We start from the raw sequence: 55285 nt of genomic DNA, 5'->3' as shown, positions 1-55285 counted from the left end.
GCGCCGAGCATGCCGCCGAGCGAGTGGGCGACGATCTCGGCCTTGTCGATCTTGAGGTGATCGAGCAGCGCAATGGTGTTGCGCGCCAGATTGTCGAAATGCAGTTCGCCCTGCGGCTTGGAGGATTTGCCGAATCCGATCTGGTCCGGCACCACGACGCGAAAGCCGGCCTCGCTCAGCATCTTGATCACGGGTGCCCAATAGCTCGACGGGAAATTGCGCCCGTGCAGCAGGACGACGGTGCGGCCGTTCGGCTGCGCGGGAGACACGTCCATGTAGGCCATGCTGAGCTGCTCGCCGTCGTTGACGACCGGCAGGAGGTGCACGGGATAGGGATAGGCAAAGCCTTCGAGCGCGATGCCATAGGGCTCACGGGGCGGGCTGTCGGCGGCGCGCGTAGGCGTGAAGGGGAAAGCGAGGAGGGCGACCGCGAGTGCGGCGGAGAGGATGCGGATCATGGGGGTCTCGTGGTTGGCCATGTCGTTCCGGGGCGATGCGAAGCATCGAACCCGGAACCTCGAGATTCCAAGTTCGGCTCTGCGAGCCGCCCCGGAATGACGTGGCCATAAACGCGTGAATGGCCGGGTCAAGCCCGGCCACGACGAGAGCTCGCATTCACACGCAAACGTGCGAACCCACGCGCCCCGCGTGATCAGTCCTTCCCGTTGCCGAACAGCGCGGCAAACTGCTTCTCGCCGGTACGGGTGAAATTCACGACGCGGCTGCCGGGCGTGGCGTCGCGCGCCGCCCATTTCAGCTCGGCGAAGCGCTGCATCATGGCGGCCCCCAGCGTGCCGGCGAGGTGATGCCGCCGCTCGCTCCAGTCGAGGCAGGCCTTGCACACCGGACGGCGCGGATGAGCCAGCATGTCGGGCGAGATCTGCAGATGCTTTGCGAGAAAGCGCTCGCCCTCGGCGGTCAGCTCGATTTCCTGCTTCTTCTGCCGGACCAGATTCCGCTCGCGCAAGGAATCGAGCATCTGCACGCCGAGATCGCCGGCGAGATGGTCGTAACAGATCCGCGCGCGCCGCAGCGCCGGATCCTTTGGCCCGGTGCGCACCCGCATATGGCCGGTCCGCGCCGCAAGTCCGGCGAGACCTTCGAGCACGCCGGCGACGTCGTCGTCGGTGAGGCGATAATAGCGGTGGCGGCCCTGCTTCTCCGGCTCGATCAGGCCGCCGGCCTCGAGCTTGGCCAGGTGCGAGCTCGCCGTCTGCGGCGTGATGCCGGCCTCCTGCGCCAGCTCGCTCGCGGTCAGCGCGCGGCCGTTCATCAGCGCGGTGAGCATGTTGGCGCGGGCGGGGTCGCCGACCAGCGCAGCGACCATGGCGATGTCGGGTCCTGATTTCATGCTTCGATGGTAGCCGAAGCATTACAGTCGGGCAAGCGCGTAGCGTGTGCCCAGTTCGTCAGTGCGGGGAGCGAAGACGTAGGGTGGGCAAAGGAGCGCAGCGACGTGCCCACCAATCGTCGTTGCGGACAAAGGACGTGGGCACGCTTCGCTCTGCCCACCCTACGGCTTCGCGGCTCGCAATGACGGAGAAAACAAGGAGCCCACCATGTCCGTCACCGTCTTCATCCGCTACCAGCTCGACCCCTTCAAGCGCGCGCAGTTCGAGGACTATTCGAAGCGCTGGCTCACCATCATCCCGAAATGCGGTGGCGATCTGATCGGCTATTTCATGCCGCATGAGGGCACCAACAACATCGCCTTTGGGCTGATCACGTTCGAGAGCCTGGCCGCCTATGAGACCTATCGCGCCCGGCTGCGGCAGGATGCCGAAGGCATGGCCAACTTTCATTTCGCCGAGGAACACAAATTCATCCTCGCCGAAGAACGCACCTTCCTGCGCCAGGTGGTCCTATGAGTGGTATTGTAGGCCACCAATGACGAGGAGACGCCCATGATCGCTGTAATCTTCGAGGTCTGGCCCAAGCCGGAATACCGCCAGGATTATTTCGACCTCGCTGCCGATCTGAAGCCGCTGCTGCAAACCATCGACGGCTTCATCTCGGTCGAGCGTTTCGAGAGCCTGACCGAGAAGGGCAAGATCCTGTCGGTGTCGTTCTGGCGGGACGAGGCGGCCGTCGCCGCCTGGCGCAACACGATGGAGCATCGCCGCACCCAGGCCAAGGGCCGCGCAAAAATCTTCGCCGATTATCATCTGCGCATCGCCAGCGTGATCAGGGACTACAGCATGAACGATCGCGAGCAGGCGCCGAAGGACAGCCGCGCGGTGCACGACGCCCACTAGCGCTGTCCGGCGCGCTCTGGCGCTGCCGTGAATGCGCGCTTATGTCTTCGCGGCAAATAGGGAGAGAAACATGCATGTGACAACTGCTGACAAGCGCGCGACCTTCAAGAAGATGCACGAGAGCGGCTGCTTCATCCTGCCCAATCCGGTCGACGTCGGCAGCGCCAAGGCGTTGCAGCATCTCGGTTTCAAGGCGATCGCCTCGTCGAGCGCGGGCTTTGCCTGGACCATCGGCAAGGCCGACAACCACGTCACGGTCGAGGACGTCTGTCAGCATCTGGCAGCATTGAGCTCGGCCGTCGACATTCCCCTCAACGCCGATTTCGAGGGCGGCTTTGCGGTCGAGCCGGACAAGGTGGCGGACAATGTCGAGCGCTGCGTGCGCACCGGCGTCGCCGGTCTGTCGATCGAAGACTCCACCGGCGACAAGGCCAAGCCGCTCTACGACCACACGCTCGCGGTCGAGCGCATCAAGGCCTCGCGCAAGGCGATCGGTGACAGCGGCACGTTGCTGGTCGGCCGCTGCGAAGCCTATTTGTGGGGCGTGACCGATCTCAAGCTCGTCATCGACAGGCTGACCGCCTATGCCGACGCCGGCGCCGACTGCCTTTATGCGCCGGGCCTGAAGACTCGCGAGGACATCAGCGCCGTGGTGAAGGCTGTCGCACCAAAGCCGTTCAATCTCTTGATTGGCGCGTCCGGCCTGTCGCTGAAGGAGGCCGAGGATCTCGGCGTGCGCCGGATCAGCGTCGGCGGCTCGCTGGCCCGCGTCGCCTGGGGCGGCTTCATGCGCGCGGCGAAGGAGATGGCGGAGAAGGGGACGTTTACCGAGCTCGGCAGCGGCTATCCCGGCGGCGAGCTCAACAAGATGTTCAGCTGACACCAAACGAAAATCTGGAGAAACGAAGAGCGGCGAGACATGCGTCCCGCCGCTCTTTCATTTCTCGATGTCATGCCCCGGCTTGACCGAGGCATCCGGTACGCCGCGGCCGATCGCTTCAATCCGCGCGGCCTCTGGAATACTGGGTCGCCCGGTCAAGCCGGGCGACGACAGCTATCGAGTTACTATTGCTTCGCGCCGTCAGACGGCGTCTGCGCATCCGGGGCCGGCTTGCTCGGCGCCGCGCCCGTGGTCACGCCCGGTGCGGTGTTGGTGCGCGGCGTCACGTCGCGCATGCCGGGAGGCGCGGCCGGAGTGGCGGGCTGCGTCTGTGCCGTCTGCGAGGTCGGCGCGTTGCTGGCCTGATTGGTCGTGCTGGTATTGTTCAGGCCGTAGAACACGGCGCCCAGCACAAGCGCGATCGCAACGGCGAACAAGGCAACCTTGCCGCTGGAGGCGGGGCCTTCGCCAAGCTCGGGATCGGCCTGAAGGTCGGCATCCCGGCGCGCCGCGCGAAGATACTCATCGTCGGCGAGGTTCGGGCGGTACGGATCGTTGGGAAAACGGTCGTCAGCCATCGATTGGGTCTCCTCGGTTAAGACGCCCGAACAACCCGGGGATGCGAGATTCTGTTCCGCGCTCCTTATGCTTTCGTCGCATGTTGCTCCGCCACCGGGAATCGGGAACCTGTTGTTCCCGGGAACTGAAAGCGAGTTCCAGGGGGCGCGAGGAGGGAACAAGGCGATGTGGAGCCTGCCGCCGACCGATAGCGTGCTGCATTTTCTTTCTCTGATCGCGGTCGCCGCACAGGGCATGACGGCTGCGCTGGCCGCCGGGCGCCGCAGCATGGACTGGTTAGGGGTCTGCTTCCTCGGTTGCATCACCGCGCTCGGCGGCGGCACGCTGCGCGATCTCTTCCTTGGACATTATCCGCTGGCCTGGGTGCAGAACCCGATCTATCTCGCGCTGGCCGGCGGCGCGGCCTTCCTCACCATCCTGTTCGCGCGTCTCGTGCACCGATTGAAGGTCGCCTTCATCGTGCTCGACGCCATCGGGCTCGTCGTCTTCACCATGGCGGGCTGCGACGTCGCCTGGCAGATGGACGCGTCGCTGCCGATCGTCATCGTCTCGGGCATGGTGACCGGCTGCGCCGGCGGCGTGTTGCGCGACGTGCTCTGCAACGACGTGCCGCTGCTGTTCCGCTCCGAGCTTTACGCCAGCGTGTCGGTGGTGACCGGCCTTTTCTATGCGACCGCGTTCGGCCTCAAGCTCAACGCCGAGCTCTCGACCATTTTGACCTTCGTGATCGGCATCAGCTTCCGCCTGCTGGCGGTGCGCTACACATGGGAGATGCCGAAATTCGTGTTCACGGAGGATGGGGAGTAGGGCCGTCTTCGCCTCTCCCCGCGTGCGGGGAGAGTGGACTACTCCCCCTTCCTCGCCTTCGCGACCTGCGCCGGCGTCACCAGCAGCCCCGAATTGCCCCAGGAATTGCGGATGTAGTTCGTCACGGCCGCGATCTCCTCGTTGGACAATTGCTTGGCATAGCCCGGCATCTCGCCGGCGTTCGGCGCGCGCGGCGTGGTCAGGGTGTGAGCGCCGTCGAGGATGATGCGCAAGGTGGAGGACGGATTGTTGGATTGCAGCAGCGCATTGCCCGGCAGCGGCGGATAGATGCGCGGGGCGCCTGTGCCGTCGGCTTCGTGGCAGGCGACGCAGAGCTTCGCGTAGACGGCCTGGCCGGCTTTCATCTCGGCATCGTCAGGCGGCGTCACGATGGTCTCGCGCCGTGCCGGCGGCAGGCTCTTCAGATAGAGCGCGATCGCACGCACGTCGGCATCGCTCATCCTGGAGGTGGAGTTGACGATGACGTCCGCCATCGGTCCGCCGGCGTGGCTCCTGGCGTTGCGTCCGCTCTGCAGATATTCCGCGATGTCCGCCTCGCTCCACGATTTCAATCCCGTGCGCGCGGCGCCATCGAGCCGGGGAGCGAACCAGCCCGCGACCTCATTGCCGGACAGCGCCTGCGCGTCCCTGTCAGCGCCGAAAAAATTCTTCGGGGTATGGCAGGCGCCGCAATGGCCGAGCCCGGTGACGAGATAGCCGCCTCTGTTCCAGGCCGCGCTCTTGCTCTGGTCCGGCTCGAACAGGCCGGGCTTGAAATACATGGCGTTCCAGACCCGCATCAGGCCGCGATAGCCGAATGGCCAGCGCAGCTCCGGCGGCTTGTTGCGGCTCGCGACAGGCGCGAGCGTGCCGAGATAGGCGCGGATCGCCAGCGTGTCGTCCTTCGTCATCTTGGTGAAGTAGGGATACGGGAAGGCCGGGTAATAGTTCGAGCCGTCAGGCGCGATGCCGGTGCGCACCGCGCGCACGAAGTCGGCATCCGTCCAGGCGCCGATCCCGGTGTCGCGGTCCGGGGTCAGGTTCGGCGCATAGATCGCGCCGAAGGGCGTCTCAATGCGCTTGCCCCCGGCGAAGGGTTTTGCCGGATCGGCGGTGTGGCAGCCCGCGCAGCCGCCGGCCTCGACCAGCGCCTTGCCATGGGCGATCAGCTCCGGCGACGGCTCGGCGGCGCGGGCTGCGCATGCAATCGCACTGCACAACGCCAAACCGACAACAACCGAGCAAGCCAGAATCGTCCGCATCGAAGCCACTCCTGCGACCAAACGCCCGCATCCCGCTCGGGGGAGCATCCATTCATTTCGCGATGGCGGGGGTATGGTGACACAAATTGAAAACGACATGCGTGTTTCAGGCCACGAAATTGCGATTTTTACCCGGCGCTCGCCTTGGTTCAGATTTGTGGTGCGGAGCGTGAAATATCCGACATAGAGTGGCGGAATTGGTTGGCGCGCCCTAGCTAAAAACAACGGGACGGCAACGGCTTAAGTCGGCAAGACCTGAACAGGGCGGCAAAAGAGGACAGCATGGGCATCAACCAGGGTCCGATCAGTCTCGATCAGAAATACACGCAGGAGACCGGGCACGTCTTCACCACGGGCATCCAGGCCCTGGTCCGCCTGCCCATGGCCCAGATCCGGCGCGACCGCGCGGCGGGGCTGAACACCGCCGGCTTCATCTCCGGCTATCGCGGCTCCCCGCTCGGTGGCTATGACCAGCAGCTCTTTGCCGCCCGCAAGCATCTCGAACAGTACAACATCAAGTTCCAGCCCGGCGTGAACGAGGATCTGGCGGCCACCGCCGTCTGGGGCTCGCAGCAGCTCAACCTCTCGCCCGGCGCGAAGTACGATGGCGTGGTCGGCATCTGGTACGGCAAGGGCCCCGGCGTCGATCGCTGCGGCGACGTGTTCCGCCACGGCAATGCCGCGGGCTCGGCCAAGAACGGCGGCGTACTGTGCCTCGCCGGCGACGACCACGGCGCAAAATCCTCGACCGTCCCGCATCAGTCCGACCATGCCTTCATGTCCGCGCTGATGCCCTATCTCTATCCCTCGAGCATCCACGAGATGATCGAGATGGGCCTGCTCGGCATCGCGATGTCGCGCTATTCCGGCTGCTGGGTCGGCATGAAGGTGATCACGGAGACGGTGGAGACCACCGCCGAGATCGACCTCACCGACGAGATGAAGCCCTTCATCATCCCCGCCGATTTCGAGCTGCCGCCCGGCGGCCTCAATCTGCGCTGGCCCGATGACCGTTTCGAGCAGGATCGCCGGCTGCAGGATTACAAGGGCTTTGCCGCCATCGCCTTTGCGCGCGCCAACAAGGTCAACCGCGTCACCATGGATTCGCCGAATGCTCGCTTCGGCATCATGGCCTCGGGCAAGAGCTATGAGGACGTCCGCCAGGCGCTGCGCGAGCTCGGCATCACCGAGGAGGTCGCCGCAAAGATCGGCCTTCGCCTCTACAAGATCGGCATGCCCTGGCCGCTCGAGCCGGAAGGCGTGCGCCAGTTCGCGGTCGGCCTCGAAGAGATCTTCATCGTCGAAGAGCGCCGCGAGATCGTCGAGAACCAGGTCAAGCAGGAGCTGTTCAACTGGCGCGACGACGTCCGCCCGCGCATCGTCGGCAAGATGGACGAGCACGACAAGCGCTTCTTGACCTTCGCCGCCGAGCTCAGCGTCGCCTCGCTTGCGACCTCGCTCACCGAGCGACTTCTCAGGCTCAATCTCAACCCTGAAATCGCGGAGATGCTCCGCGTCAAGGCCGACTGGTTCAACGGCCGCCAGGCGACCCAGATGCAGGCGGTCGCGCCCGTCTCCCGCACTCCTTATTTCTGCTCCGGCTGCCCCCACAACACATCGACGAAAGTTCCAGAAGGCAGCCGCGCGCTCGCCGGCATCGGCTGCCATTTCATGGCGCTGTGGATGGACCGCTCGACCGAGACCTTTACGCATATGGGCGGCGAGGGCGTGCCGTGGGTCGGCATCGCGCCGTTCACCAACGAGAACCACATCTTCGCCAATCTCGGCGACGGCACCTACTTCCACTCCGGCATTCTTGCGATCCGCCAGGCGGTCGCCTCCAAGACCAACATCACCTACAAGATCCTCTACAACGACGCCGTCGCCATGACGGGCGGCCAGCGCCACGACGGCGATCTCTCGCCGCAGCAGATCACCCACCAGCTCCACGCCGAAGGCATCCGCGAGATCTATCTGGTCTCAGAGGCGCCCGACTCCTATCCGGCCGACACGATCGCGCCCGGCGTGAAGAAGTATCACCGCGACGAGCTCGACAAGGTCATGAAGATGTGCCGGGAGTACAAGGGCACCTCGGCCATCGTGTTCGTGCAGACCTGCGCGGCCGAAAAGCGCCGCCGCCGCAAGCGCGGCCTGATGGAAGATCCGGCGCGCCGCGTCATGATCAATCCGGCGGTCTGCGAAGGCTGCGGCGACTGCTCGGTGCAGTCGAACTGCATCTCGGTCGAGCCGCTGGAGACCGAGTTCGGCCGCAAGCGCGCCATCAATCAGTCGTCCTGCAACAAGGATTATTCCTGCCTCAAGGGTTTCTGCCCGTCCTTCGTCACCGTGGACGGCGGCAAGCCGCGCCACCGCGCACCGGCCGAGCTCAGCGAGATCGGCGAATTGCCCGAGCCGGCGTCGCGTCCGACGCTTGATAGGCCGTACAACATCGCGGTCGGCGGCGTCGGCGGCACCGGCGTTCTGACCATCGGCGCGCTGCTCGGCATGGCCGCCCATATCGAGGGCAAGGCCTCGATGATCCTCGACATGTCAGGTCTTGCGCAGAAGGGTGGGGCGGTGCTCAGCCACGTCCGCCTGTCGGATCATCCGGCCGAGGTGACCTGCTCGCGCATCGTCACCGGCACGGCCGATCTGGTGCTTGCGGCAGATGAAGTGGTTGCCGTCGCCAAGGACACCATCTCGCTGTGTGACTCCAGCCGCACCCGCGGCATCATCAACAGCCATGTCATCCCAACCGCCGATTTCGTCCTCAACCGCGACTTCAACTTCCAGACCCGCAAGCTGAACGCGGTGCTGGAGACGGCGCTGCACAAGGACTCCGTCTTCTTCGACTTCACCAAGCCGGCCGAGCAACTGCTCGGCGATGCCATCGCCACCAACATGATGATGATGGGCTATGCCTATCAGAAGGGTCTGTTCCCGCTGTCGGCGGAAGCGATCGAGCAGGCGATCGAGGTCAACGGCGTCTCGATCAAGATGAACAAGGAAGCCTTCCGCCTCGGCCGCCTCGCGGTCGCCGATCCCCAGCGTCTGGCCGACATGCTGAAGGGAACGGACGAGGTCGTTGCGCCGAAGGCGCTGGATGCGATGACGCTGGACGAGGTCATCGAGCATCGCGCCAAGCATCTGACCGCCTATCAGAACAGCCGTCTGGCCAAACGCTATCGCAAGCTGGTCGACCAGGTTCGCGAGGCCGCGGTGAAGGGCGGCTATGGCGACGCGCTGCCGCGCGCGGTCGCGGTGAACTATGCCAAGCTGCTGGCCTACAAGGACGAGTACGAAGTCGCGCGCCTCTACACCGACGGCGCTTTCGAGCAGCAGCTCCGCGATCAGTTCGAGGGCGATTTCAAGTTCAACTTCAACCTTGCGCCGCCAATCTTGGCGAGCGGCGTCGATGCGCTGGGACGCCCGAAGAAGCGCGCCTTCGGCCCTTGGATGCTGAACGTCTTCCGCGTCCTGGCAAAGTTCAAATTCCTGCGCGGCACCCCGTTCGACATCTTCGGCCGCAGCGCCGACCGCAAGCTCGAGCGCGACCTGATCGTCGGCTACGAGAAGGACGTCACGACCGTGCTCGGCCTGTTGTCGCCGGTGACGATCGACACCGCGGTCGAATTGCTCTCGCTGCCCGACCGCATCCGCGGCTACGGCCCGGTGAAGGAGAAGGCGGTCAACGACGCCAAGCTTCGTTACGCCCAGCTCGCCGCCGACCTCGCGAGCCCGCCGTCCGCACCGAGGCAGGTCGCGGCGGAGTAGGACGGTCCCGTAGGGTGGGCAAAGGCGCAACGCGCCGTGCCCACCATCTCGCCGTAGTTGCGCAAAAGACGTGGGCACGCTTCCGCCGTCGCTCTTCGAGCTATGGCGGACAAGTCGCTTTGCCCACCCTACGAATTCTCGTGTGAAATCAACCACCGTTCTACTGTGCATGGGGTTGTTTTCGCGAAATCGAAGCGTCGGGCAGAGCACCTCTGATCTTGCTCAGCCTGTCGTGCCCCGGACGCAGCGTAGCGCTTCTTGGCGGTGCGCTGCAGAGCCGGGGCCCAGAACCCTCGTGCATTGAATTCGCAGCCGCATCAGTCCCGGCTCTGCGCAGCAACGCTGAAGCGTTGCAGCGCGTCCGGGGACACCAGAGCATCTCCACTTGCGCCAACCCGCTGCCCTCTCGCAGGACGGAATATTTCCGCGCTTGCCAATCCGCCCACCGCAGTTCAGAAAAACGGGGCAATAAGAAACGCGAGCGGAGACCTGAGTTTGACCATCAAGGGCAAGGCCTACATTGCCGGGATCTACGAACACCCGACCCGGCATGCGCCGGATAAATCCACCGCCCAGCTCCACGCCGAGGTTGCCAAGGGGGCGATCGAGGATGCAGGGATCAGCAAGGACGACATCGACGGCTATTTCTGCGCGGGCGATGCGCCCGGCGGCGCCTGGCCGATGGTCGATTATCTCGGCCTGAACACCAAGAAGCTACGCCATATCGATTCCACCGAGACCGGCGGCTGCTCCTACATCATCCATCTCGGCCATGCCGCCGAGGCGATCGCCGCGGGCAAGTGCTCGATCGCGCTTGTGACGCTGGCCGGCAAGCCGCGCACCGGCGCGATGCCGCCGCGCGCGGCCGGCGCCGAGGCCGATTTCGAATCCGCTTACGGCGCGACCACGCACAATGCCTACGGCATGTGTGCCATGCGCCACATGCACGACTATGGCACTACGTCGGAGCAACTGGCCTGGATCAAGGTCGCGGCCTCGCATCACGCTCAGTACAATCCGCATGCGATGCTCAAGGACGTCGTCACCGTCGAGGACGTGCTAAACTCGCCGATGATCTCCGATCCCCTCCACCGCATGGATTGCTGCGTCGTCTCCGACGGCGGCGGCGCGCTGATCGTGACGACGCCCGAGATCGCCAAGAGCCTGAAGAAGCCGCTGGTGCGCCTGATCGGCCATGGCGAGGCGATGAAGGGCCCGCGCGGCGGCAAGGATCTCGACCTCACTTATTCGGCCGGAATCTGGTCCGGCCCGCGTGCATTCGAGGAAGCCGGCATCACGCCGAAGGACATCAAGTACGCCTCGATCTACGACAGCTTCACCATCACGGTGCTGATGCAGCTCGAGGACCTCGGCTTCTGCAAGAAGGGCGAGGGCGGCAAGTTCGTCGCCGACGGCAACCTGATCTCGGGCGTCGGCAAGCTGCCGTTCAACACCGACGGCGGCGGCCTCTGCAGCAACCATCCCGTCAACCGCGGCGGCATGACCAAGATCATCGAGGCCGTGCGCCAGCTGCGCGGCGAGGCGCATCCGAAGGTGCAGGTCAAGAATTGCGATCTCGCCATCGCCCACGGCACCGGCGGCCTCCTGGGGGTCCGCCACGCCGCCTCGACGGCCATTCTGGAGCGCGTGTGATGAGTGAAGCGAAGAAATATCCGGCCCCGGTGACGAACCCCGAGACCGCCGCGTTCTGGGACGCGGCGAAAGAGGGCAAGTTCATGATCAAGCGCTGCACGGCGTGCGGCGAGGCGCACTACTTCCCGCGCTCGATTTGCCCGTTCTGCTACTCCGACAAAACGGTGTGGGAGCAGGCCTCGGGCGAGGGCACGATCTACACCTGGAGCCTGATGCGGAAGTCGCCGACCGGCCCTTATGCGATCGGCTATGTCACGCTGAAGGAGGGGCCGTCGGTGCAGACCAATTTCGTCGACTGCGATCTCACGACGCTCAAGATCGGCCAGAAGGTGAAGGTGGTGTTCAAGCCGACCGACGGAGCGCCGCTGCCGTTCTTCACGCCGGCGTAGTTCCCTTCTCCCCTTGTGGGAGAAGGTGGCGCGAAGCGCCGGATGAGGGGTATCGCTCCGCGGAGAAAGCTTTCGATGCGGAGCCAACCCCTCACCCAGACGAGTTTGTTGCGGGCAGCATCTGGCCCTCTCCCACAAGGGGAGAGGGCGCATCAATAGGCGCCGCCGCCCGCCGAAGAAATGCCGGGAGGAAACCAAACAAAATGTCCGCCAGGTACGAAGAGCTCAAATCCCTCAAAAACCTCGGCCAGAAATACGCCTACACCGATCGCGAGGTGATGCTCTACGCCTACGGCATCGGGCTCGGCGCCGATCCCATGGACGAGAACGAGCTCGCCTTCGTCAACGAGGGCACGTTGACGCCGCGGCCGCTCAAGGTGGTGCCGACCTTTGCGTCCGTAGCGGCGTGGGGCTCGGGGCCGGGCGAGATGAACCTCAACCGCGTCATGGTGGTCGACGGCGAGCGCGACATCACCTTCCATCAGCCGCTGCCGGTGGCCGCGAACATCACCGCCGATTCCTCCGTGCTCGAGGTCTACGACAAGGGCAAGGACAAGGGCGTCGTCATCGTGCACCAGACCGTGCTGAAGAACGAGAAGGGCGAGAAGCTCGCAACCCTCGTCGCCTCGCGCTTCGCCCGCGGCGACGGCGGCTTTGGCGGGCCGAGCCTGACCCAGCCCGATCCGCACAAGATCCCATCGCGCAGCCCCGACAGGACCATCGACATCACCACGCGCCCCGACCAGGCGCTGGTCTATCGCCTCTGCGGCGACCGCAACCCGCTGCACTCCGATCCCGAATTCGCCAGGAAGGCCGGCTTCCCGCGCCCGATCCTGCACGGCATGTGCACCTACGGCATCACCTGCCGCGGCGTGCTGCAGACCTATGCCGACTACGACGCCGGCGCCTTCCGCCAGCACGTCGCGCGGTTCTCCTCGCCGGTCTATCCCGGCGAGACCGTGACCATGGACCTCTGGAAGGACGGCAACGTGATCTCGTTCGAAGCCAAGGTGAAGTCGCGCGGCGTCACCGTGATCAAGAACGGCAAGACGGTGCTGGGTTAGGCGGGCACAGGCCGTCGTCTCCCTCGCCCCGCTTGCGGGGAGAGGCTGGGGTGAGGGGGAGTCTCCCCGGGGACGGTGACAGTTGAGTTCGCGGAGGTTCCTCCTCACCCTGAAATCAAGCTGCGCTTGATTTCAGGCCTCTCCCCGCAAGCGGGGAGAGGCGAAGGAGAAAGCAACAACAGGGAGAAGCCACCATGGGACTGCTCGACGGCAAGGTTGCGCTGATCACCGGTGCGGGCGGGGGGCTCGGCGAGGCCTACGCAAAGCTGTTCGCGCGGGAGGGGGCCTCGGTCGTCGTCAACGACCTCGGCGGGCCCCGTGACGGTTCCGGCGCCGACAAGTCCATGGCGCAGCAGGTGGTTGATGCGATCAAGGCCGAGGGCGGCAAGGCGGTCGCCAACGGCGCCGACATCTCCACTATGGAGGGCGGTCAGTCGGTGTTCGACGACGCCATCAAGCATTTCGGCCGCGCCGACATCCTGGTCAACAATGCGGGCATTCTGCGCGACCAGACCTTCGCCAAGGCCTCCGAGGCCGACTGGGACAAGGTCATCAGGGTGCACCTGAAGGGCACCTTTTGTTGCACCCTGCCGGTGTTTCGCTGGATGCGGGAAAACGGCGGCGGCGTCATCGTCAACACCTCCTCGACATCAGGGCTGATCGGCAATTTCGGCCAGACCAATTACGGCGCGGCGAAGGGCGGCATCTGGGGTCTGTCCAACGTGCTGGCGATCGAGGGCCGCAAGTACAACATCCGGATCTGGACGCTCGCCCCCGGCGCCCTGACCCGCATGACCGCAGACCTGCCCCGCTATAAGGAGAACCCGGGGGCGGCGCTGGGACCGGACGGCATCGCGCCGGCCGTGCTATACATGGTCAGCGACTTGTCGGGCGACCAGACCGGCAAGGTGCTGGGCGTGTCCGGGCCCCGCGGCGTGCGCGAAATGCGGATGATGGAAATGGACGGCTGGAAGCCGCCGCACACGGGCTGGAACGCCCGGGACATCGCCGATCACGCCAAGGAGATCTTCTTCTCCGAGGAGCAGATCAAGATGGGCGCGCGGCGGTTTTAGCCACACTGTCATTCCGGGGCGCGACGAAGTCGCGAGCCCGGAATCCATAACCCCGGCTTGTGGTTATGGATTCCGGGCCCTGTCCCTTCGGGCCATCCCGGAATGACGAACAGAGAGAGACGAGACTGATGAAACTGACCGCCGACGCCAAGGGCACTTTCGCAATCGCGCCGACGCCGTTCCATGACGACGGCCGCATCGACGAGCGCTCGATCGACCGTTTGACCGATTTCTACGAGGAGGTCGGCTGCGACGGCGTCACGGTGCTGGGCATCCTCGGCGAGGCCCCGAAGCTCGATGCCACCGAGGCCGAGCAGGTGGCGGTGCGCTACGTCAAGCGCGCCAAGAAGATGCAGGTCATCGTCGGCGTCTCCGCGCCGGGCTTTGCCACCATGCGCTCGCTGGCCAAGGCCTCGATGGACGCGGGCGCGGCCGGCGTGATGATCGCGCCGCCGCCGAGCTTGCGCACCGACGATCAGATCATCGGCTATTTCAAGCAGGCGGCCGAGGCGATCGGCCCCGACGTGCCCTGGGTGCTGCAGGATTACCCGCTCACCTTGCAGGTGGTGTTCACCCCCGCCGTGATCCGCAAGATCGTCATGGACAATCCGAACTGCGTGATGCTCAAGCACGAGGACTGGCCGGGCCTGGAGAAGATCACGACGCTGCGCGGCTTCCAGAAGGACGGCTCGCTCCGGCCACTCTCGATCCTCTGCGGCAATGGCGGCACGTTCCTGGACTTCGAGATGGAGCGCGGCGCCGACGGCGCCATGACCGGCTACGCCTTCCCGGAGCTTCTGATCGACGTCGTCAACCTCTCCAAGGCCGGCAAGCGCGATGCCGCGCATGATTTGTTCGACGCGCATCTGCCGCTGATCCGCTACGAGCAGCAGCCCGGGGTCGGCCTGACCGTGCGCAAATACGTGCTGCAGAAGCGCGGCATCATCGCCTCCAGCGCGCAGCGCAAGCCGGGCGCGACGATCACCGCGACGGCGAAGGCCGAGGTGGATTATCTGCTGTCGCGCGTCGCCCGCTTCGACAAGCGCGCCAATCTCGGCCCGCAATCCAGCGCCGCAGGTTAGCTGCATGGCCGAGACATCAGCATCACGCCCGGCCTCGACGATCCTCCTGCTCCGTGACGGCGCGCAGGCCGACGGCAAGAGCCGCGGCGAGATCGAGGTCTTCATGATGGTTCGCCATCATCAGATCGAGTTCAACTCGGGCGCGCTGGTGTTTCCCGGCGGCAGCGTCGATGCCGGCGACAAGGAGATCGTCGCCCGTGCGGACCTGTATTCGGGTGGGGAAGGCTTGAGCGAGGCGGACCGGGGTTTTCGCATCGCCGCGATCCGCGAGACTTTTGAGGAGAGCGGCATCCTGCTGGCGCGGTCGAAGGCGACGGGCGCTCCCGTTGACGCCAGGCGTGCCGGCGAGATCGCAGACGCGCATCGCGTCGCGCTCAACGAGCACAAGATCAGCTTCCTGAGCATCCTGGCCGACAACGGTCTGCAGCTGGCGCTCGACACGCTGGTGCCTTACGCGCACTGGATCACGCCGGAGGGCATGCCCAAGCGTTTCGACACCTGGTTCTTCCTGGCGGCCGCGCCGCCGGACCAGCTCGGCGCCCATGACGGCCGGGAGTCCACCGACTCGATCTGGGTGTCGCCGCGCGAGGCGGTGGAGGGCGGCGAAAGCGGCCGCTTCAAGCTGCCGTTCCCGACCACGCGCAATTTGATCCGGCTGGCGAAGCAGCCAACGGTGCAAGCCGCGATGGAGCATGCCCGCAGCCTGTCGATCGTCACGGTGATGCCGGTCATGACCAAGACCGACACCGGCCGCCAGCTCCGCATTCCCCGCGAGGCCGGCTATGACGGCGAGGTATTCGAGGTCGGAGCGCTGGGTTAATACACTTCGACGCCCGACGAAGTATTGAGGACCGTGGTCGCGTTAGGTTCCGTCCATTGTGAAGGACGGAGCAGGCCATGGATATCAGGCAGGACACCAACATCGCCGCCGAGCTGGCGCTGCTGGTCGCGCTCGCAACGCTGTGGGGCGGCTCCTATACCCTCATCAAGCTCGGCGTCGCCACCATTCCGCCGATCACCTTGATTGCTGCGCGCACCACGATCGCGGGCCTCTTGCTGCTCGCCGTCATGTGGGCGCGAGGCATCAAGATGCCCAGCGACGCCGCGACCTGGCGGCGCTTCGCCTTTCAGGCCGTGCTCAACAGCGTCGTCCCCTGGACGCTGATCGCCTGGGGCGAGCGCCATGTCGATGCCGCCCTCGCCACCATCCTCAACTCCGCCGCACCGATCTTCACCTTCCTGCTCACGGCCGTCGTCACCCGCCACGAGGCGACGAGCCCGCGAAAGCTGTTCGGCGTGGTGGCGGGGATGGCCGGCATCTGCCTCATCGTCGGCGTCGATGCCTTCCATGACATCGACGGCGGCCTCCTCGCCGAGGCCGCCATCGTCGCGGCCACCATCTGCTACGCCTGCGCCGCGATTTTCGGCCGCAGCTTTGGAGGCCTCGACCCGATGGCGCCGGCCGCCGGCTCGCTGCTGGCCGGGGCCGCCGTCCTGATTCCGGCCTCGCTCGCGGTCGAGCAGCCCTGGACGCTGTCGCCGTCGCTGAGCTCCGTGCTGGCGTTGCTTGCGCTCGCCGTGTTCTCGACGGCCGCGGCGTTTGCGATCTACTTCCGCCTGATCCAGACCCTTGGCTCGGTCGGCACCACCGCGCAGGCCTATCTCCGTGTGCCCATCGGCGTCGCCATCAGCGTCGCCTTCCTCGGCGAGAGCCTGAGCCCGACCGCCTGGATCGGGCTGGCCTGCGTCGTCCTCGGCGTCGCCGCCATGACGATCCCGGCCCGGCGGCTCGCGAGCGGCAAACCGTCATAGGTCGGGGAAGGGGCTCCGGGACCACGATATTAAGCATAAACGGCGTCCGGAGGCATGTTCCCCCCGGGCGGCAATACGTCGTATATTGGGCCGCCAATAGCCCGGTCCTCTCATCATCCCAATGTCCGCCGAATTGACGCCGACCCCTGAGAAAAAGCGAACCTTCTCGCTCTCCATCGGCCAGCTTACCTTCGGCAGCTTTCTGTTGGTGCTGGCGGTGATCATCGTCACCTCGACCGCGAGCGTGATCGCGATCCGGCACATCGACACCACCTTCGCCGAGCTGCAGCGGCTCCAGAGCGTCGGCGACCTCGCCGAGGACATCGACCGTCGCATGAACGAATTGCGCCTCGCCGCGCGCGACTTCGTCACCGATCCCGGCGCCGGCATCCAGTTCCAGCAGGTGGGCGAGGCGGCCTCGACGCTCAGCGACATCCTGAAAAAGACCCGCATCGAGCTCGCGCCCGAGCAGCAGGACATGATCGACGGGGTCACCGAACGCCTCGCGACCTATCGGACCGGCCTCGAGCGGATCTCGACCCTGATCGACCGCCGCGCCCAGCTGCTGGCCGGCCTGCCGCCGCTGCGCGAACAGTTCGATGTCGCCGTCTCCGGCGCTGCCGACCGTGAGCTGGCCTCGCGCCTGTCGGAGGCCCAGAGCCGCATCGCGCTCGGGCTGCTCGCGCGCAACCCGTCCGCCGCGGAGCAGGCCGCCCAGAACATGCGGGCACTGGACATCGGCGATGCCAAGCTCAAGGCGGCGGTGAACGACTATGCCGAGGCCATTATGGCCGTGGCTGTCCGCGAGCGGCAGATCGCCGATATCGACCGCGAGGTGCTGGGAACCGAGGGGCGGCTGATCGGCCGCGTCACCGAATTGCTGCGCGAAGTCAGCGACCGGCGCGGCCATGTGCTGTCGCGCGACTTTGCCCGCACGCTGACGGAGGCGCGATGGCAGAGCATCGTGCTCGGCAGCATCGGCGTTCTGATCGGCATTCTGGCGGCCGGCTTCGTGGTGCGGCGGACGGTTCGTCCGCTGGCTCAGATCGCACGCTCCATCCGCGCGCTTGCGGCGGGCCGGAAAGACACCTCGATCCCGTCGGCCGACCTCGACAACGAGATCGGCGACATCGCGCGTGCCGCCGAAGTCTTCCGCCGCGCGCTGGAGGAGGCCGACACGGCACGCGAGGCGGCGGTGCGCGCGCTCACCGAGCAGCGTCTCGCCGAAGAGAGCTACCGGAAACTGTTCGAGGGCTCGATCGACGGCATCTACGTGACGACGCCGGCCGGCGACCTCCTCAACGCCAATCCGGCGCTGGCGCGGATGATGGGCTACGACAGCCCGCAGCATCTCATCGCCAGCATCAACGACATCGCCCACACGATCTATGTCCATCCCGAGGCGCGCGCCGAATACCAGCGGCTGATGGCGCGTGACGGCATGGTGCGCGAATTCGAGTATCAGGTGCGCCAGCGCAGCGGCGACATCCTGTGGCTTTCCGACAGCGCCACCGGCGTGCGGGACGAAGCGGGCAACATCGTCCGCTACGAGGGCACGCTGCGCGACATCACCGACCAGAAGCGGGCGGAAGACGCCATTGCCGAAGGCCGGCGCCTGCTCCAGCAGGTCATCGACACCGTGCCGGCGGTGATCAATGTCAAGGACCGCGACCTGCGCTATGTGCTGATGAACCGCTACATGGCCGGCATCTTCGGCATCGAGCCCGGCGACGCGCTCGGCCGCACCACGGCGGACCTGATGTCGCGCTATGGCGCGGCCAAGACCGACGAGAACGACAAGCGCGTGCTGGCCCTGCGAAAGGGGCTCGGCTTCTACGAGGAGGAATACAAGGACGTCTCCGGCAACATGCGGCAATGGCTCGTCAACAAGCTGCCGCTGCTCGATGCCGAGGGCGAGATCGAGCGCATCGTCACCGTCGCGCTCGACATCGGCGAGCGCAAGCGCGGCGAGCAGGAGATGCGCAAGGCCAAGGAAGCCGCCGAGACGGCGCTGCGCAATCTGCGCGAGACGCAGGCCTCGCTGATCGAGGCCGAGAAGCTCGCCGCGCTGGGGCGCCTCGTTGCCGGCGTCGCGCACGAGGTCAACAATCCCGTCGGCATCAGCCTCACTGTCGCCTCCGCGCTGGAGCGCAAGACCGCGATGTTCACCGCCGAGGTCGAGCGTGGCGAGCTCCGCCGCTCCACGCTCAACGATTTCCTCAGCACCAGCCGCGACGCGTCCTCGCAGCTCGTCTCCAATCTCAACCGCGCCGCCGAGCTGATCCAGTCGTTCAAGCAGGTCGCCGCCGACCGCAACTATTCGGACCAGCGTACTTTCGATCTCGGCGACCTCACCGAGCAGGTGGTGATGAGCCTGCGACCGGGCCTGCGCAAGCACAATCTGACGCTCAATGTCGAGTGCCAGCCCGATCTTTCCATGAACAGCTATCCGGGCCCCTATGGCCAGGTGCTGACCAATCTGTTCCTCAACTCGGTGGCGCACGCCTTCCCGGACGGCCGGCCGGGAACGATCGACATCCAGGTGCGGGAGTCCGGCAAGGACAATGTCGAGATCATCTTCTCTGACAATGGCTGCGGCATGTCGCTTGACGTTCGTCGCCGCGCCTTCGATCCGTTCTTCACGACGCGGCGCGACCAGGGCGGCACCGGCCTCGGGTTGCACATCGTCTACAGCATCGTCACCAATCGGCTCGGCGGGCGGCTCGATCTCGATTCCGAGCCGGGCAACGGCACGCGCATCCAGATCATCCTGCCGCGCGTGGCGCCGCTGGAGCAGGCTGCGGAATAGTCGCGCTCCAGCTTTTGGTTTTGGCGCGCGTTCTTATTGCGAACCGGTATCCGCTTTAGTCGACGTCAGCGAGCTTGTGCAGCGTTGCGCCGAAGATCAGGCTGGCCTTGCCGACCAGCGCCGTGCCCGTCATCTCCGCGCGCGTGTCCGTGTAGGTGCCGTTGACACCGATGCCGACCGGGGCAGGGCCGCCGAACAGCGGATTGTCGTCGCCCCGCGGCGAGGTGTGCCGCTGCACCAGCACCTCGCCTTTGAAGCTGGTGTCGTCCTTCACCACGTAGCTGCCGGTGTAATAGAGGTAGGCATCGCCGCCAAGAATCTTGCCGTCGCGAAAAAGGATCACGCCGCTGCCCTTGCCGACTCGACCATCGAGCAGGGTCACGTGAATCGAATAAAGGCCGTTCTTCATAACGTCCCACGGGCCGGCCGCCATCGCCCAATGGCGTAGCCGGTCCGGCTTTTATGCCAAAGCGTATCGCCCCGCGCAACGCGGCAGTTTGCCGGCCGGCCGCCGGAGGTTGCCGCCGCGAGCCGTAGTTGTCCCGACTTGTGCGTGACGCAATCATGACGGTCTGATGATGGGGCGAGGCCGGTCGTTGCGAATCAGAGTTGGCCCGCAAAATGCACAACAACTAGCTGCACTGGCCGCGGGGTGCTGGAGCAAGACGATGAGGAACTGGATCGATTCCGGCGGCGATGAGCCGCGTCTGTACAGTGCGCGTCCCACGAATTGCAAAACGGAACGACGGCGCTCCGGCAGCGTAACACGCTGGCGAGGCGCGACGAGACTGGCAGGGGCCCTGGTCCTGCTTGCGCTCGCAGCCCCCATCGGCCAGGCACGCGACCGCGGCCAGTTCGCCAACACCAATCCGGATTTGAAGGCCTGGTTCGACGGCCTGCGCAGCGGCAAGGGACCGTGCTGCTCCGATGCCGACGGTTCAGCGCTCTCGGATAGTGACTGGGACAGCAAGGATGGGCACTACCGCGTCCGCCTCCCGCGCTACGGCTCCGGGCTGGAAGGACAGCCGCAGGAGCTGGTCTGGGTCGATGTCCCCGAGGAGGCCGTGATCTCCGAGCCGAACCGGGTGGGGCGCACCATGGTGTGGCCGATCTACGGCTACATGGGCGTCACCGTCCGCTGCTTCATGCCGGGCAGCATGACCTGAAACGCGATGAGATGAGGAAGAATCGTCATCGCGCTCTAGGTTATTGTTTGAGCATGATCTTTTCGGAAAGCCGCTGCGCCCTTTTCCGGATCATGCTTTAGCGACCTCGGCGGCATGTTGCCCGGTGCGTCGAGGCGGCACGAGCGGTGTCAGGTATATTTGTTGTCCCGCTCGAGCAGCTCGATGGAGATGCCTTCGGGGCCGCGGATGAAGCAGATGCGCACCCCGGGCCGGATCGTGGTCGGCTCGCGCGTGAAGGTGACGCCTTTGGCCTTGATCTCGGCCGCGACGGCATCGATGTCCTTCACCGTCAGCCCGAAATGGTCGAGGCCCTGATGCGGGTGCGGAGGCGGCGGGTTAACCGCGCTGTCGCCCTCGAGCGGCGCAATGAAGATCCTGGCGCCGCCAAGGTTCACGTCGATCCGCCCCGGCGCGCGGACGATTTCGCCACCGAGGATGTCCCGCAGCCAGGCTGCGGTCGCCTCCGGATCGGGGCTGCGCAGATGGACGTGATCCCAAGTGACGACTGGCATTTCGATGTCTCCCGATGGTCCTGCGCGATGTTGCCGCGCATGTTAGCGGCCGTGGTCGGTGATCGCCACCGTCCTTGCCGATTCGCAAGCGTGCGGGAACCCTAGGTCGTCTTCCGGATTAAGGTAAGCAGTGGCCCATTCCGTCGCTCGACGGCTTCGGCTGCGATCGGTGAAGCAACCATGAACGCCAGGCTCGACCGGATCGGATTGAGGCGCTTTGCAGGGACCGGCGAGCGACTGGCGCGAGCCGTCACGATTGCAAGCGTCTCATTTGGTCGCAGCCTTCTGTGGTTGCTGGCGGCCGTCATCGTCGGATGCGGCGTCTGGATGCTGCTGCCTCTGTCCAAAGGCAATAGCGCTGAGCAGGTCAAGTCGGAGGTGGCAGCCGTCGAGACGGCTCCTTCGAACGATCCGGCCGGATCGGCGTCGCTGGCTTCCGAAGCTCAGGTCCCGGCCATGGCGGACCTTGGTCGTCTCAGGATTTCCTCGCAGACCTGGCGCCGCGGCGGCCTTGGCTCGAAAGCCCTGGTGACGTTCACGCTGCGAAACGACAATGACTATGCCGTAAAGGATGTCGAGATCGTCTGCGCCTTTGCGCGGCGTGATGGCAGCCATCTCACCGATCGCAGTCGCGTGCTGGCTGACCCGGTCGGCATGAGGAGCCGCAAGACCTACGCCCGGATTCCCGTCGGCTTCGTCAACGTGAATGCCGATCAGGCGAAATGTTCCTTGGTTGCGGCACGCCGCGCATAAAGGCGGCATGTTCCGGTAGCGGAAAAGTTACCCTCCGCGGCCCTTGGCCAAAAAACCTCGCGTCTCCATTTGAACCGGACGGCTGGGCCAGGAACCAATTAAGAGATCGCCTGTTGAGGCGGAGAGCCCACGCGGGGATGCGGGGGCGGAGCGTGGCCAATGCCTGTCTTTCGATATTTCGTCTTTGTCGGTGGAGCTTTGCTCGCACTGCTGTTCGCAGCGGACTTCGTTCTGCCATCGCAGCCGGTTGCGCAGGCCGTCGCCACCGCAAGCAATGATCAGCCGCTGATCCGGATTCGCTCCGATCGCCATCTGCCCGAGCGTGTCGTGCTCGACACCGCCCAGCCCACGATCGTCCCGGCTGCGATGAAAACCGCCGCTGTCGTTGCGCCTCAGCCGCCGGTGCAGGACAGCACGTCGGCAGCCCTCGCCGAGATGTCGGCCAAGGCGCGGGTGCGCGAGACGTTCGCCCAGTTCACGCCGGGAGCACCGAAGGCGGGCGCCGCCGCAGCGAACAAGGCGGACACCAAGCCGCAGGTTCAAGCGCAAGCCCAGCCTGCTCAGGCGCCTCAGGCGCAGCCGCCGAAGCGCAAGATCGCCAGGGCGCATCCGGTACCGCAACAGCTGGACCGGCCGATGATGGTCGCGCAGCGTCCGCAATTCGGCTTCTTCGGCAACACCTGGTAAGAACGCTACGCCCCGCTTCGAAACCAGGCGGGGAGGGCTTTTTATTGGTCAGTCTCTCTGCTAATTCCAATCCATCCGAACGCCCGTCGGTGCGCTGGCTCGCCAGCCGCGGTGCGGTGTTTCCCGGTTTTGGTCCAATCGGACCCAGGCGCTCGTAGCTCAGCTGGATAGAGCATCGGATTTCGATTCCGAGGGTCGGAGGTTCGAATCCTTCCGAGCGCGCCAGTGATCATTCTGAAACTTAAGCACTTTTTACGACCTCGCTATTTTCATTCTGAACGGGGTCCACCCCGTCATTCTGAACGCTTGTCGCTATTTCGTTCGCCAGCCGGTGCGCATAGCGCTTCCTGGTTGCCGACAGCATCCGCTTGGCGGTCCGCTTCGCATACCCCTCATAGCTTTGCTGAGTGCGATGCGTGGACAGTGCCCGGCCTTGCCCATCCGTCAACTCCGCCTCTTCCAACTCCGTCAATCCGCCATGCCGGCAGGCGTCCAGGGTGAAGTAAGGCGGAACCCCCTCGATCTTCTTACGCAGCCGCGTCACGACATGGTTAAGCGAGCTGTAGCGCCATGGCTTGGCCGTGCCATCCTTCTGCTTGTGCAGGATCATGGGCAGCCCGAGCCTCGGGAGCTTCGCAAGGATCTCCTCCGCGTCCGCATAGAACCGGGTCGCGTTGCCCTGAGCGTCGATCTCCTCCAGCGGGTGGGGCGCTATGGTGCCCGTTTTGTGGTGGGCTACCCGAATGATTGAGGGCGCGGACGGCGAGCGGTAGTCGGCCCATGTGATGTATCCGGCAACAACGTTCTCCGGGCGCTGGAGCCATTCAAAGCAGATGACGGCAGTAGCGGCGGCCTCGGGATAGCCGGCCTCCAGGGCGCCTTGCGCGAAGGCGTAGACCTCTTCCCGCGTGACGGCGGGTTTTTTGTCCTTAGCTCGTTTCTTGAGCGTCACACCATCCCAAGGATTCGGCACGTCGTCCGGAAACTCCTCGGGATAGAGACGATGCACAACCCGCCAAGCCTTCCGGCAGAGCCCCACAAGCTTTTCGCCCGTGCGCAGCCGTTGCTTACCGGCCGGCAGTTTCTTTCCCTTCGCGGTGATGAATTTATCATAGAGCTTGTCCGCAGCTCTCGGGCTGATCGTCTTGACGAGGCGGCTTCCGACCCGATCGCCCGACTTGGTGATGACGTTGCAAATCTCGTCCATCGCCCATTCGTAGTCTGAGCGGGACCGCTCCGCGACCTTCTCCAGATAAGCCTTGCTGATCTTGTACTCGCGAAAGAGCCAATCGACGGAGCCATATCTCGGCGCCGAGACGCCGCTTACGGGCAGGCCCTTGCGTGCCTGGTCCCATTCGTCAAACTGCTCATTGAGCACCTTGGCGCGGGCCTTCATTAGCGCGTAGTCAGTCCCCAGCGGTTCATTCGAGACCGGGCATTTGAGCGCGCGATACTTCGTCGGCACGTTGTAGTAATAGCCGGTCTTGCCGCTCGCCAGCGGCTTAGGGATGACGTGGCGCGGTAGCTCCACGCTCACAAATCCTCTGCGAGGTCGCCTTGCGCGAGACTTGGCGCTATCGCTCTGTCCAGATCGTCCCTCAACCATAGCCGTCTACGCCCTTCCGCCACTCGCGGCTGAGGATACTCTTTGCCAACCCGCTTTAGGAAGTCCTCAGCGGTCCGCTCGCCGCAGTAGCCGGCTGCCAGCTCGGCAGCCATTCGCCTGGGCCAAGAACCTGCCGGGATTGCTGACGGCTTGCTCATGTTTGGTGTCAATGAGACTTGCGCTGTCCGTCACCCAACAAAGCAGCCGCCGCCATAGCTTGTTCGGCGGATACGCAGGGGATGGCGCTAATCGCGAATTGCTCGGCCTGATGGGAGACCGCGACGACGCCCAATTCACGGGCGCCCTTGATAACCTTGTACCCGACTCCCGTAGCCGAAAGCGGATCCTGGTAGACGCCAAAGACGATCTGCCCGGCGTCGATAATCGCGTTGACGTGTTTTAGCGCGGCTTTCTCGTTCATCCCTTTCATGTCTACCGCATGTTGGTTCGCGATATCGACCAGCCGACGAACGAAGGCGTCAACGTCATTTGATTGCGCAAGCTTCATGCTGCCACTCCAATGTTGCCGGAGCTTCCATAGCTCTCGTAGTAGCTCTTTTTTAGATCCTCGATCATGTTGCTGGCGTGCATGACCGCGAAGATCAATTCGTCCGGAAACTGTCCTCTGTCGGCCTCAGAAATCATGCCGGCCGCGATCTTCGCCATCATGGCGCAATCGCACAGGTCTCCCTCGAGACTGCGGAACGCCTTGGCAAACTCTTCGTCACTTCGCGGCGACGCGCGGACGCCGGTTTCGGATTGAGGCAAGTGCAACATAGTCCTGGCTCCTCTCACGCCCCGCAGGCGATGGCAGACCAAATAAAAACAACAAACAAAACCGGTCAGGGCGGCGAATGCTGCAGAGCGCAGCATGCCGCGCGCCCCTCAGTTCAAGCCGTGTTCGGCAAGGACAGCGGCGGCAATGGTCATCATCTGCTTAAGATCACCCTCGGTGGGCGTGAAGAATACGCCGCGCATTTCGTTGCGGCCGGCATAGGCCAGCCACTCCGCAACCTCTGCGATGCTCTGCGGCCGATAGTTGACGATATCCATTTCGGCCACGCTCCAGGCCCGGTGCGCCTTGCTCAGCATCCGCTTGGCGTGGACGAGGCCCCGAGGCCTCTTGCTGTTGTAGGCGGCTTCTTGGGCGTCCCAATCGGCCAGCAGGGCCGCATACCGCTCATTGACGGCAGCGCGGGCCTCGGCGCTCTCGGCGGCTTTAAGCGCCTTGGCGTGACCTTCCATGATGCTCTCGCGGGTGTGGAAAAACCAATCCGACGCCGGCATTTCCAGCTCGGGCTTGCCGTCCCGGATCAACGTAGAGGCGGGGGTAGTGCCACCCTTGACCTTGGGCTTTTCGGCCGACTTGCGGAATTGCTCGCCGAGCCGTTCCTCGATCGGAGCCCACTTCTCGACTTCGGCAACCGCCGCGTTGAGACGGGCAATAAGGGCGGTCAGGCCGTTTGACGTAATGGTGGCGAAGTTGACCGGCGCGATATTCGAGGCCGGAATTTGGTTGGTGGCTCGCATGAAATGGGCTCCCGCTGGTTAAGAGGGGCCGACACGCGATTAAACCAAGCGGCCCCGATCAAGGACCACGATACACCCACAAGTGTTATTGTCAACACCTATAGGTGTTATGGGGCAGGTGGCTCCCCGAGACGGGCTCTGAGCGCTCCCCAAATATCGGTCAAGGCGGCAAATTGCACTTGAGAGAAGTTCCAATCATCAACCGGCAGGACAAGAGGGGATCCGGTTTCCGTGAGCTGGAGCGTGGCGCTTTCATCGTTTACCGCGATCATGAGGCCGATGAACACATGGTCGATTGCGGCGGGATGGGTGTTCGCCCGATGCGCAATGACATGGACGGGCTCGGAGGGCGGGTCGCGGAACGGTCGGGCGTAGAAGCGGGCGCCAGCCTTAATCGGCTTAAAATTGTACGAACCCCGGATCCAATTGCTAACAGAAAGGCCGAAGTAGCCGCGAACGCGCGGAATGTCCCAGGGCGGCGGGCCGAAATAGTCAAAGAAGATGCCCTTCGTCTCGCCCATCCGAAAATAAGGAAAGTCCAATTCTCCGCTGGGGAGGGCCGCTACAATATCGCCCGGGGCGGATGAGGGCTCCCCGGCCGGGTCTCGCCGTTCCAGCCTGCGCAGAGCCCTGTCCACAGCTTGCGCGACTCCAAAGTGCGGGGATGGCGGATCCATCACGTTGTTGTCTTGGCTCGTCTCGAGGGCCTGAATTGCTTCTGGCGACACGCCGGCCAGGGCGGCGAGTTCCTGTATCTCAAGCCCCCGAGTTTCGCGCCGAATCCGAAGGTGCTCGCCGCCTACGTTCCTGATGAACCCGTGAAAAACGGGAAATTGCTTGACGAAAATATCCCGCTCGGGCGGTAGGTTGAGCGCGGTCAGGATATCATGCAAGTAGCTGGTGCGCTTGACCTTTCCAGCCTCGATCTTCTCTATGGTCTGTTGGGTTGTGCCGACTAAATCCGCCAAGCGTGATTGCGTCCAGCCCAGGGCTTCGCGGGCTTTGCGAATCTTGGCTCCAACCGCCTCCGGAGTGGGGCGGGTCTGATCCCGTCCGCGAATTTCGTCCGGTTTCTTTCGGGTGGGCCGCTTACTCATGGGAGGTGTTTTGCCAGTCAAAAAGTGTTGAAGCCAACACTTTCAAAGGAACATTCCGAGTGTAAAACCCTTATGCGGGGTTGCGTAATACACTTGCAAGTGTTATCTGGAGGTTAATGCTGATGCCAGACGACGATAGCGCTAAGGTGCGTGTCCGGAATGCGATCGCAAAGGCCCAGTCCTTGTGCGGCGGCTCCGAAGCCGCGCTTGCTCGGGCGGCCGGCTACTCGCAAAACGCCATTTGGCAAGCGAACAAAAAGGGGCGCATGACCCCAGAAATGGCTATTCGAATCGAGCAAGCCACGAAAGGCGATGTCCCGCGCTGGCAGGCTCGGCCGGACGTGTTCTCTCCTCCGCTTAGTGGAGAGTGTAGCCCAGCTTTCGGTGATAAAGCGTCCCATGATGCTTCACCATTACGGCATCCCATTCGCGAAATAGTTGGAGCGCCCGAACGCGCTCAGGCGTCGTTTGGGAAGGTCGCATGATGAGCTTTGGGGGCATAGCATATTCCATTTCCACCCCTGCCGGGCGGACTGGCGCGTGGGGGATTGCGCCAGTCCGCCACGTTCAGCCGAACGACGGGGCATTGCTCGGCCGGTCTCCGATCGCGGCAGTACGCGGGGGCAATATCGATCTGCCGCAATCGAAACGAATTTTCCTTTCGGACAGCACAACCCGCCGTGGTCGCCAAACTTTGTCGGGCCGCTCGTCCTCGAATGCGTCGCCGTTACGCGCTCGCTCTCCTGATCAACAGGAAAGCAGATGCCATGTCGGAAAACTCCGAAAAGCGGTCGGAAGCCATGACTAGTGAAGTTGCGTTGCGTGAAGCGTCGAACCTGATCCGTCAGCTAGCAGGGGATGGCTGTGCGGGTGAGTCGGTGAAGTCCATTCTTCGGCGCCTTGAGCGTCGGTTGAAAAATTGGACGCCGGCCAGGATCAAGTCGATTTGGTATGCCGATCCCCGCGTAGCAGTCCGAGGGGAGGAGCTTGAACAGTTGCGGGCCATGATTGGGCCTCGCGACAATGGGGCATCACTTGATGAGCTTAACGACCTTCGGTCTACGGTCGCGCGTCTTGCAAAGTATGAAAGCTTGCTTGAACGCATCGACGCGGAGTTTTTTGGCCCGCAAGTTTCTGCGACGCGCGATCAAGCTGGGCAAGCGCGCGGGCTTTTGGGAAAAAGCCGCGTTTGATTACAATCCGAACCTAGAGCGCGATCTGAAGAACAGCGCAGACAAGCGGGGCAACGACTAAATGTCGAGGCCCCGCAATGCGGCTCAGCGCCGCCTAGACGAGCTTTCGTCTGCGAATGATCGCATGTCGCAAGCCGACAAAAAATTTTTTGAAAGGTTTCCAGGCCGGCGCCATCGCGTTCGCCTCGCCCACAAGGCAGAGGTAGAAGCCGGCGCCGTCGTCAACGGAATGAATCCTACACGCCTGCCGAACGAGTTCAAGCATTTTGTTGCGGTGAAATCGCTCTCGCCGGATTGCCGCTTGCGCGTTGGCTTCATCGGGCTTGAAGGCTCAGAAACCGACGTGAGCGAAGCCGTTGCCAAGGCAATTTTTGAGGCCGCGAAGTCGGACCAGCCAAGAGCCGCAGCGATAGAGGAAAAATTCACGCGAGCCTTAGCGAACCTGGGGGGCTCGCGATGAATGCGCCCTTGACCATTCAAGGCAACATGCTGCTTCGCGCCGCTCTCGATTATGCCGAGCGTGGCTTTCCCGTCTTCCCGTGCAGTCCCAAGGACAAAAGGCCGCTCGTCCCGAGGGAGATCGATCCTCACACAGGCAGTCCGATTGAGAAGAGCGGAGGCCTCTACAAGGCGACGACGGACGCGCAGCAAATCACAACGTGGTGGACCAAGTGGCCCAACGCGATGATTGGCGTTCCAATGGGGCCGAAGGCCGGAATTTGGGCGATCGATCCTGACGCGCCGAAAGAAGTCGGCGCCGCGGATGGCCGCGAATATCTCGCGAAGCTTCAGATCCAACACGGTGATTTGCCAACTACACACACGCATCTGACGCCAGGCGGAGGGAAGCATATGCTTTTCCGTTGGCGGGACGACAAGCCGATCACGAACAGAGAGGGCGCCCTGAGTAAGAAGGGCATCAACGTTCGCGGCGATGGTGGCTATCTGATCTTCCCGCCCTCGCAATTCTTCGACGGGAAACATTACGAGGTTGAGGAGGAGTTTTATAGCTTCCACTTCGCGGACGCTCCAGACTGGCTCTACAACCTGATCCTCGCCCAACCCGAGCCGAAGATTTCCGACCGTGCCCTTGCGACGGTGCGCCGGCCTGAACGCTCCGATGGCGCCGATCGTTCGGCCTACGCTGAGGCCGCTCTTGATGGCGAAATTGGCGAGCTCTCCTCCACGTTCAAGGGCGACCGCAATAACCGGCTAAACGTTTCGGCTGTGAGCCTGGGAACGCTTGTTGCAACGGGGCTCCTGGACGAGGGCCGCGTCATTGACGGGCTCATTTCGGCTTGCGCCGCGAATGGTCTCTTGCAAGAGGATGGACGGTCGCGCTGCATGGCGACGATCAAAAGCGGGTTGAGTTACGGGCTGCAGCATCCCCGCTCAATTCAGGAGCGGGAATATCGTTCCGTGCTGAGCGGCGGGCCGATTGCCGATTACAGCAAGGCTCTACGGGCGCCATCCGAAACGGGCAACGATGACGCAGCCGAGGCCCACAAGCCGCCTGCAATCGTTGCCACGCCTTACAAGCGCGTTGACCCTAAGACAATCCCGCTTCGTGATTGGATTTATGGGAGCCTGTTGATCCGCAAATTCGTGACCGCGACCGTTTCGCCGGGCGGCATTGGCAAGTCGTCACTTGTCACAGTCGAGGCGCTGGCGATGGCGTCGGGCCGCGGGCTCCTCGGTGTCAGCCCCAAGCGCCGCATGAAGGTGTGGCTCTGGAATCTTGAAGATCCCCAGGAGGAGACGGCGCGCAAGATCGAAGCAGCGGCCCTCCACTACGGGCTCAGCGAAGACGAAACGGACGGCTATCTATTCGTCAATAGCGGACGCGACACGCCGCTTGTGATGGCGAAGGAACTCAAGGGCGGGGCCTTCATCTTGGCGCCCGTGGTTGACGCGCTGGTTGAGCAGTGCAGGGCCAACGCAATCGATGTGCTCGTTATCGACCCGTTCGTTTCCTCGCATGAAGTGGGCGAGAACAACAACACGTTCCAGGATATGATTATCAAGGAATGGGGCCGGGTTGCGGAGCGCGCCAACGTCGCGGTGCATCTTGTGGACCATACCCGCAAGATGAGCGGCGGCGAGACCGAGATAACAACGGAAAGCTCCCGCGGCGCGAAGGCCAAGACGGACGGTTGCCGCGTGGTCCGCGTCGTCAACCGCATGACCGACGCTCAGGCAGTGAACGCCGGCATTGAAAACCCGCGCATCTATTTCCGGACATTCAACGACAAGGCCAATCTGGCGCCTCCGGCCGACAAGTCCGATTGGTTCAAGCTCGAGAGTGTGGACCTCGGCAACGCGCCGAGCCATCTGCAATTCGGCGATAGCGTCGGCGTCGTGACGACCTGGGAATGGCCCGACGCTCTGGAGGGCGTGAACGGTCCGATTGTCGATCGCGTCTTTGAGGAGATCAAGGGCGGGACATGGCGCGAAAGCAGCCAGTCGCCGGAGTGGGTTGGCATCGCGGTTGCCCGGGTGTTGGGCCTCGACGTGAATAAGAAAACGGACAAGGCCCGTATCGCCGGAATGGTCCGGACGTGGCGCGCTGCCGGCTCGCTTGTCGTGGTCGAGGGCAAGGACGCCAAGGGCAAGCCGAGACCGTTTATTGAAGTGGCGGAGCACGACGAATGACGTTCCGGCATGGTCTCTCCACCACCTCGCAAGGTGGAGAAATGCAGGTGGAGAGTGGAGGTAAGCAGCCTCTCCACCTAGAGCCCCAAGGTGGAGAAAAGGTGGAGAAAGGTGGAGGAGCAAAACCCTCAAACCACCACCTCCACCACCACCCTGTAGGGGGTGTGGGGGTGGGGTGGAGGGAAGAAAGCCGACAGGGTGGCTTAAATCGCAGGTGGAGAACGGGTGGAGACAATGAGGCGTGGCAGGGGTGCCGACCGAGATTGCGTGAGTTGCTTTCTGAGTTGAATGAGCCACAGCCACAAAGGACCACATGAGCACCCAAGCGACTTCTGAAACTGCCAAGGAAATCAAGACCGAGACGATGCAGAACCATGGCGCTGAGATCCGAACCGCTATCGTCGTGCATCACCCGATGCACCATGACGACCGTTTCGATTGGTCGATCAACAATGAGGACGTGCTTTTGGCGGAACAGCGCACAACGGCGGTCTACGTCAACCGCTGGGGCCAGGCGGTAATTCGGCAGGAACGGAATTGGGACGAGGAGTCCGACCCGTTCATGACGATTGACCACAAGCACTTGCCGACCGTGATTGAGCGATTGCAGGAGATCGCCAGGGCGCCACTCAATCGCGACGAACCCGACTCGGGCGAGGCAACGGGAGGGCTCCGCTAATGGAGGCCCGCGATTATCCGGACAGCCCGGGATACAAATCGGCCGGCACGTCTCAGGAGGCCGCTCAGGCCATTGCGGGGCACGCCAAGACGCTCAGGGCTCGCGTGCTGGATGCCATCACGTCCGAGCCTGCCGGCCTCTCTGCGGACGCTGTAGCGGACAAGCTGGGGGCGTCCATCTTATCCGTGCGCCCGCGCGTGTCCGAGCTCCACAGGGCAGGAGACATTCGCCGCACAGAAACTCGAACCCGCAACGCCTCGGGCATGAATGCAACGGTGTGGGTGGCCGCGCCGCCGCTCCAGGGACCGGCAGCCGCAGAATGAACGCGTACACAAGACCGCCGAAGCGGGGAGAGCGGACCCCGCTTGCCGAGGAGCAAAAGCGTTTCTTCTGGAGAAATTACGGAATGATCGCGCTCCAGATCGATGACCCGGCCCTGTCTTGGGACGTGCGAGAGATCCTTAAACGCTTCATGGAGCGGCGCTACGGCGCTTATCGGCAAGGAAAAAAGGATGGAGTGTGATGAAGTCAGAACTCTCACCGGTCGAACAGTTTCACGTTCCGTCCCTCGGAGCTCAGGCCCGCTCCATAGGAAGAAAGTTGTTTGTGCAGAACCTTCGAAAGTTCAGCAAGATGCTCATGCGCCCGGATGATTTTCGAGATTATTTTTGGAGCGCCGCCATCCGTGTCAGGGAGCCAAGCGGGGTCTTTTGGATCGATAATCGAAAAAAGCTGAATGTCGTAAAACGCTGCTCGAGCCTGTCCGACGTTGTAAACGATGCTGGAAGGCAGGTGCTCAAGGTTCTCCCACGTCTCCTCGAGCTCCCTTGTGAACAACGCCTCCAATCTCGTCAGATTGAAGTGTGGTGGTTGGCTCCGAAGCTGCGAGAGATTGAGCGCGACTTCCATCCCAATCACGTGCATGGCGAACTGCAGGCGAGTAGCAATCCCAAATTTGCGGCGCAGGTCAGCGTCGCTAACGACGCTCCGATCATAGTCTATCCTCGCCATCACGCCTTGATAGGCGATCACCGCGCCACAGAAAGCGACTATCGCAGCAATCGTTGTTTGCCAGTCTTTGAGATGAAAGGAGTCTTTGGAGCCTACAATGGCTAGAGCGAGGAGCAATAAGCAACCAACGGCCGTCGCTATTCCCGGCCACTCTCCCTTCCTCACGGAAGCCTCCCTTGCGGCTTAAAGATACATCACAGCCGACCGTCTGTGTCGGGCATCGGTATCATGCCGCGGCGACATCGATTGTCAAACTTGTCACCAACCCGTCCGAGTGCGGCACCCAAAAGGTTAGTCGTCTCATTGATTTGCTCATTGACAGCAGAGAGGACCAAGACTTGAGCAACAGGCTTCACGCATCACTGAAAGCCGCCGTCAAAAGATCAATCGTTGTTATGGACGCCATGCTAGATCCCGAGCGGCGTTTTCTGAGGCCGGCAAGCGCCATGGCCTCGCTTTGGGCTCAGGCGATTGACCAGGCAGAGGAGGCTTACGGCTATTCGCAGACGCGGGTTCGCTTTGTCCCCAGCGCCCGCGAGATCGCGCAAGCCGACACTGTAGCCGCTTGGCTGAGCTGGTTGGCGCGGACCAAGGGGCGGGAGTGCATCCGCCTCCTGACTTCCTGGGCGCGCGAAATGCCGATTTGGAAGATAGCGCAATTTGAGCGCTGTTCGGAGCGGTCGGTTCACAACCGGATTGACCGGCTCATTGCCGCCATTCTTGCCGAGTTCGGCGGGCCGGCACTTGCGGTCGGTATTCCGGAAATGAACGAGCGTCCAGGCCGCGCGCATCCGCCCAACTTCATGGTTGAACGCCCGATGGAGTCGGATGGCTCCGGAGTCCTGCATGCCCGGGTGTGGATTGGCGGCGTCGGATTCATGAAGAACGGGAAGCGGCTGCGCAACGGCCAGGAGAAGATCAGCGAAAGGATGCTCGCCCATGCCGGTTGATCTTGAGAGCTACAGATCCGCGATGGGTTCTGCGCTGAGAAGCCAAGGCTACGCGTGCGTTTTCATTGCCACCACAACGGTGGGCAACCCGTGCCGTTTGAACTACGCCACGGATCTCCTGGGCGCCGTGAAGCGGTTGCGGCGGACCTCTCCCGCTCAGCTCGTCATCGAGGAGGTAGTTTGGCTGCCTGATCGCGGTATGGCGATGATGGTTGCCGAGAGCGTCAGGGACGATTTGGAGGGCCATCTAGTCGCAGGCGGATGGCTCAATCTGCCGGCCGCGCAAGTCGCTCAGGCTGTGCGCTCTGCAACAGAAAGGCAGCATCCCGGTGTGATCACCTTCGCCCATGATCAACTCATGTCTAGGTGGGCGCACGGACAAGCTCAAGGCCGGGAGCGGAGACGTTCGCGACCATCCAGGCGCGCACGAATGAAGTTGTCCGAGGCTCGGACATCTTGATGCTGTCCAAGGTTCGGACAGCTTGCCCTGAGTCAACTTGTCGCAGCATTAAATGCGGTTTGGTACAAAAAGGACTTGCGGTGCAGTCGCTACCCGAATATAACCCTGCAAATCACATCCAATGCCGAATTACGCCCTGGGCCTCTCGCCCGGGGCTTTTTCGTTTTGACCTACCGGGGGAGCGCATGACCGCAAGGAAGTGTCCCCCGATCGGGCGCCCCCGCAAGTGGAAAGATGCGGATTGGGACGCTGCAATTAAGTTCTTTGAGACCACGCTTCACGGTTCGCTCAAGAGCCTAAGCCCGCCTGATCTGCCAAATTATATCGTCGTCTGGAAGCGTGGGCGGACGGATCGGCGCGTTCGTGAGCTGCTCGCTGCGGCGACGGAACGCCGATGTGCCGCAATGGTTGCTGCCGGTTTGCGGACTGGCGAAGGCAAGCGCGCTAGCGGCACAAAATCCGTGACATTCGCCACGGTCGAGAAGTTCGGCCGGGGGCTGAGATACAGCGACGAGGCGTATTCGGAATATCTCGCCAGACTCGAGGCTGACGAAACGGCCGAGAGCCTGGGGGAGGCGCAGAAGCTCTATTGGCCGGGACTGCCGACGTTTCATTCCGTGATGCGTCGCCGCCGCCAACAACTGCAAAGCATTCTATCCGGAAAGGGCTTTGTGGGCCGGGGCGGGCGCCCCCGTATATTTGAAGAAGAGGTTTACGCGGAGGCGATCCGCTTCCTTTCGACCATGAGCCTGACTGAGTATGCAGATCATCGGCAGGCTGTTGGGGCCTTGCCGAGCGCTCAGGCTATCTTGAGGCGCGCGGCCCGTGATCCGGAGTTCGCAAGGGAGCTCTATAGCAAGCGTCCCAAGACGGAGGGTCTTTCGTACCGCTACAGTAACGAGGTTTACGAGGCGGCTATCTCCAAGATCGGGGCGCACGGGTGGAGCGCGTACCTTGAGGAGTGCAAGCCGGGTGTCTGGCCCAGTTTGAATGCCATTTACAAGCGAGCTCGAGGCGACAAGGAATTTAAGGCACGTCTGAACGGCAAGACCCGCGAGCGCTTCCGCCTCAAGCGCGAGTTGAGGGCTCTGACAGCCAGGCGACAGAAGGTCGCTCTTGCGCGGCCTGACGGGCAGCTTGGATTTCTGCTTTTACAGCAGGACGCCTACCGCATGGCGGACAAGTTCGTCCCCAGGCACTACGCGCGGGAAGATCGTGACGACATCAAGTCGGACATTGTTGCGGCGGTTCTGGCGCGTGAGCTCGAGATTGACGAGATTGGCGACAATGCCAGTTGGTTCATCAGTGAGCATTTTCGCGGGGGCGTGTTTTCCTCGGGCAAGTTCAGCTCGCTTGACGCGCCGGTCTATGACGACAGTAGCCTGACCTATGTGGATCGTCTGAGTTCCGACGATTACAGCCATATCGGCTAGTCCATGTTTCGGGCTGGGGACATGGCGAAGATAAGCGGGCGCATGGTGAAGGTGTGCTCAATCGACGGCTACAGCGCGGAATGCGTCTGGTTCGATCATCGTGGCGAGATCCACGCGGCGACCGTTGACGTGGGGGCGCTGGCCTCCATTTGGGTAACGCCCAAATCGATGTGGCCGGAGATCAATGAGATGCCGGATTTCTTGGTCGCGGAGCTGGAGGCGAAGGCTGCCGAAAGGCGTCGCGCGAAGCATCGGAAGCCAAGGCAAAGCAGGCGAATCAAGCGTGGGCCCGATGCCCAATAGTATTAGAGGAGCGGAGAAGGCCGGCTAGCCGGTTGATCTGCACTAATGCCCTCGGTCAAGGCGAGAGCCTAAGCCGAACCCGCAAAACAGTGTGACATCAAACCGATAGTTGTGCAGAACCATGGTTTTCCAGCCAGGAAACCGGGCGAACCCCGGTGGCCGTCCGAAAGAGAAGAAATTCACTGAAGCATTGCGCCTAGCGCTCAATGACGAAGTGGAAAGCAACGGCCAGAAGACGACCAAACTACGCGTCATTGCCGATAGGCTTGTCTCTGAGGCTATGAATGGCGAGAGCTGGGCAATCCAGCAGGTAGCGGACCGGATCGAAGGCAAGCCCGCGCAAGCGATCGTCGGCGGTGACGAAGACGACAACCCGATCAGGCTGGAGAAGATTGTTCGCGAGATCGTCCGCGCTCCGGTTCGTGACGCAGAACCGCAAGGCTAAATGCCGGCGCTGCATATTCCAACGGCCGAAGTCTTCGAGCCGTTGCTTAAGCCTGCCCGCTACAAGGGAGCGAAGGGCGGGCGTGGCTCGGGGAAGTCGCATTTCTTTGCCGGCCTCCTGGTCGAGGACAGCGTAAGAGAGCCGGGAGACTTCGGAGAAGGGCTGCGGAGCGTTTGTATCCGCGAAGTGCTGAAAGACCTTAAGGACAGCGCCAAGCTCCTGATTGAGGACAAGCTAGCGCAGTATCGCTTGGGCGAGGCTGACGGCTTCAAGGTCTATCGCGACGTTATCGAGACGCCGAAAGATGGCCTGATCATCTTCAAGGGGATGCAGGACTACTCGGCTGAGAGCATCAAGTCTCTGGAGGGCTTCGGCCGCGCCTGGATCGAGGAAGCGCAAACGTTGAAGGTCCGGAGCCTATCGCTCCTGCGACCAACGATCCGCCGCGAGCGTTCGGAGATTTGGGCGAGCTGGAATCCCCGGCGCCGGCAAGACGCGATTGATGATTTTCTAGTTGCCCATAAGCCGGATGACGCGGAGGTGGTCACTGCCAATTGGCAGGATAACCCGTGGTTTCCGGACGTGCTGGAGAAGGAACGCCAACACGATTTGGCGAACTATCCGGAGCGCTACGGGCACATTTGGGGCGGGGAGTACGCGACCATTTACGAGGGCGCCTATTACGCCGGCTTGCTGGCGGACGCGAAGGCCAAGGGACGCATTGGCGTAGTCGCCGCGGACCCGCTGTTGCCGCTTCGCGCGTTTATCGACATCGGCGGCGCTGGAGCATCAGCCGACGCCTTCACGATCTGGATTGTCCAGTGGGCGGGGCAGCAGATTAGGGTTTTGGACTATTACGAGAGCCGCGGGCAGGTGCTCGCGTTTCATGTGAATTGGCTGCGCAAGAACGGCTATCAGGATGCAATCCTGTACCTGCCGCATGATGGCGTGGCGACGAACAACGTTACCGGCAAGCGCTATGAAGATCATTTGCGTGAAGCCGGGTTCAAGGTTGAACCGCCGATCAAGAACCAGGGCCGTGGCGCTGCTATGATGCGCGTCGAGGCCTTGCGACGCCTCGGGCCTCAGTTGTGGTTCAACGAAGCCACGACGGAACCGGGCCGTGAGGCGCTGGGCTTCTATCACGAAAAGAAGGACGAGGCGCGCAACATTGGGCTAGGGCCGGACCATGATTGGTCCTCGCACGCGGCGGACAGCCTGGGCCTTATGGCGATCGCCTATGAAGATCCCGAGCGGACCGCGGGCTTTAACGCCAAGATCGACTATCCGGACCTTGGCTATGTCTGAGCATCGCTTGAAGGTTCGGGATGACTATTACGTGCCAGCGGTGGCCGGCCGTGACGGTGAAGTCGTGCGACGCTTGAAGGGCTCGGAGATCTATATCGCCCGCATTGATGGGCTGACGACGGGTTACGGCTCGAGCCGCAACGAATGGACTTTGACCAGCGCCGATTTTGATTGGCTGGAGAAATGAACGTCAAGCAAGTTGCGGTGCATTTGCGCCGTCCGAGCAACAACGACCCGGGCCAGGTGACGACGGCCTATTACGTTCTCAACGGTGACGAGCTCGTTATGACGCGCGGCGACGGAACGCCGGTTGATCCGGAGCGCTTTCGCCACAAGCTCAGGCCCGGAGACGACCCGACAGCCATTGCAGGCGCGCTAGGCAAGCAGGTTCGGCGCGAAGCACTCAAGATCACGGAAGAGCAGGAACGTTTTTACGCTCCGCTCGACTACGGAGATTCTGATTTCATATGAGCGATGACGAGGGAATGAAGGAAGAGAAGGGCGAACAGCCGAAGCGCATGGACCTTGGAACGCTCCAAACCATGTTGAGCGCTGAGAAGGCGAACGCGCTTGCCGGCCTGAATGCGTCCTCCCTCGCGTCCGAACGTGCTGACGCCATGGCCTATTATCTCGGCGACATGGAAAAGGACATGCCGTCTCAGCCGGGTCGGTCCAAGACCGTTTCGACCGACGTTGCGGACGTGGTTGAGGGCCTTATGCCCCAGCTTATGGATATTTTCGCCGGCTCTGACGAAGTGGTCCGGTTTGAAGCCATTGGCCCCGAGGACGAGGAAGCAGCTCAGCAGGAAACGGATTACGTCAATCACGTTTTCATGCAGCAAAACTCAGGCTTCATGATCCTGTACTCGTTCATCAAGGACGCGCTGTTGCAAAAAACGGGCGTGGTCAAGGTGTGGTGGGATGAACGGGAGCAGGAGACCCGAGAAACCTATTACGACATGAGCGAAGAGCAGTTCGCTCTACTCGCCCAGGACGTTGCCAACTCCAACGGCGCTATGGAGATTGTCGCGCATACCATGCGAACCCCTGACGGCTCGGTCTCTGTCGAGATGACGAAAGAGCCGGAGCGCCAGGACGAGGCCCCAGCCGACGGGGAAGCGATTTACTGATGGCTGACATGGCGACGATGGAAAACGGTTCTCCGGCGGAACAGTTTCCGGCCGCCGGTGGGCTGCCCGCGCCGGCTGACGCGCTTATGGTACATGACGTAACGATCGTCACAACGCGGAAGCTTGCCCAGGCGAAGGTCTTAGGGGTGCCGCCCGAGGAATTTGGCATCGAACGCGACGCCCGCGGCATCAAGGACTGTAACTATTGCTTCCATGAGATCGTCACCAAGACCGAATCGCAGTTGATCGCAGAGGGCTATGACGAAGATCAAATCAAGGCGCTCTCTCCCTATACCGGCCGGACCGATATCGAGACCATGGAGCGCGATACGGTCGAGGAGCACAGCGGGGCCGGTAATGGGCTCAACAGCGCCTCTCGCCTGGTCAAACTCACTGAGCACTATATCCGCGTAGACCTTGAGGGGACCGGCCGGCCGTGCCTCTATCAGGTGATGACCGGAGGCGATCAGGGCGAGATCCTCCGCAAGGACGGCAAAGAATGCATTGAGCCGTTTGACACGATCCCGTTTGCCGCGACGACGCCGGTTCCGATCCCGCATCGCTTTGTTGGCCGGTCGATCGCTGACCTAGTGATGCCGCTCCAGCGCGAAAAGACCGCGATGAAGCGTGGCGCGCTCGATAACCTTTACCTCCACAACAACCCGCGGGTTGAGGTTGGCGAGGACAAGGCCGGCCCGAGCACGATCAATGACCTTTTGGTTTCGCGCCCCGGTGGCGTGGTCCGCACCAAATCGGTAGGCGCCCTGAATTGGCAGACGACCCCGGACGTATCCGGCTCCGTTTTCCCGATGCTGCAGTATTTGGATGCCGAGCTGGAGACCCGGACGGGCCTTTCCAAACAGTCTCAGGGCATCGATGCCAACGCGTTGCAGAATCAGTCCGCGACCGCCGTTGCCCAGGTTTTTAGCGCCTCACAAATGCGCGTGAAGCTGATTGCGCGCATCATGGCGGAAGGCGTGCGGGATATCTTCTCGCTTCTGCATGGCACGATCCGCAAGCACGGCCAGCAAGTGCAGACGGTTCGGCTTCGCAACAAATGGATTGAGGTCAATCCGCGCAACTGGAAAACGCGCGACGACATGACAATCAACGTCGGCCTCGGGACCGGCAGCAAGGCACAGCAATTCGCCCAGACGATGGCGATTGCCAACGTTCAGAAGGAAATGATTGCCGGCGGGAAGATCAACCTTGTTGGCGACCGCGAGCTCTACAACACGGCTGCCGAGCTGACCAAGATCATGGGCCACAAGAACCCTGATCGGTTCTTCAAGGACCCGGACGAGAAAGGGCCGGACGGCCAGCTCGTGAACCCGCCTCCACCTCCGCCGCAGGACCCGAAGGTGATCGAGGCGACCGCAAAGGCCCAGCTCGAAATTCAGCAGATGCAAGGCAGGATGCAGATTGAGCGCATTCAGGCGGAGGCTGACATTGCGGTGCAGAACCGCAAGGCTGAATCAGAGATGGCTATTGCGCAGATGAAAGCGCGGCTCGATGCGCAGCTAGCGTTGCTGCAATACGGTCTGGACGAGAAGTCGCACGCCTGGAAAATGGTCCTCCAGGGCGTGCAGATGGAGCACGACGAACGCCGGCACCAACACGATTCCGAGCGCGCGGCGATCGATATGCTTGGCAGGGCGATGGACCATGAGGCGCGGCAGACTCAGCAAGAGCAGCCGCAAAACAATGGTGGCGAATGAAACTGACCGATAGCGAATTGCGTCTGGAGTGCTTGCGGCTGGCAACCTGTTCGGTGAAGCCGTCCGAAAGTGGCAAGAGCAATGGCGCCCTTGAGGTTGCATCCAAGTTTTACGAGTTCATGAAGGGCGCGGAGATCGCTCCGAGGGCCGCCCGGAAGTCGCCTAGCCCGTCTGCCCTGAATGCCAAGGCGCGCAAGACCATGGCGCGCGTTGCATCCGCCAGAGACCGCGCGAGGGGGGCCAAGTGAACGCGGGGCGCTGCGAAGACTGCAAGCACTGGCGGAGCCATAAGGATCGTCACGTCCCGGACGAGTGGGGAGACTGTGACAATCCCGAACTAAACGCCCGGGGATATGACGACGCTACTTCCGGGCACAATGTCGAAACGCTGCCGAGCTTCGGTTGCGTCCAATTCGAGGCCAAATGATAGCCTTTTGCCTTGTCTCCTCCGACCACGGGCCAATGCTCGTCAATCGGATGGACTACAATCATACGCACACTGGCGACTTTTACGGCGTCGGTGCGCAGATCATGGAAAACGGGTGTTACGATCCGTTGGACGTGGCGAACCTGAAAAATCTCCTCAGGTGGCGCCACAAGTATTTCGGTGACGGCGTGATGGCTCTGGACGGCGGCGCCAACATTGGCGTGCATACTGTCGAGTGGGCGCGGTTCATGCGTGGTTGGGGTTCCGTGTTGGCTGTGGAGGCCCAGGAACGGGTTTTCTACGCGCTGGCGGGAAACATCACCCTCCAGAATTGCCACAACGCACGGGCCTTGTGGGCAGCGCTCGCGGACGTACCGGGCGAATTGTCCTTTCCTGAGCCTGACTATACCCAGCAAGGGAGCTTCGGCAGTTTCGAGCTGAAAGCCAGGGCCGGCACTGAATACATTGGGCAGCCGATCGATTACGGGAAGCCAACCACAACGGTTCGGCAGATCATGATTGACGGCCTCGGGCTGGAACGCTTGGACCTTCTCAAATTAGATCTGGAAGGCATGGAAGCTGAGGCGCTTGACGGGGCACGCGAGACGATCGCGCGTTGTCGGCCCATTCTCTTTATCGAGACGATCAAGTCAGACGGTGACGCGATCAGCGCAGCGCTCCGCAGTGAGGGCTACCGGGTGTTTGCGGACCGGATGAATACCCTTGCCATCCATGAGACGGATGGAACGTTGCAACACATTCAGACCGTCAAAGAGGCCGCGTGAGCATTTTCGAGCTTACCATGGCCGGCTTGCCCGGCTTGACTATGGACTATGAGGACGGCGGACGCGTTCAGGTTTTCAAGTCGGCCGGGCGTGAGGTTCGCGTTCCCGGCGATGCGACTGATGCCGAGATCATTGCGGCGTTCCGCGCGCTGGACGAAAAGGACGTGGACGCGTGAACGTCGATCGTTACCGCGCCCATGCCGCGAAGCTGGTTCGCAACCCAAACGATCCGGTTGCCCTGGTTGAGCAGTTCTCCAACATTTCGGAAGCGCTGGAGAACGGCCGGCACTATCTGCCGATCGCGCGCCGGGCTTACGAGATCGCGCCGACCGAGCTTAGCCCGGTTTTCAACTACGGCTCTGCGCTGCATCGCGCCGGGGAGTTCGGCAAGGCTAAGGATTTGTATCTGCGATGCCTCAAGATGGCAGACGCGGATTGGCTGCCGAAGGTTCTGCATCATTGCGGCGTCGCCTATCGGGCATTGGACGAGAACGAAAAGGCCGCGGACTACTACCAGAAGGCCTATGATATCGATCCGAACCCGGAATACCTCAAGGATCGGGCGCTGGCGCTGTTGGCTTCCGGCAGGCTGTATGATGGCCTCAAGGCCTATGAGATACGGCGGGAGTGCGCCGAACGGAAGTTCAAGCGAAACGGCGGCCAGCTCGTCGTTCAGCAGAAATTGCCCGATGGCGTGCGCCATTGGCAGGGCGAGGACTTGAACGGCAAGTCAATCGTTGTCTATCATGAGGAAGGTAGCGGCGATTTCATTCAGTTCTGCCGGTTCATTCCGAAGCTGAGGGCGCTAGGTGCGGCATCCATTTACATTTGTGGGCCTGTTCCTAACCTGCTTGATCTTGTCGCGGACAATATCGCCGTGGATGGAATCGTTCCTCTCTCCGGCCCGTTTGATTGTGACTATGTTATTGGCAGCATGTCTCTGCCTTGGCGCTGCGGTCTTGATTATCCCGCGGTTCACGGCAGGCCGTATTTCAAGGCGGAAGCGGCCAAGATCCCGCTGAGGGGCAAGCTCAACGTTGGCTTGGTGTGGCGCGGTAATCCCGCCTACGGGCAGGACGTTCACCGCTCAATGGCTTTCTCTGAGTTTTGCCCGCTGTTCGATATGCCGGACGTGGCGTTCTACTCGCTCCAGGCCGGCGCCCCGAGCCTTGAGGTTACGAACCTCGGGCTGGACGGGTTCGTGGCAAATCTCGAGCCCATGGCCCACAACTGGCGCGAAACGGCAAAGCTCGTCCAGGCGCTGGACGCGGTTGTCTCGGTCGATACGGCTGTTGCGCATCTTGCCGGCGCTCTCGGCAAGTCCGTTTTCATCCTGACCACGAACGCCAGCGATTGGCGATGGAATAGGCGGAGCCGCAAAACGGTTTGGTACGATTCCGCGCAAGTGATCCGGCAGAAAAAGCAGGACGATTGGCGGCCCAGCATCAACACGGTGCGGGAAGGCCTGAAATGGATGACCGAGAATGAACGAAGACGAGTTGCATAGCGCCGCTTCGCGCGGCTCACATGCGGAAAGCCTGCTTAAGGACGAGTTGCTGAGCGAGTGCTTTGCTAAGCTGGAAGAGGCCTACGTTGCGGCTTGGCGGTCAACCAATTTTGACGACGTGGCCGCACGCGAAAAGCTTTTCGTTGCTATCAACGTAATCGGCAAGGTCAAAGAGCACTTGGGCACAATCGCCGCGCATGGCGAGCTCGCTAAGGCCGAAGTCGAAGAGATGATCAGAGTTGCCGAGCGAAAGAAGCGGTTCGGCATCTTCTGATGACGACAGGAAAACCGGGCTTCTCCATTCTGTTTTTGGAGTGCCCCGGCAGCGATCCTCTGGCGCTAAAGCGCTACATGGACCGCGAAGGTTTTACACATTCGACGTTTGAGCGCTTGGCGTCGGATGGAGTTTCGAAAGTCTACAGGCTCTCGACCGCGGCAGAGCTCGCGCCAACACGAGGATAGTTTATGTCTGACGAAACCAGCTCGCCCGCTGGCAGCGAACCCGTGTCTATTCCCCTCGCTGCCGACGCTCCCGAGTCCATGAGTTTTGAAGATGCCGTTCGCTCTCTGAGTGCAGACCGGCAAAAATTGACAGCACCTGCCGAGAGCGCAAGCCCCGCAGCCGATAGCGCGGAGCCTGCGACCGCAGACGCGAAGGAATTGGCCGTTGAGGCCGATGACGCTGCCCCTCCTGAGGAGGACCCCAGCGGAGAAGAGGAGCCCGAAGCGATCGAACCGGCAGAAGAGCTGCCCCCCATCGAGCCGCCGAGGTCTTGGACGAAGGACGAAAAGGAAGCTTTCAAGGCGTGGCCCCGTGAAGCGCAAGAGTCGATCGCGCGCGTCACCTCCTCGCGGGAAGCGGAATTTCGCCGGAGTCAAAATGAGGTCGCAACCAAGGAGAAGGCCCTAGCGGAACGTCTCCAGGCTGCGGAACAGGCAAAGCAACAGTACGAGGCCAGCGTACAAGATCACCTTCAAGCTCTCGAAAGGGAGCAGCGTCGGGAGTTCCCGGATATCAAAACCTGGGATGACGTGAAGGCGATGCAGGCAAGCGATCCTCTCCGATACCAAGCTTGGGACCTTCACCAAAAAGAATTGGCGTTGGTTTCGAAGCAGGCGGCAGAGGTCAAGGACAGTCAGGAAAAGGAGTTCAGCTCCAAATGGACCGAGCACGTCCAGAAGGAAAACGAACTAGCTGCCGAGACTATCCCTGAGCTTCGCGACCCTGAGAAAGGCCCTGCACTGGTTAAGAGGGCTGCCGAACGTCTCCAGGAAATCGGCTTCAAGCCGGATGAACTACAGCAGTTGGCAGAAGGTCGGGCGTCAATCTCGATCTACGACCATCGGCTGCAACGCCTCATCCATAGCGATTTGAAGCTTGCCGATATCCAGAAGGCAAAGGCCGCCGTCGTGCGAAAGCCCGTCCCGCAAGTCCAGCGGCCCGGCGCTGCGCGCCCTGCGAATACAGGCGTAGCACAGCAAATCCAAGCCCTTGAACGTCAACTCGCAAATGCGACCGGCAACCAGGCAATCGCGATCAGCGCGCAAATCCATCAATTGGAGCGCAAAGCGGCCTCCCGGCGCTAACAGCTCTCGAAAGGAACTAAGACTATGACTATGGCAACCTCTGCCTTCTCCACCTTCGCGGCCATTGGCAACCGTGAGGATCTGTCCAACCGAATCTATCGCATCGATCCGACCGAAACGCCGGTTTTCACCGCGATGGAGAAGACCAAGGCAACGGCGGTCAACCACGAATGGCAGACCCAGGCGCTTGCCGCGGCCTCCACCTCGAACGCCCAGCTCGAGGGTGACGACAACTACGCGGCCGACGCCGCAACCCCGAGCGTCCGCCTCGGCAATATCTGCCAGATTTCACGCAAGACCCCGCGCGTGACCGGCACGCAGCAGGCGGTCAAGCACGCCGGCCGCGACGACGAGATGGACTATCAGAAGATGCTCAAGGGCATGGAGCTCCGCCGCGATATCGAGGCCACCATTACCGGTGCGAACCAGGCCAAGGTTTCGGGTGCGACCACTACCGCCCGCAAGCTCGCGGACATGCTGTCCTGGATCAAGACCAACACGGACAAGGGCGGGGGCACAGGCGCCGATCCGACCGCGGCGGACGGCACGGGTGTTCGCGTTGACGCGGCTACCGCCAACCAGCGCGCGTTCACTGAGAACCTTCTGAAGAATGTTCTCAAGAAATGCTATGACAACGGCGGCAAGCCTACCAACCTGTTTATGGGCAGCTTCCAGAAGCAGGCATTTTCCCTCTTCACTGGCCGCGGCACTCCGATGGAGGACCAGGCCGGAAAGAAGATCACGGCGGCGGTGGACGTGTACGAGTCCGATTTCGGCAAGCTCAAGGCCGTCCCGGACCTCTTCATGCGTACCCGTGACGTGCTGGTTCTCCAGTCGGATATGTGGGCTTACGCGCCGCTCCCCGGCCGTAACTTCCTGTCCTATCCGCTGGCGAAGACTGGCGACTCGGAAGCCGCGACGGTCCTCTGCGAGTACACGATTGAAGCCCGCAACGAGAAGTCCTCGGGCGGCATCTTCGATCTGACAAGCTCGTAAGCATTCATCGTCATCAACCTAACTCGGGCGGTTCTTCGGAGCCGCCCTTTCTTTTTGGAGACTATGAATGGCCCTTCCTTTTGCCCATCCTCTGACTGACGAGGCCGTCACCAGCACTGCGGCCAGCGTTGCAACCGGTGTTGCCGGCGTTATCCGCGCGCCCTTCAAAGGCAAGGTGGTTGCCGTTGGAACCATGCTCGGTTCGACGGTTGCGACCGCGGACGCCACCTGCACGGTCTCGATTGCGGGCACTGCCGTGACTGGCGGTTCTTTCGTGATCACGCAATCGGGCTCCGCGATCGGGGACCACGACTACGCGTCGGTTTACGATCCCAATGCCAACGCCACGATTACCGGTGCAAACACCGTGAACGAAAACGACGTGATCAAGTTCGCCTTCACGGGCTCCGGCACTGGCGGCGGCAACGTTCATTGCTATGCCGTCATCCGCCTCGGCTAGAGGTTCTTTCATGACGAAAACCCATGGCAATGTCGCTCGGTGGGGCACGTCTCAGGACGCGACCTATACTACGACCGCGGCTAGCCCCGCCGCTACAGTCGCCGCGGGAGTGTCGCGCGTGCGCATCATGGTCACTACCGACGCACGAATCCGTGTCGGTAAGAACCCGACCGCAACCACGACGGACACTTACCTGCCGGCGCTGGTCCCCGAATATGTGATTGTCTCTCCAGGCGAGAACATTTCGGCGGTTCAGGTGTCGGCGGGCGGCGTCCTCAACGTGACCGAGGCCGACTAGTGACCGTCGAAACCAGGCTATACCTGGACGCGAGCGAGCGAAATTTCACGTTCGTCCGCGTCCAGGACGTTGAACCGATCCTCGAGCTCAATAAGCGCCAACGCGCCAACTCCTACACCAGCGATTGGGGAAAGCACGTCGCGCGAATCCCCAACGTTATCATGGAGCGGTGGCTTCATGAGGAGCTGGACCGCGGCAACGTCGGGCTGAGGCTCTATTCGGACGAGTTCGATCGGATCATTGAGAGGAAGCTTCAAGATCCCGATTGGGCCTTCCTGAGAACCGACGCGAAGGGCTCCCGTCTTGGCTGGGGGCAAACCTGATGGCAACAATCACCGATTACACGACGCTCCAGGCGGCGGCTGTTGAGTATCTGGCGCGCGAACAGGACGCAACGCTGGTTAGTCGCGTCCCGAGCTTCATTCAGCTTGTGGAGGCGAAGTTCAATCGGCTTCTGTTCTGCCGGCAGATGGAGAACCGTGCAACGGCGCTTATCGATACCGGCAGCTCAGAGCCCGAATTTATATCGCTCCCGACGGACTTCCAAACCATGCGGCGCATTCGGCTCTCCAGCGTGGAAGGCAAGCCGTGCCTGGAGTATCGCTCAGGGACGCAGATGGACGAATACCGCGCCAGCATCGCGAACGCGTCCAGCCAGCCCGCTTACTTCACAATCCTGGGTGATGAAATCGAGTTGGTCCCGACGCCGGACGCTGCCTATACGGTCGAAATGGTCTATCGGAAGAACATTCCCACGCTCTCCGATAGCAACACCACGAATTGGCTTCTGACGCTTGCGCCAGATGCCTACCTTTACGGTGCGCTCCTGGAGGCGGCGCCGTACATCAAGGCCGACGAGCGCATACAGGTTTGGGGCGCGGGCTTCTCCAGCGCGATCGATAGCCTCAACGGCCTTTCCCTTACCTCTGAGTTCAACGCCGGCCCGCTGACGGTCCGGGTTTCCGGACAGGTGGTCTAAATGGCAACGTTCAACAAGTTTCAGGTGTTCGTTCTCGACGTGGCGAGCGGGAAGCATCAAATGCAGACCGGCACCGCTCACGTTTACAAGGTCTATTTGACCAACACGGCGCCCGTCGCCACGAACACGGTTTACGGCACTCCAGCCGATCTATCGACGGCCAATGGCTACACGGCGGGCGGCGCCTCGGTGGGCACCATCACGGGTTCGCAGAGTTCGGGCACATTCAAGTTTGTCGGTGGCACGGACCCGTCCTGGACAGCCTCGGGCGGATCGATCGGGCCTTTCCAATATGCGGTGCTTTACAATTCATCGGCCAGCGGAACGCCCCTGATCGGCTGGTGGGACTATGGCACGGCCATCACCCTGACAAACGGGAATACGTTCACCGTTGACCTGGACCAATCCAACGGGATTTTGACGATTACATGAGCCTTTTGGCGCAAGCCCCGTCCGCCGTCAGTACGACGTTCACATACACAACGGGGGCGGCGGAAGCCAATTTGTACGATGGCAACGATGCCACGGCCGCGGCGGATCCATTAGGCCTGACGATTAACACCAAGGCGGCCTACGATTTCGGGAGCGCCAAGGCGATCATGCGATGCAGGGCGATCAGCGCGCCGGCAAACGGATTCACGAATGCTGCCACCTTCAACATCGAGTGGAGTGATACCAGCCTGACGGCTGGCTTTACGACTGCGAGCACGATTGTGGTTCCGGCAGGTGTGTCGCAGGCGGCGATCAGTGATTTCTTTGTCGGGTCGCACAGGTTTTGGCGCATCTCATATTCGTCCGGGACAACGGGCGGCAATGCCTGGCTCGGGGAACTCACGTTCTACACTCAATCGGCCGATCCCGGCGCTTTCACAGCGGCCGGCAACGCCGCGCAGTTCCGTATGTCTGAGGCTGCAAGCGGTGCAAGCTACGCGGTGACGGCCACGGGGGCCGTTTTCAAGCCGTCGCTCGCCGGTTCGGTCGGCTCGTTTCTCGAGACGGGCAACCCTGCGCTGTTCTCTACCAGTTTTGCGGCTGGCGTGAGCAGCTATGCACTGTCCGGCCTGTCGGCCCCCCTTAAGATCGCGCTTGCGGGAAATCCAGCCGACTATGCGGTGACGGGCTCCAGCGTGGCATTTCCGATTGTGTTCCTAACGACCGTAGCCGCCTACGCCGTCACGGTGAATGCCGCGACGCTAACGCGCGACTTCGTAAATTGGGTTCAGCGCCCTTTTGATGGCGACAGTTGGAGCGGAGCGGCAATCCAAGCCGAGACCTGGAGCGTAACCGGCACGGTGTCGTCCAGTTGGAGCAATGCCCCTCAAGAGGCTGATGCCTGGACGTCTGCTCCGGCGGCGTCAAACACATGGACCGCTAAATAATGCCTTTGCTCTCTGCGGGTGAATACCGCCCCGACGTGTCGGACTACCTTGGCACGGCCAGCCGGAACGTACTGAACGTTGTTCCGCGTGGGGATGGCTATGGCCCGTTCCTCGACTTCTCGCCCTACACGTCAGCGCTCGGCGCGGCCTGCCGGGGAGCCTTCTATGCGCTCAAATCTGACGGCTCGGTTGTGGCGTTCGCCGCGACTTCGACCAAGCTTTATCGTCTCAACAACACCGATTACAGTTGGGTTGATGTGTCGAAAGGCGCCGGCACCTATTCGTCGCTCAACTCAACGGCTCAGTGGCAGTATGCGCAGTTCGGAAATCTCGTCTTCGCGACGCAGGCCAACGCGGTCCTGCAAGTCTATGATCTTTCGTCCTCGACTCAATTTGATGATTGCGCCGGCTCTCCGCCTCAGGCGGCTTACATTAGCGTTGTCGGCCGCTTCCTCGTCTTGTCCGGCTTGCTTTCGAATCCCTACCGTATCCAGTGGTCGGGCCTAAACGCCACCACGACGTGGACGAGCGGCGTTAACAGTTCTGACTATCAAGACTTCCCTGATGGCGGAATTGTTCGCGGCGTGGCCGGGGGCGAATATGGCGTGGTCTTTCAGGACCAGGCCATACGGCGCATGTCTTACGTTGCCGGTGCGCCCTATATCTTCCAAATTGATCGCATCACGCAGGACAAGGGCTTGTATGCGCCTTACTCGATCATCCGGGCGGGCGAGAAGATCTTCTTCTTTGCCGGCCAGGGCTTTCATAAGATCGAGCCGGGCGGCGTGCCTGAGCCGATCGGCCGCGAAAAGGTTGACCGGACATTCTTGACTGATCTCGACAAGGGCAACTTGCAGCTTTTCATCGGAGCTGCCGACCCGCGTTCAACTCGCGTTTTTTGGGCCTATAAGTCGTCAGCCGGTGCGATCGGTACGGCTTACGATAAGGTTCTCGGCTATGACTTCCTCCTAGACCGCTTCTTTCCGGTGGAAACGTCGGGAGAGTATCTCATTGGCATGTCGCAGTCTGGCGTAACCCTGGAATCTCTCGACAGCATTTCGGGATCGATTGATGCAATGTCGCTCTCGCTCGATGCCTATGCGACCGCCGTTCAGCCTGAATTGGCGCAATTCTCGAACTCGCATATCCTCGGGTTCTTTCGCGGCAACGCCCTGGAAGCAACGATAGAGAGTGCAGAGCAGGGCACCGACGAGAACCGGCTTTCGATCCGGGGATTCCGTCCCGTGACCGATGCGGCGACGCTTTACGGGTCTCTCTCCTATCGTGACACGCCATCGGCAGCGTCGATTAACGGGGCGGAGGTGCTTGTCAACGCCAGAACCGGGCGCTGCGATATGATGCGGGACGCCCGCTATTCCCGCTATAAAGTCCGCATTCCGGCCTCTACGTCATGGACCTTCTTTGCCGGTGTCGTCCCCGACGTTGCGGCGGGCGGCGCGCTATGACCGTCTCCGTTCCCGGAATTACAGAGACCGACCTAAAGAAAATCGTTCTCTCGATACAGCAGCTCGCGTCTGGCCGCTCTAATTCGGTCGGCAGCGTGACGCTCACAACCGGAGCGGCCACCACGACCGTAACGGACGCAAATTGCTCGAGCGGTAGCGTTCCGATCTTGACCCCGACAACAGCGAATGCGGCGGCAGAGATTGGCAACGGAACAATGTACGTTTCAGCCGTAGTGAACGGCTCGTTTACGATCACGCACGCGAACAGCGCGACCGCAAATCGCAGCTTCAAGTATGCCCTGCACGGTTGAGCTGATCTGCGTTGATCCGGATCGGGTTTTTGATTTTTGGCGCTATGTCAGGCCGCTCATTCTAGCCGCGATCGAACGAACCGGGCTCAGTGACTTTGCCAGCATCGAAAATCAGGTTCTCTCTGGCGAGCAACTTCTTTGGCTGGCCTGGGATGGCTCCTCGATACTGGCGGCGGCCACGACGCACCTAGCGCGCGACGTTTGCACAATCACGGCTTGCTCAGGCCGCGACCGGAAGCGATGGCTCCCACTCATTGAGCATATCGAGAATTACGCGAAAGCAGAAGGCGCCTTGCGAACGCGGATCATTGGTCGGCGCGGATGGGAACGAGTGTTGCGCTCATATCGCGCAAAGTTCGTCATACTGGAGAAAGACGTATAGCATGGGTGGCGAGAGCAAGCAGACCAGCACGACGCAGAGCCAGACGCAGCCTTGGCTTGAGGCCCAGCCGGCGCTTAAGAATATCCTGACGCAATTGCAGGGCGGCTTGAACAATACGGGCGTCACGTCGGCAGAGAACGGCGCTCTTAACACGATCGTCCAGAACGCCAACAATGCGGCAGCCAAGTACGCGCCGGCAGTGGACAATTACGCCACGACATTGCTTGGCGGTGGCGGTGCGACGGCTCAGTCCGGCAACATCAACGATGCCTATCAGGCTTATTTGAAGGCAACCCAGCCGCTTGCCTCGAATACGAACTATGACCCCAGGACCACGCCCGGCTTTTCCGATACCATTGCCGCGCTAACCTCGGATATCACCAACGCCACAAACGGGCAGTTCGCCGCGGCTGGCCGCGATCTCTCGGGCTACAATCAGCAGGCGCTTGGCCGCGGAATTGCGCAGGGCGTCGCGCCTACCATCATGGCGCAATATAATCAGAACGTCCAAAATCAGCAGGGCGCGGCGAAAGACCTCTACAACGCTGGCAACACGACTGCGGGCATCCAGACCGGGCTTACTCAGCAGGATCTTGCCAACCGCGGGCAGGGCGTCACGGCGGCCGGCGCCGCGACTGACGCCGCGAATACTGGCGCGAACGCTACCCTTGCCGCAGAGGCACAGCGACGCGGAATCCCGGTGCAGGCCCTTGGCTTGCTCGCTCAGATCGGCATTCCGATTGCCGGCCTTGGCTCGCAGAGCAACGGCACGACGACGCAGACCAACCAGATGTCCGGCGTTCAGCAGTTCATGGGCATCACTGGCGGCCTATCGCAGCTGTTCGGCGGCAGCGGCGGCGGCGCGGCGGGCGGCATTGGCACAGCGGCCAACATGATCAAATTCATTTCCGACCGCAACGCCAAGGAAGATATCGAGGAGGTCGGCGCGCTGCACGATGGCACGCCGGTTTATCGCTATCGCTACAAGGGCCAGCCGGGCTTTCAGATCGGCCTCATGGCTCAGGACGTGGAGCAGTACGCGCCCGAGGCCGTTGGCAAAATCGGTGAGTTCAAGGCCGTTGACTACAAGCTCGCAACCGAGCGGGCGGTTAGGAAGGTTGCCTAAATGGCTGGTCTCTTGGACGGTATCAACTTTGGAAACGGCAACGTCGGCGGCTTGCTCGATTTCCTGAAAAACAACGCGTGGCAACAGTCCACCAGCCCCATGCTGCCTAGCGACGTGGCGCAATATGGTTCGGCGCCGATGAACGCCTATGCTGCGGCTCCCCAGCCTCAGGTGGTTCCAGCCAACGAACCCAACGCGCTCGACTCCGCGCCTTGGCCGCAAGGCCCGGTTGGGGCTCCGCGCAACGCCATGGCTTACGCGCCGCAGCCCGCGCCTTACATGCCTCAGAGCACGCAGGCCGCACCTCCGCCTTATATGCCGCAGAACAGCGGCGGTGGCTTCCTCGATCGCGTCAACGCCGGCCTGCAAAGCCTTGGGAACGGCGGGAGCATCATTGGCGCCCTGACGGGCAATTTCACAGACCCGGTTACGAGGGGCAACCAGGCGCTCAACATGACGCAACAGGCGCTAGTTGAGCGCGGCGTTGACCCGCGAGTGGCCCAAGCCGCAGCCGTCAATCCCGAGCTGATGAAAGAGCTTGTCAAGCAGACGTTCGGGCCGAAAACGGTTCAGTCTCTTGGGGATGGCTACGTTGCGGACAGCGCCGGCAACATTCGTCGCGCCTATACGCCCGATCGCGCCCCAACGCCGCTTGGCGAAGGCTACATTTACAAGGACGGCAAGGTGGTTCGCGCCTATGAGCCGGCCGACAAGACGCCAACCAGCGCCCAGGAATACGAATACTACAAAAAGAACCTTCCCGAGGGCGAAACGGCCATGTCCTATCAGAAGTGGATCGCGACCAAGGATGCGGACCCGAACAAGGTCAACGTTCTCGGCAAGGGCGGCGAGCTTTGGCAGGTTGGACCTGACGGCAAGCCCGTTATCATCCACAAGAACCAGGACGGCAGCGATGCGGCGTCGATCGATGACAAGACGGCCGGCCTACTTGCCGAACGCGTCTTGGCTGGCGACACGAAAGCACTAACCGGCCTCGGTCGCGGTGCTCAGGGCGCGGCCAATATTCTCAAAATCCAGAGGATGGCGGCCGACATTGCCGAGAGCAAGGGAATGGATGCGGACGCCATTCTGCGCAACATCGCGAAGCAGGCTGAGCTTGTTTCCGGTGCCCGAACGCTCGGCACAAAGAGCACGCATTTCGGCGTTGCTGAAAAGGCGATGGAGGAATCCTTGCCGCTTGCTCAGGCCGCATCCGAAGCCTTGCCACGATCGGACTGGATGACCGTTAACAAGCTCGTCCAGATGGGGCAGCGGGAACATTCGAACCCCGTCTTTAAGCGCTTCCTGATCGCGACCGACACGGCAGCCAAGGACTACGCCCGCACGATCAACCCGCAAGGTGCATTGCGCGAAAGCGATATCGAGTATGCGCGCAAGATCCTGTCCACGGCGGACGGGCCGGAGGCCTACGCTGCGGCGCTGGATCAGCTCCGCATGGAGGCTCAGGTCATGCACCGCGCAATCCAGCGGCAGCGGCAAGAGGCCTACAAGGAGGGCGGCGGCGCGCATTCCGCCGCGGCATCCTCGCCCGCAACGCCTTCTCCCGGCGCCTACGTCTGGACTCCTGACAAGGGACTGAGCAACACGAAATGACCATCACAGTAACGGCTCCGAACGGCGCAACCGTCGATTTCCCAGATGGGACGGACGGCGACACGATCAACCGCGTCATGTCCCAAAATTTCGGAAGCAAAAAGGGGCCGGACAAATACCAGCAGGCCGCGATTGACGAGCGCAAGACGATATTCCCCGACCAGGACGCCGGGGGCTCCTATGGCAATGCGCTAACCTCAGATGCCGGCTTTACGCGTCGGCTTGCGCATGGCGTGACGCTCGGAGCCGACAATACCGTTTTGGCTGCGATGCAGACCCCGCTTGAAATGATCAAGCGCGGCACGTTCGATCCCCGCGAGGGCTACAACTACGCCAAGGCGCGCGAAGACCTGATTACGGGCGAGGCGCAAAAGAACACGGGCGTAGTTGGCGGCGCTGCGGAGGCTTTGGGCGGCGCGGTGGCGGGCGGTGGGCTGGCGAAGTCCGGCGCTACTGCAATGCGCTTCCTTGGGCCTGAATCCGGTTTGCTGGCCCGCTCTGCGGCTTCGGCGGCCGACGCTGGCATTCTTGGCGGCTTCTCTGGTGCCATGGAAGGCAACGGGTTGAGCGATCGAGCAGAGAACGCAGTGAAGAGCGCTCTAGCTGGTCTGGTTGTGGGCGGCGCCGCTCCCGCCGTGCTCGGCACGGTCAAGGGGCTTCTTTCGCCCGTCGTGTCCAACATCATGGCCCGATACAATCCGAAGGGGTTTGCTGAGGGCCAGGTTGCCCGCGCAATCCACGAAAGCAGGATTTCACCGGATCAGCTCAGCCTCGATGCCGTCCAAGCGGCGAACGAGGGGCAGGGGGCCTATACGCTCGCGGACGCCATGGGCAATGCCGGCCAGCGGATGCTTTCAACGGTAGCCAGGGCGCCAGGAGAGGGCCGTACAGCGGTGGTCCGGACTTTGGAGGCTCGACAGGGCGATCAGGGCCGGCGACTCTCCAGCGCTTTCCAAGAGGCTTTTGACTCGCCACAGACGGCGGAGCAAACCCGCGCCCGCATGGTGGAGAACGCCAACTTTGAGGCCGGCCACAATTACGCGCCCGTGAAGCGGGAGACCTCGCCTATCGACGTGACGGGCCCGGTTGCGATTGCGAACCGATCGATCTCGCCCGCGGCCGATAACCTTGCTCGAGCCCAGGGCGCCGTTCCGACCGACCTTGCAGCGCGGGCCGGCATCGAACAATCCGAGGCGGCGCTACGCGATCCGATCGGCAACGCCTTGAAGGAAGCGCGTTCCTATCTCGCGGCGCCGAACCTCACGCTCTCGAATGTCAATCACGCGTTCCGCGCCAAGACCAATATCGATATGATGATTTCGAAGGCGACGGATAACAAGCAAGGCGCGCTAGTTGCCGAGCTCGTCCCCATCCGCGATGCCTTGGACGAGGCGCTAGCCAAATCGTCAAGCAACTATTCGGCAGCTCGGGACGCCTACCGAACTGCGCAGCGCCGGATTGAGGCCTTGGATCTCGGGAAGTTGACCGGCGCCAAGCCAGGTCGGCCTGAGGATGCAATCCGCGCGTTCAATGAGCTGCCGGACGCGGAGGCGCAAACCGCATTCCGGCGCGGCTACGCTGATTGAGCTGGTCCCGCAAATCTGAACAGCGCGATAAGTGGAGTTTCTGCCTGACGGCGGGCAAGATTGACCCGCGAATCAGGAGAGACGATGAGCAGACGAGCACGGCGGAACCACACTCCGGCTTTCAAGGCGAAGGTGGCACTTGCCGCCGTCAAGGGTGACCGCACGCTGGCGCAACTGGCGGAGCAGTTCGACGTTCACCCCAATCAGATCACATCGTGGAAGGCCCAGCTCGAAGGCAGCGCTGCCGATGTTTTCGGTCCGGGCGGCGGGAGTCGGATCGCCGAACCCA

The 55285-nt window shown here is 62.3% G+C and carries 62 protein-coding genes and 1 tRNA gene (1 of these 63 cut by a window edge); 51 read left to right on the top strand and 12 right to left on the bottom strand.

Annotated elements, in window-relative coordinates:
* Together E4K64_RS25670 and E4K64_RS25665 are read right to left on the bottom strand one after the other, a co-directional pair.
* Positions 1-458 carry the 5' end (the start) of an alpha/beta fold hydrolase gene (locus tag E4K64_RS25670; RefSeq protein WP_167772256.1) on the bottom strand. 553 nt of this gene lie to the left of the window's left edge, so the window shows 458 of its 1011 coding nt (coding positions 1-458); it begins with the start codon at positions 456-458; the stop codon falls past the left edge of the window.
* Between the two features lie 194 nt (positions 459-652).
* Positions 653-1351, bottom strand: coding sequence for an ArsR family transcriptional regulator (locus E4K64_RS25665; RefSeq protein ID WP_135165994.1), 699 nt, complete (start codon positions 1349-1351; stop codon positions 653-655).
* A gap of 208 nt (positions 1352-1559) precedes the next feature.
* Here E4K64_RS25665 and E4K64_RS25660 point away from each other — a divergent pair, with 208 nt between their 5' ends.
* The 3 genes from E4K64_RS25660 to E4K64_RS25650 all read left to right on the top strand — a co-directional run bounded on the left by E4K64_RS25660 (position 1560) and on the right by E4K64_RS25650 (position 3135).
* Positions 1560-1868: an NIPSNAP family protein gene (locus tag E4K64_RS25660; protein WP_135165993.1), complete on the top strand. Its 309-nt coding sequence runs from the start codon at positions 1560-1562 to the stop codon at positions 1866-1868.
* A 36-nt stretch (positions 1869-1904) separates the two neighbouring features.
* Positions 1905-2255, top strand: coding sequence for an antibiotic biosynthesis monooxygenase family protein (locus tag E4K64_RS25655; RefSeq protein ID WP_135165992.1), 351 nt, complete (start codon positions 1905-1907; stop codon positions 2253-2255).
* 70 nt (positions 2256-2325) lie between these two features.
* A complete protein-coding gene (locus E4K64_RS25650; RefSeq protein WP_135165991.1) occupies positions 2326-3135 on the top strand; it encodes an isocitrate lyase/PEP mutase family protein in 810 nt (269 codons plus the stop codon).
* A 185-nt stretch (positions 3136-3320) separates the two neighbouring features.
* On the opposite strand, the gene E4K64_RS25645 is transcribed toward E4K64_RS25650, so the two are convergent.
* Positions 3321-3713: a hypothetical protein gene (locus E4K64_RS25645; RefSeq protein WP_135165990.1), complete on the bottom strand. Its 393-nt coding sequence runs from the start codon at positions 3711-3713 to the stop codon at positions 3321-3323.
* A 166-nt stretch (positions 3714-3879) separates the two neighbouring features.
* On the opposite strand from E4K64_RS25645, the gene E4K64_RS25640 reads away from it, so the two are divergent.
* A complete protein-coding gene (locus E4K64_RS25640) occupies positions 3880-4521 on the top strand; it encodes a trimeric intracellular cation channel family protein (protein WP_135165989.1) in 642 nt (213 codons plus the stop codon).
* Positions 4522-4559: 38 nt separating this feature from the next.
* Here the strand turns inward: E4K64_RS25640 and E4K64_RS25635 are convergent, their stop codons facing one another.
* Positions 4560-5783 (bottom strand): c-type cytochrome, encoded by a 1224-nt coding sequence (locus tag E4K64_RS25635; protein WP_135165988.1) that lies wholly within the window; start codon positions 5781-5783, stop codon positions 4560-4562.
* A gap of 282 nt (positions 5784-6065) precedes the next feature.
* Between E4K64_RS25635 and E4K64_RS25630 the strand changes: the two genes are divergently transcribed.
* The 9 genes from E4K64_RS25630 to E4K64_RS25590 all read left to right on the top strand — a co-directional run bounded on the left by E4K64_RS25630 (position 6066) and on the right by E4K64_RS25590 (position 19439).
* Positions 6066-9557, top strand: coding sequence for an indolepyruvate ferredoxin oxidoreductase family protein (locus E4K64_RS25630; protein WP_135165987.1), 3492 nt, complete (start codon positions 6066-6068; stop codon positions 9555-9557).
* 495 nt (positions 9558-10052) lie between these two features.
* Positions 10053-11210 (top strand): thiolase domain-containing protein, encoded by a 1158-nt coding sequence (locus E4K64_RS25625; protein WP_126258141.1) that lies wholly within the window; start codon positions 10053-10055, stop codon positions 11208-11210.
* Complete coding sequence (locus E4K64_RS25620) at positions 11210-11599, top strand: Zn-ribbon domain-containing OB-fold protein (RefSeq protein WP_126258142.1); 390 nt, start codon at positions 11210-11212, stop codon at positions 11597-11599. Before E4K64_RS25625 ends, E4K64_RS25620 begins: the two co-directional genes overlap by 1 nt.
* A 203-nt stretch (positions 11600-11802) precedes the next feature.
* On the top strand, positions 11803-12663 hold the full coding sequence (locus tag E4K64_RS25615; protein WP_135165986.1) for a MaoC family dehydratase: 861 nt from the start codon (positions 11803-11805) through the stop codon (positions 12661-12663).
* Between the two features lie 194 nt (positions 12664-12857).
* Positions 12858-13736: an SDR family oxidoreductase gene (locus E4K64_RS25610; RefSeq protein ID WP_135165985.1), complete on the top strand. Its 879-nt coding sequence runs from the start codon at positions 12858-12860 to the stop codon at positions 13734-13736.
* 128 nt (positions 13737-13864) lie between these two features.
* Positions 13865-14818, top strand: coding sequence for a dihydrodipicolinate synthase family protein (locus E4K64_RS25605; RefSeq protein WP_135165984.1), 954 nt, complete (start codon positions 13865-13867; stop codon positions 14816-14818).
* Between the two features lie 4 nt (positions 14819-14822).
* A complete protein-coding gene (locus E4K64_RS25600; RefSeq protein ID WP_135165983.1) occupies positions 14823-15638 on the top strand; it encodes an NUDIX hydrolase in 816 nt (271 codons plus the stop codon).
* Positions 15639-15715: 77 nt separating this feature from the next.
* Positions 15716-16630: a DMT family transporter gene (locus tag E4K64_RS25595; RefSeq protein ID WP_135165982.1), complete on the top strand. Its 915-nt coding sequence runs from the start codon at positions 15716-15718 to the stop codon at positions 16628-16630.
* A gap of 121 nt (positions 16631-16751) precedes the next feature.
* A complete protein-coding gene (locus tag E4K64_RS25590) occupies positions 16752-19439 on the top strand; it encodes a PAS domain S-box protein (protein WP_135165981.1) in 2688 nt (895 codons plus the stop codon).
* A 55-nt stretch (positions 19440-19494) separates the two neighbouring features.
* On the opposite strand, the gene E4K64_RS25585 is transcribed toward E4K64_RS25590, so the two are convergent.
* Positions 19495-19848, bottom strand: a complete 354-nt coding sequence (locus tag E4K64_RS25585) for a GrlR family regulatory protein (RefSeq protein ID WP_164718693.1) — start codon at positions 19846-19848, stop codon at positions 19495-19497.
* 259 nt (positions 19849-20107) lie between these two features.
* Here E4K64_RS25585 and E4K64_RS25580 point away from each other — a divergent pair, with 259 nt between their 5' ends.
* Positions 20108-20605: a hypothetical protein gene (locus tag E4K64_RS25580; protein ID WP_126258150.1), complete on the top strand. Its 498-nt coding sequence runs from the start codon at positions 20108-20110 to the stop codon at positions 20603-20605.
* A 149-nt stretch (positions 20606-20754) separates the two neighbouring features.
* On the opposite strand, the gene E4K64_RS25575 is transcribed toward E4K64_RS25580, so the two are convergent.
* Positions 20755-21138, bottom strand: coding sequence for a VOC family protein (locus E4K64_RS25575; protein ID WP_126258151.1), 384 nt, complete (start codon positions 21136-21138; stop codon positions 20755-20757).
* A gap of 180 nt (positions 21139-21318) precedes the next feature.
* Here E4K64_RS25575 and E4K64_RS25570 point away from each other — a divergent pair, with 180 nt between their 5' ends.
* The 3 genes from E4K64_RS25570 (at position 21319) to E4K64_RS25560 (ending at position 22803) form a co-directional block, all read left to right on the top strand.
* Entirely contained in the window at positions 21319-21891 is a 573-nt protein-coding gene (locus tag E4K64_RS25570) for a hypothetical protein (RefSeq protein ID WP_135165980.1), read from the top strand.
* Positions 21892-22050: 159 nt separating this feature from the next.
* Positions 22051-22578 (top strand): hypothetical protein, encoded by a 528-nt coding sequence (locus E4K64_RS25565; protein ID WP_135165979.1) that lies wholly within the window; start codon positions 22051-22053, stop codon positions 22576-22578.
* Between the two features lie 148 nt (positions 22579-22726).
* Positions 22727-22803 (top strand) — tRNA-Arg (locus E4K64_RS25560).
* 16 nt (positions 22804-22819) lie between these two features.
* Here the strand turns inward: E4K64_RS25560 and E4K64_RS25555 are convergent.
* The 5 genes from E4K64_RS25555 to E4K64_RS25535 all read right to left on the bottom strand — a co-directional run bounded on the left by E4K64_RS25555 (position 22820) and on the right by E4K64_RS25535 (position 26811).
* Complete coding sequence (locus tag E4K64_RS25555) at positions 22820-24109, bottom strand: hypothetical protein (protein ID WP_135165978.1); 1290 nt, start codon at positions 24107-24109, stop codon at positions 22820-22822.
* Positions 24110-24350: 241 nt separating this feature from the next.
* On the bottom strand, positions 24351-24692 hold the full coding sequence (locus E4K64_RS25550; protein WP_135165977.1) for a hypothetical protein: 342 nt from the start codon (positions 24690-24692) through the stop codon (positions 24351-24353).
* Positions 24689-25057 carry a hypothetical protein gene (locus tag E4K64_RS25545; protein WP_135165976.1) on the bottom strand — a complete coding sequence of 123 codons (369 nt, stop codon included), beginning with the start codon at positions 25055-25057 and terminating at the stop codon, positions 24689-24691. Before E4K64_RS25545 ends, E4K64_RS25550 begins: the two co-directional genes overlap by 4 nt.
* 12 nt (positions 25058-25069) lie before the next feature.
* The gene (locus E4K64_RS25540; RefSeq protein WP_135165975.1) at positions 25070-25714 is read right to left on the bottom strand and encodes a hypothetical protein; all 645 of its coding nucleotides are present in this window, start codon (positions 25712-25714) and stop codon (positions 25070-25072) included.
* 107 nt (positions 25715-25821) lie between these two features.
* Positions 25822-26811, bottom strand: a complete 990-nt coding sequence (locus tag E4K64_RS25535) for a helix-turn-helix transcriptional regulator (RefSeq protein ID WP_135165974.1) — start codon at positions 26809-26811, stop codon at positions 25822-25824.
* A 116-nt stretch (positions 26812-26927) separates the two neighbouring features.
* Between E4K64_RS25535 and E4K64_RS41910 the strand changes: the two genes are divergently transcribed.
* The 6 genes from E4K64_RS41910 to E4K64_RS25505 all read left to right on the top strand — a co-directional run bounded on the left by E4K64_RS41910 (position 26928) and on the right by E4K64_RS25505 (position 31858).
* Positions 26928-27296 carry a transcriptional regulator gene (locus tag E4K64_RS41910; protein WP_135165973.1) on the top strand — a complete coding sequence of 123 codons (369 nt, stop codon included), beginning with the start codon at positions 26928-26930 and terminating at the stop codon, positions 27294-27296.
* Between the two features lie 282 nt (positions 27297-27578).
* Positions 27579-28004, top strand: coding sequence for a hypothetical protein (locus E4K64_RS25525; protein WP_135165972.1), 426 nt, complete (start codon positions 27579-27581; stop codon positions 28002-28004).
* A gap of 124 nt (positions 28005-28128) precedes the next feature.
* Positions 28129-28464 (top strand): hypothetical protein, encoded by a 336-nt coding sequence (locus E4K64_RS25520; protein ID WP_135165971.1) that lies wholly within the window; start codon positions 28129-28131, stop codon positions 28462-28464.
* A gap of 8 nt (positions 28465-28472) precedes the next feature.
* Positions 28473-30656: a bifunctional DNA primase/polymerase gene (locus E4K64_RS25515; protein ID WP_167772254.1), complete on the top strand. Its 2184-nt coding sequence runs from the start codon at positions 28473-28475 to the stop codon at positions 30654-30656.
* 313 nt (positions 30657-30969) lie between these two features.
* On the top strand, positions 30970-31335 hold the full coding sequence (locus E4K64_RS25510; RefSeq protein WP_135165969.1) for a hypothetical protein: 366 nt from the start codon (positions 30970-30972) through the stop codon (positions 31333-31335).
* A 319-nt stretch (positions 31336-31654) separates the two neighbouring features.
* Positions 31655-31858, top strand: coding sequence for a hypothetical protein (locus E4K64_RS25505; RefSeq protein WP_135165968.1), 204 nt, complete (start codon positions 31655-31657; stop codon positions 31856-31858).
* A 14-nt stretch (positions 31859-31872) separates the two neighbouring features.
* Here E4K64_RS25505 and E4K64_RS25500 read toward each other — a convergent pair whose 3' ends face one another.
* Positions 31873-32511 carry a hypothetical protein gene (locus tag E4K64_RS25500; protein ID WP_135165967.1) on the bottom strand — a complete coding sequence of 213 codons (639 nt, stop codon included), beginning with the start codon at positions 32509-32511 and terminating at the stop codon, positions 31873-31875.
* Positions 32512-32684: 173 nt separating this feature from the next.
* Here E4K64_RS25500 and E4K64_RS25495 point away from each other — a divergent pair, with 173 nt between their 5' ends.
* The 28 genes from E4K64_RS25495 to E4K64_RS25360 all read left to right on the top strand — a co-directional run.
* Positions 32685-33296, top strand: a complete 612-nt coding sequence (locus E4K64_RS25495; protein WP_135165966.1) for a DUF6362 family protein — start codon at positions 32685-32687, stop codon at positions 33294-33296.
* Positions 33297-33941: 645 nt separating this feature from the next.
* The gene (locus tag E4K64_RS25490; RefSeq protein WP_135165965.1) at positions 33942-35189 is read left to right on the top strand and encodes a hypothetical protein; all 1248 of its coding nucleotides are present in this window, start codon (positions 33942-33944) and stop codon (positions 35187-35189) included.
* Between the two features lie 21 nt (positions 35190-35210).
* Positions 35211-35492 carry a hypothetical protein gene (locus E4K64_RS25485; RefSeq protein WP_135165964.1) on the top strand — a complete coding sequence of 94 codons (282 nt, stop codon included), beginning with the start codon at positions 35211-35213 and terminating at the stop codon, positions 35490-35492.
* Between the two features lie 121 nt (positions 35493-35613).
* Positions 35614-35937, top strand: a complete 324-nt coding sequence (locus E4K64_RS25480; protein WP_135165963.1) for a DUF5681 domain-containing protein — start codon at positions 35614-35616, stop codon at positions 35935-35937.
* Positions 35938-37245: a PBSX family phage terminase large subunit gene (locus tag E4K64_RS25475; RefSeq protein WP_135165962.1), complete on the top strand. Its 1308-nt coding sequence runs from the start codon at positions 35938-35940 to the stop codon at positions 37243-37245.
* Entirely contained in the window at positions 37238-37432 is a 195-nt protein-coding gene (locus E4K64_RS25470) for a hypothetical protein (protein WP_135165961.1), read from the top strand. Before E4K64_RS25475 ends, E4K64_RS25470 begins: the two co-directional genes overlap by 8 nt.
* Entirely contained in the window at positions 37429-37716 is a 288-nt protein-coding gene (locus tag E4K64_RS25465; RefSeq protein WP_135165960.1) for a hypothetical protein, read from the top strand. Before E4K64_RS25470 ends, E4K64_RS25465 begins: the two co-directional genes overlap by 4 nt.
* Entirely contained in the window at positions 37713-38375 is a 663-nt protein-coding gene (locus E4K64_RS25460) for a portal protein (RefSeq protein WP_235884782.1), read from the top strand. The genes E4K64_RS25465 and E4K64_RS25460 overlap by 4 nt, the downstream gene beginning before the upstream one ends.
* Positions 38375-40093, top strand: coding sequence for a portal protein (locus E4K64_RS25455; RefSeq protein WP_235884781.1), 1719 nt, complete (start codon positions 38375-38377; stop codon positions 40091-40093). The genes E4K64_RS25460 and E4K64_RS25455 overlap by 1 nt, the downstream gene beginning before the upstream one ends.
* A gap of 477 nt (positions 40094-40570) precedes the next feature.
* Positions 40571-41305 carry an FkbM family methyltransferase gene (locus tag E4K64_RS25450; RefSeq protein WP_235884780.1) on the top strand — a complete coding sequence of 245 codons (735 nt, stop codon included), beginning with the start codon at positions 40571-40573 and terminating at the stop codon, positions 41303-41305.
* Positions 41302-41481 carry a hypothetical protein gene (locus E4K64_RS25445; protein ID WP_135165958.1) on the top strand — a complete coding sequence of 60 codons (180 nt, stop codon included), beginning with the start codon at positions 41302-41304 and terminating at the stop codon, positions 41479-41481. Before E4K64_RS25450 ends, E4K64_RS25445 begins: the two co-directional genes overlap by 4 nt.
* On the top strand, positions 41478-42812 hold the full coding sequence (locus E4K64_RS25440; protein WP_135165957.1) for a tetratricopeptide repeat protein: 1335 nt from the start codon (positions 41478-41480) through the stop codon (positions 42810-42812). Before E4K64_RS25445 ends, E4K64_RS25440 begins: the two co-directional genes overlap by 4 nt.
* Complete coding sequence (locus E4K64_RS25435) at positions 42790-43086, top strand: hypothetical protein (RefSeq protein WP_135165956.1); 297 nt, start codon at positions 42790-42792, stop codon at positions 43084-43086. The genes E4K64_RS25440 and E4K64_RS25435 overlap by 23 nt, the downstream gene beginning before the upstream one ends.
* A 191-nt stretch (positions 43087-43277) precedes the next feature.
* Positions 43278-44399: a hypothetical protein gene (locus tag E4K64_RS25430; RefSeq protein ID WP_135165955.1), complete on the top strand. Its 1122-nt coding sequence runs from the start codon at positions 43278-43280 to the stop codon at positions 44397-44399.
* Between the two features lie 24 nt (positions 44400-44423).
* Entirely contained in the window at positions 44424-45395 is a 972-nt protein-coding gene (locus E4K64_RS25425) for a DUF5309 domain-containing protein (RefSeq protein WP_135165954.1), read from the top strand.
* 67 nt (positions 45396-45462) lie between these two features.
* Complete coding sequence (locus tag E4K64_RS25420; protein ID WP_135165953.1) at positions 45463-45855, top strand: hypothetical protein; 393 nt, start codon at positions 45463-45465, stop codon at positions 45853-45855.
* A 118-nt stretch (positions 45856-45973) separates the two neighbouring features.
* Complete coding sequence (locus E4K64_RS40555) at positions 45974-46153, top strand: hypothetical protein (protein ID WP_167772253.1); 180 nt, start codon at positions 45974-45976, stop codon at positions 46151-46153.
* Entirely contained in the window at positions 46153-46476 is a 324-nt protein-coding gene (locus E4K64_RS25410; protein ID WP_135165951.1) for a hypothetical protein, read from the top strand. The genes E4K64_RS40555 and E4K64_RS25410 overlap by 1 nt, the downstream gene beginning before the upstream one ends.
* A complete protein-coding gene (locus tag E4K64_RS25405) occupies positions 46476-47132 on the top strand; it encodes a phage adaptor protein (RefSeq protein WP_135165950.1) in 657 nt (218 codons plus the stop codon). The genes E4K64_RS25410 and E4K64_RS25405 overlap by 1 nt, the downstream gene beginning before the upstream one ends.
* Positions 47133-47564: a hypothetical protein gene (locus tag E4K64_RS25400; RefSeq protein ID WP_135165949.1), complete on the top strand. Its 432-nt coding sequence runs from the start codon at positions 47133-47135 to the stop codon at positions 47562-47564.
* Positions 47561-48511, top strand: coding sequence for a hypothetical protein (locus tag E4K64_RS25395; protein ID WP_135165948.1), 951 nt, complete (start codon positions 47561-47563; stop codon positions 48509-48511). The genes E4K64_RS25400 and E4K64_RS25395 overlap by 4 nt, the downstream gene beginning before the upstream one ends.
* Positions 48511-49977 carry a hypothetical protein gene (locus E4K64_RS25390; protein WP_135165947.1) on the top strand — a complete coding sequence of 489 codons (1467 nt, stop codon included), beginning with the start codon at positions 48511-48513 and terminating at the stop codon, positions 49975-49977. The genes E4K64_RS25395 and E4K64_RS25390 overlap by 1 nt, the downstream gene beginning before the upstream one ends.
* Positions 49974-50288: a hypothetical protein gene (locus tag E4K64_RS25385; RefSeq protein WP_135165946.1), complete on the top strand. Its 315-nt coding sequence runs from the start codon at positions 49974-49976 to the stop codon at positions 50286-50288. The genes E4K64_RS25390 and E4K64_RS25385 overlap by 4 nt, the downstream gene beginning before the upstream one ends.
* Positions 50272-50670, top strand: coding sequence for a hypothetical protein (locus E4K64_RS25380; RefSeq protein ID WP_135165945.1), 399 nt, complete (start codon positions 50272-50274; stop codon positions 50668-50670). The genes E4K64_RS25385 and E4K64_RS25380 overlap by 17 nt, the downstream gene beginning before the upstream one ends.
* Position 50671: 1 nt before the next feature.
* The gene (locus E4K64_RS25375) at positions 50672-51796 is read left to right on the top strand and encodes a tail fiber domain-containing protein (RefSeq protein WP_135165944.1); all 1125 of its coding nucleotides are present in this window, start codon (positions 50672-50674) and stop codon (positions 51794-51796) included.
* Positions 51797-53410, top strand: a complete 1614-nt coding sequence (locus E4K64_RS25370; protein ID WP_135165943.1) for a hypothetical protein — start codon at positions 51797-51799, stop codon at positions 53408-53410.
* Positions 53407-54996: a hypothetical protein gene (locus E4K64_RS25365; protein WP_135165942.1), complete on the top strand. Its 1590-nt coding sequence runs from the start codon at positions 53407-53409 to the stop codon at positions 54994-54996. Before E4K64_RS25370 ends, E4K64_RS25365 begins: the two co-directional genes overlap by 4 nt.
* Before the next feature lie 84 nt (positions 54997-55080).
* Positions 55081-55285: transposase (locus tag E4K64_RS25360; RefSeq protein WP_135165941.1), on the top strand; the 205-nt coding region annotated here is incomplete at its 3' end.

Source organism: Bradyrhizobium frederickii (genome assembly GCF_004570865.1).
Classification (GTDB): Bacteria; Pseudomonadota; Alphaproteobacteria; order Rhizobiales; family Xanthobacteraceae; genus Bradyrhizobium; species Bradyrhizobium frederickii.
The sequence above is the reverse complement of the archived record's forward strand: the minus strand, read 5'-3'. Positions and strand labels throughout refer to the sequence as shown.

Coding starts and splice junctions, on each gene's coding strand:
- E4K64_RS25435 (WP_135165956.1), top strand. CDS start 42,790: ATGAACGAAGACGAGTTGCATAGCGCCGCTTCGCGCGGCTCACATGCG.
- E4K64_RS25570 (WP_135165980.1), top strand. CDS start 21,319: ATGAACGCCAGGCTCGACCGGATCGGATTGAGGCGCTTTGCAGGGACC.
- E4K64_RS25510 (WP_135165969.1), top strand. CDS start 30,970: ATGAGCACCCAAGCGACTTCTGAAACTGCCAAGGAAATCAAGACCGAG.
- E4K64_RS25540 (WP_135165975.1), bottom strand. CDS start 25,714: ATGCGAGCCACCAACCAAATTCCGGCCTCGAATATCGCGCCGGTCAAC.
- E4K64_RS25490 (WP_135165965.1), top strand. CDS start 33,942: ATGACCGCAAGGAAGTGTCCCCCGATCGGGCGCCCCCGCAAGTGGAAA.
- E4K64_RS25640 (WP_135165989.1), top strand. CDS start 3,880: ATGTGGAGCCTGCCGCCGACCGATAGCGTGCTGCATTTTCTTTCTCTG.
- E4K64_RS25375 (WP_135165944.1), top strand. CDS start 50,672: ATGGGTGGCGAGAGCAAGCAGACCAGCACGACGCAGAGCCAGACGCAG.
- E4K64_RS25525 (WP_135165972.1), top strand. CDS start 27,579: ATGTCGGAAAACTCCGAAAAGCGGTCGGAAGCCATGACTAGTGAAGTT.
- E4K64_RS25380 (WP_135165945.1), top strand. CDS start 50,272: ATGCCCTGCACGGTTGAGCTGATCTGCGTTGATCCGGATCGGGTTTTT.
- E4K64_RS25420 (WP_135165953.1), top strand. CDS start 45,463: ATGGCCCTTCCTTTTGCCCATCCTCTGACTGACGAGGCCGTCACCAGC.
- E4K64_RS25365 (WP_135165942.1), top strand. CDS start 53,407: ATGACCATCACAGTAACGGCTCCGAACGGCGCAACCGTCGATTTCCCA.
- E4K64_RS25615 (WP_135165986.1), top strand. CDS start 11,803: ATGTCCGCCAGGTACGAAGAGCTCAAATCCCTCAAAAACCTCGGCCAG.
- E4K64_RS41910 (WP_135165973.1), top strand. CDS start 26,928: ATGCTGATGCCAGACGACGATAGCGCTAAGGTGCGTGTCCGGAATGCG.
- E4K64_RS25370 (WP_135165943.1), top strand. CDS start 51,797: ATGGCTGGTCTCTTGGACGGTATCAACTTTGGAAACGGCAACGTCGGC.
- E4K64_RS25460 (WP_235884782.1), top strand. CDS start 37,713: ATGAGCGATGACGAGGGAATGAAGGAAGAGAAGGGCGAACAGCCGAAG.
- E4K64_RS25480 (WP_135165963.1), top strand. CDS start 35,614: ATGGTTTTCCAGCCAGGAAACCGGGCGAACCCCGGTGGCCGTCCGAAA.
- E4K64_RS25650 (WP_135165991.1), top strand. CDS start 2,326: ATGCATGTGACAACTGCTGACAAGCGCGCGACCTTCAAGAAGATGCAC.
- E4K64_RS25665 (WP_135165994.1), bottom strand. CDS start 1,351: ATGAAATCAGGACCCGACATCGCCATGGTCGCTGCGCTGGTCGGCGAC.
- E4K64_RS25505 (WP_135165968.1), top strand. CDS start 31,655: ATGAACGCGTACACAAGACCGCCGAAGCGGGGAGAGCGGACCCCGCTT.
- E4K64_RS25470 (WP_135165961.1), top strand. CDS start 37,238: ATGTCTGAGCATCGCTTGAAGGTTCGGGATGACTATTACGTGCCAGCG.
- E4K64_RS25475 (WP_135165962.1), top strand. CDS start 35,938: ATGCCGGCGCTGCATATTCCAACGGCCGAAGTCTTCGAGCCGTTGCTT.
- E4K64_RS25425 (WP_135165954.1), top strand. CDS start 44,424: ATGACTATGGCAACCTCTGCCTTCTCCACCTTCGCGGCCATTGGCAAC.
- E4K64_RS25620 (WP_126258142.1), top strand. CDS start 11,210: ATGAGTGAAGCGAAGAAATATCCGGCCCCGGTGACGAACCCCGAGACC.
- E4K64_RS25585 (WP_164718693.1), bottom strand. CDS start 19,848: ATGAAGAACGGCCTTTATTCGATTCACGTGACCCTGCTCGATGGTCGA.
- E4K64_RS25485 (WP_135165964.1), top strand. CDS start 35,211: ATGGCGAAGATAAGCGGGCGCATGGTGAAGGTGTGCTCAATCGACGGC.
- E4K64_RS25635 (WP_135165988.1), bottom strand. CDS start 5,783: ATGCGGACGATTCTGGCTTGCTCGGTTGTTGTCGGTTTGGCGTTGTGC.
- E4K64_RS25455 (WP_235884781.1), top strand. CDS start 38,375: ATGGCTGACATGGCGACGATGGAAAACGGTTCTCCGGCGGAACAGTTT.
- E4K64_RS25405 (WP_135165950.1), top strand. CDS start 46,476: ATGGCAACAATCACCGATTACACGACGCTCCAGGCGGCGGCTGTTGAG.
- E4K64_RS25430 (WP_135165955.1), top strand. CDS start 43,278: ATGTCTGACGAAACCAGCTCGCCCGCTGGCAGCGAACCCGTGTCTATT.
- E4K64_RS25590 (WP_135165981.1), top strand. CDS start 16,752: ATGTCCGCCGAATTGACGCCGACCCCTGAGAAAAAGCGAACCTTCTCG.
- E4K64_RS25610 (WP_135165985.1), top strand. CDS start 12,858: ATGGGACTGCTCGACGGCAAGGTTGCGCTGATCACCGGTGCGGGCGGG.
- E4K64_RS25520 (WP_135165971.1), top strand. CDS start 28,129: ATGTCGCAAGCCGACAAAAAATTTTTTGAAAGGTTTCCAGGCCGGCGC.
- E4K64_RS25395 (WP_135165948.1), top strand. CDS start 47,561: ATGAGCCTTTTGGCGCAAGCCCCGTCCGCCGTCAGTACGACGTTCACA.
- E4K64_RS25545 (WP_135165976.1), bottom strand. CDS start 25,057: ATGCTGCGCTCTGCAGCATTCGCCGCCCTGACCGGTTTTGTTTGTTGT.
- E4K64_RS25660 (WP_135165993.1), top strand. CDS start 1,560: ATGTCCGTCACCGTCTTCATCCGCTACCAGCTCGACCCCTTCAAGCGC.
- E4K64_RS25630 (WP_135165987.1), top strand. CDS start 6,066: ATGGGCATCAACCAGGGTCCGATCAGTCTCGATCAGAAATACACGCAG.
- E4K64_RS25600 (WP_135165983.1), top strand. CDS start 14,823: ATGGCCGAGACATCAGCATCACGCCCGGCCTCGACGATCCTCCTGCTC.
- E4K64_RS25535 (WP_135165974.1), bottom strand. CDS start 26,811: ATGAGTAAGCGGCCCACCCGAAAGAAACCGGACGAAATTCGCGGACGG.
- E4K64_RS25390 (WP_135165947.1), top strand. CDS start 48,511: ATGCCTTTGCTCTCTGCGGGTGAATACCGCCCCGACGTGTCGGACTAC.
- E4K64_RS25550 (WP_135165977.1), bottom strand. CDS start 24,692: ATGAAGCTTGCGCAATCAAATGACGTTGACGCCTTCGTTCGTCGGCTG.
- E4K64_RS25655 (WP_135165992.1), top strand. CDS start 1,905: ATGATCGCTGTAATCTTCGAGGTCTGGCCCAAGCCGGAATACCGCCAG.
- E4K64_RS25645 (WP_135165990.1), bottom strand. CDS start 3,713: ATGGCTGACGACCGTTTTCCCAACGATCCGTACCGCCCGAACCTCGCC.
- E4K64_RS25385 (WP_135165946.1), top strand. CDS start 49,974: ATGACCGTCTCCGTTCCCGGAATTACAGAGACCGACCTAAAGAAAATC.
- E4K64_RS25595 (WP_135165982.1), top strand. CDS start 15,716: ATGGATATCAGGCAGGACACCAACATCGCCGCCGAGCTGGCGCTGCTG.
- E4K64_RS25465 (WP_135165960.1), top strand. CDS start 37,429: ATGAACGTCAAGCAAGTTGCGGTGCATTTGCGCCGTCCGAGCAACAAC.
- E4K64_RS25580 (WP_126258150.1), top strand. CDS start 20,108: ATGAGGAACTGGATCGATTCCGGCGGCGATGAGCCGCGTCTGTACAGT.
- E4K64_RS25565 (WP_135165979.1), top strand. CDS start 22,051: ATGCCTGTCTTTCGATATTTCGTCTTTGTCGGTGGAGCTTTGCTCGCA.
- E4K64_RS25605 (WP_135165984.1), top strand. CDS start 13,865: ATGAAACTGACCGCCGACGCCAAGGGCACTTTCGCAATCGCGCCGACG.
- E4K64_RS25575 (WP_126258151.1), bottom strand. CDS start 21,138: ATGCCAGTCGTCACTTGGGATCACGTCCATCTGCGCAGCCCCGATCCG.
- E4K64_RS25450 (WP_235884780.1), top strand. CDS start 40,571: ATGGACTACAATCATACGCACACTGGCGACTTTTACGGCGTCGGTGCG.
- E4K64_RS25400 (WP_135165949.1), top strand. CDS start 47,133: ATGGCAACGTTCAACAAGTTTCAGGTGTTCGTTCTCGACGTGGCGAGC.